Origin of the sequence: Ornithinimicrobium sp. (genome assembly GCF_051004135.1) — a bacterium.
Lineage (GTDB): Bacteria > Actinomycetota > Actinomycetes > Actinomycetales > Dermatophilaceae > Ornithinicoccus.
The window spans coordinates 1-42,162 of record NZ_JBPCKQ010000135.1 but is presented as its reverse complement, the minus strand read 5'-3'; the positions used below and the strand labels follow the sequence as shown (position 1 = coordinate 42,162).

Here is a 42,162-nt window from a genome sequence, read left to right as displayed (position 1 = left end):
CGCCCGCGGTGGCCGCCGGGCTCGACGACGGCGGCGCCACGACGGCATACCTGGCTCGGGGCACCTCCCACAGCTCGACCGACGTGTTTCGCGGGGCGCCCGATTTTGCGGCAAGCGTCGAGGGGCGGTCGGCCGAGCTGGTGGCCGACGCGTTCGACGTCGTCGGCATCGGGTGGGCGGCGCCCGATGGTGACCCCGAGATCACCGTGGCCTACTGCTTCGACTCCCCGGAGGCCGCCGAGCGGGCAGTGAGCGTGTTGGCAGATCTCTGGAGAGACGGAAAGAGCCTGCTGCTCGAGCAACCGTTCAGCCACCAGTTCACCTTTGTCGGCAGCGAGTCGGCGGGTCGGGTTGCCCTGGTTCACCTCGGGCTCACCGAAGGAACGTCGCCAGATGAGATCCTCGGGATGCTGGAGTCCAGGGAGCTCGTCTTCCTCCACCGATGAGGGCGATCTGGCACCCTGGAACGTCAGCGGTCCTCATGGACGAGAGGTAGTCATGGCGCGGATGTACAACGCTGATGCGGATGAACCCGAGCGGCCGGATCGGGACAGAGACGTGAGCCAACGCAAGAACCACCTGATGGCCCTGGGCGACCAGGTGGACCGGGCCGGTGGTGGATCCTCGTTTCCGAGGGTGCTGCGCAGCCCCCTCGGCGCGGTGGTGACGATCCTGGCTCGGCGCGGTGGTGACGATCCTGGTCCTTGTGGCCCTGGTGACACTGATCGGCTTGCCCCAGCTCAGGTGAGGCTCAGCCGCCGCTGGCGCGGGCCAGACCGTCGGGGTCCAGGATCTTGATCCGCCCCCGGCCCAGGTCGATCAGACCCTCCCGCGCGTAGTCGCCCAGGATCCGGGTCGCGGTCTCCCGGCTGGTCCCGGCCAGCCCGGCGACCTGCTCATGCGTCAGGTTGACCTGCGTCGCTCTCCCGAGCGGCAGCGGCCCACGCCGCTCGGAGACCACCGCGAGCGCCCCGGCCACTCGCTGCGGCACGCTCTTGAACACCGCGTCCGACCACTGCGACTCGATCCGCGCGAGCCGCCGACCGAGGGTCTCGGCGATCCGGGCCGCGATCCGGGCATCGCCCAGCAGGAACCGGTGCACGTCAGCCCGGTCCATGGAGCACACCACCACGTCCTCCAAGGCCTCGGCATAGCTGTCATACATCTGCTGGCCCACCACGACCATCTCGCCGAAGATCGTCCCGGGGCTGAGCACGGCGGTGGTCAGCGCGCGCCCGTCCGGCGAGAGCCGGAACACCCGGACCCGTCCCTGCTTGAGGATGAACAGCGCCTCCACCTGCTGGTGCGGGGTATGCAGCAGCTCACCGGCCGCATACCTGCGCATCGGCGCCGCCCGCGACATGGCGTCCATCTCCGCCTCGGACAGGTCCTGGAAGATGTCGACCTCGGCCATGCACCAGCTCGGCGCCCCGCCCTGATCCGTCATCGCGTCGACACCGTCCCATCCGCCGGTGGCCCACACCGGCATCTCGCGCGGTGCCAGCGCCTCGACCCGCTCGGGGAAGCACTTCGCGGCACCCTGGCCCTCCATGCTCTCAGCGGGCGTGACGGCGGGCAAGGATCGCGACGACGCCGCCGAGGATGACACCGAAGACCAGGTGGCCCATCAGGCTGCGCACGCTCATCTCGTTGATCACGAACAGGTCCATGCCCAGCCGAGCGGGCATCAGCAGCAGGGCGCCGACCACCCACAGGACGAGACCGTATGCCGCGCCCATCGCGAGCTGCATACCCAACCCCATCTGACGGGCGCCGGCGATCAGCCCGAAAGCGGCCCCGAAGATGGCCGAGTTGACCAGATGGACGATCCACCCGACCGCGACGGCCTCGGAGCCGACGAGCATGGCGACCATCGGGATCATGCCGAAGGCCTGCATCATCAGGCCGAAGACGACACCGCCGGTCAGACCACCGACAACTCCGTGGACCACACTCGTGGTCGAGATCATCGACGTGCTCTTGGTCGCTGTGCCCTGTGCCATGGTGCCGCTCCCTTGCCTCGTCTTTTTCGCTGGTGACAGCGAACCTAGGCAGGATCCAGCGGCCCGTCCGTAACCCCGCTCACACAACCGGCAAGGCCCTGATTGTGCACCGGCTCGCGGCGCACCGGGGCCACGGGAGGCACCGGCATACGATCGAGGACGTGGCCTTCTCGCTGGACGACGGCATCGCTCATCTGGAGTCCCGGCTGCGCCTCGGCCCGTTCAGCCGCGACGGCTTCCACCTCATCGAGCTGCGGCGGCACGGCACCGAGCTGTATGTCGTGTTCCGCTGGCGCGAGAACCCGCACCGGTTCGGGGTCCGCATACCGATCGACGACACGGGGCAGGGGATCTGGACCGGCCTGGAGACCACGTCGGCGCAGGACTGGGCCGACGAGGTGCAGGGGCATCTCGCGGAGGAACTGATGACCGGGTATGTCGCGCGCGCCGGGCGGCGACCCGTCGCCGACTACATCGAGCTGTCGGGCACCTGGTGGGTCTCGGAGTCAGCGCGCGCCGTCGGCGAGGTGCCCGCGGGGGGTGAGGGGCAGTGGCTCGCCCGGGACGGGCTGCACCCCGGCCGAGGCCGCCGATTCGAGCGGCGGATCGCGTGGCTGCAGGCCCACGTCGACAACGCGGACGCTGAGCAGTTCGTCGGCCAGGCCGTCGTCACCTGGGCTTCACCGGGCACGGCGATGCTGGCGCTGGTCGAGCTGACCCCGGGCACACCGTTGACCGTGGGGAGTGACCTGACCTGGACGACGATAAATTCGGCGGCCGATGCCGGAGCTTCACACGTGGTGACCTCGCTCGAGGAGCCCTGGCTGGACACGCTGGGCTTCCGGCCTGCGGGCCGCGGGATGCTCGCGACCTCCACGACGTTCCTCACGGCCCAGGGGTGGTGACGGACGACAACTTCCCGAGCAAGATGCGTGGCGGGGGCGCTGGCACCCTCGCAAATCAGAGGAGGCGGCGGTCCATCGCCCACGCGGTCAGCTCGTGCCGCGAGCTCAGCTGCAGCTTGCGCAGCACCGACGACACGTGGGTCTCCACGGTCTTGATGGAGATGAACAGCTCCTTGGCCACCTCCTTGTACTGGTAGCCCCGCGCGATCAGCCGCATCACCTCCCGCTCCCTCGTGCTCAGCCGGTCCAGCTCCTCGTCGACCTCGGCCACCTCACCGGCCGCTGCGCCGAAGGCGTCGAGCACGAAGCCGGCCAGCCGGGGGCTGAACACCGCGTCGCCCTCGGCCACCCGCCGGATCGCCGTGCCCAGGTCGCCGCCGCTGATCGTCTTGGTCACATAGCCCCGGGCCCCGGCCCGGATCACCGCGATCACGTCCTCTGCCGCGTCGGAGACCGACCGTGCCAGGAACCGCACCGGCTGGCCTGCCTCGCTGGTCAGGCCGGCGCACCCGCGGATCACGTCGCTGCCCCCGCGGCCCTGACCTCCGGGCAGGTGCACGTCGAGCAGCACCACGTCGGGTCGAGCCCGTTGGATCTCGACGACCGCGGCGTCGACGGTCGGGGCCTCGCCGACGACCTCGACGCCCGGGGCGACCTCGGCCAGCTCGGCGCGCACCCCCACCCGGAAGATCCGGTGGTCGTCGACGATGACGACCCGGGTGACTCGGCGCTGGTCAGGGCTCATCTGGCCTCTCCTTGCTTCGACGCCGGCGATGAATGTGACGTTGCTGACGCTCTGGCGTTCGGAACGTCGCATTCATGATCGTCGGGGATGGGAGGCCTGTGGCTTGCGGGCCTGGCGCCCTCATGACTCTCGGCGTCGGGAGTCGCCTCCAGGGGGAGGCTGAGGCTGGCCACGGTCGTCCTGGGCCTGGTCGCTCTGCTCGTCGGGGGTCTGGTGTTCGGCATCCAGATCGTCGACTTGGACGTCGACTGGTCCGTGGCCACGCCCGCCGTCTTCGTCGGTGCCGGCGCCGTGCTGGTGCTGCTCGGTCTCGTCACCCTGGTCCGGCGCCGCGGCGACGAGGCCGTGGAGACGGGCTGAAAGCTCCGGGCGGTGCGCGTGCCGAGCTCAGGGGCCGGCCCGCACCGCTCGGTTCCCCCAGGCACGCGCCGACTAGTGCCCGATGTCGCACACGCAAGCAGCCGAAGTTTCTTCGATAGCAGCCACCGCGCCAGACGAATGACCGAATTGACTGCGGATCGAGCACCGTGTTAGACATGTCAGTGCATATGGTCATGAGTCCCAGCGACAAGCCCTGGCTTGCTGGGCGGCAACCCTCCACTCGCGGTGGGGTGCCCCAGGTGATGACCAGGCGGGCGGCCCACCCGGGTCGTCCGCAAGCGCGGGCTTCTCACCCGAGGGGCCCAGCCGACGCCGACCTGCTAGGAGCGCCGCTGTGACCCGCCGAATGTGCCGCTGCTGAGTCCGCCTCGCGGACACCCGTCGCACCGCATACCCCCATCACGTCCTGTACCGCATACCCGTTGATCCTTCCCTGATCCAGGAGAGCACCCCATGAGCTGGTCCTTCGCCACCCGTCAGATCCACGCCGGCCAGACCCCGGACGCCGAGACCGGCGCCCGGGCGCTGCCGATCTACCAGAGCACGTCCTTCGTCTTCGAGGACGCCGACCAGGCCGCCAACCGGTTCGCCCTGGCCGAGCTCGGCCCGATCTACACCCGCATCGCCAACCCCACCAGCGAGGTCATCGAGAACCGCGTGGCCGACCTCGAGGGCGGGGTCGGTGGCCTGCTGACCGCCTCCGGTCAGTCGGCGGTGACCCTGGCGATCCTCAACGTCGCCGAGGCCGGTGACCACATCGTCGCCTCCCCCAGCCTCTACGGCGGCACGCAGAACCTCTTCGAGCACACGCTGCCCAAGCTCGGCGTGCAGGTCACCTTCGTGGAGGACCCGACCGACCCGGAGTCCTGGCGCACAGCGGCCACCGAGTCGACCAAGGCGTTCTTCGGCGAGACCATCGCCAACCCCAGCAGCGACATTCTGGACATCGCCCCGGTCGCCGAGGTCGCCCACGAGCTCGGCGTGCCGCTGATCGTCGACAACACCGTGCCCTCGCCCTACCTGTGCCGGCCGATCGAGCACGGCGCCGACGTGGTGGTGCACTCGGCGACCAAGTACCTCGGTGGTCACGGCACCTCGATCGCCGGGGTCATCGTCGACTCGGGCAACTTCGACTACGCGCAGTACCCCGAGCGCTTCCCCGGCTTCAACACCCCCGACGCCAGCTACAACGGCCTGGTCTACGCCCGTGACCTCGGCGTCGGCTGCGCGCTCGGCGCCAACCTCGCCTACATTCTCAAGGCGCGCGTGCAGTTGCTGCGCGACCTGGGGCCGGCCGCGTCACCGTTCAACGCCTTCCTGATCGCACAGGGCCTGGAGACGCTGTCGCTGCGGATCGAGCGGCACGTGCAGAACGCCCAGCGGGTGGCCGAGTGGCTGCTGGAGCAGGACCAGGTGGAGTCGGTGTCCTACGCCGGGCTGCCGGGTCACCCTTCGTACGACCTAGCGCAGAAGTACCTGCCCGCCGGTGCCGGCGCTGTGCTGGCCTTCGAGGTCGCCGGGGGCGCCGACGCCGGGCGCCGGTTCGTCTCGGCGCTGGAGCTGCACTCGCTTGTCGCCAACGTCGGCGATGTGCGCTCCCTGGTGATCCACCCCGCGTCGACGACGCACTCCCAGCTCAGCGAGGCCGCCCAGCAGGCCGCCGGGGTCACCCCCGGCCTGGTCCGACTGGCCGTCGGCCTCGAGCACATCGACGACATCCTGGCCGACCTGGAGAGCGGCTTCATCGCCGCCAAGGGCGCCTGAGATGTCCGAGCCGGCCCCACCGTCGCGACGGCGGAGCCTCGTCGTCGGCAGTCTGGACATCGAGAGCGGGGCGCATCTGCCCGAGGTGCGCATGGCTGTGCAGACGTGGGGTCGGCTCAACTCGGCCGGGGACAACGCCGTCCTCGTCCTGCACGCGCTCACCGGCGACCAACAGGTCGTCGGTGACGCGGGCCCCGGCCAGCCAACCCCCGGATGGTGGCCCGGGTTGATCGGTCCCGGTGCCGCGCTGGACACCGACGAGCTGTATGTCGTGGCGCCCAACGTGCTCGGCGGCTGCCGGGGCAGCACCGGGCCCAGCACCCCCGCGGCCGACGGCCGGCCCTACGGCTCGTCCTTCCCGACCCTGACCATCCGCGACCAGGTGCACGGCGAGGCGCTGCTGGCCGATGCCCTCGGGATCCGCTCGTTTGCCGCGGTCCTCGGCGGGTCGATGGGCGGCATGCGCGCGCTGGAGTGGGCGGCGACGTATCCGGGTCGGGTCCGTCGATGCCTGGCCATCGCCACCTGCGCCATCGCCACCGCCGACCAGATCGCCTGGGCCACGCCGCAGCTGCACGCCATCCGCGGCGACGCCGGCTTCGTCGGCGGCGACTACTACCCCGGTCCCGGGCCGCGCAACGGACTGGAGGTGGCCCGACAGATCGCGCACACGACATACCGGGCGGCGGCGGACCTGGACGACCGCTTCGGCGCGGCACCGCGGCTGGGCGAGGAGCCGCTGCGCGGGGGCCGGTATGCCGTGCAGTCCTACCTGCAGCACCACGGCCGCAAGCTGGTGCGGCGCTTCGACGCCAACTCCTACCTGGTGCTGACCGAGTCGATGAACGGCCACGACATCGGCCGTGACCGCGGCGGCGTCGAGGCGGCGCTGCGGCGGATCACCGCCGAGCTGACCGTGGCGGTCGTGGACAGCGACCGGCTCTACACCCCGGCCGACGGTGCGGTCATCGCGCAGGCGCCGGCCTGCCGAGAGCTGATCACCATCTCCTCGCCCTACGGCCACGACTCGTTCCTGATCGAGACCGAGCAGATCTTCGGCCTGATCACGCGAGCCTTCGCGCCGGCACCGACGCCAGGGCAGACCCCGCGCGCGACGCCGCGCAGTCTGCACCCCTCCGGCCTCTGGTAGACCTCGGCACGCGTAGCGCTTCACCGACCGGCAGCATGCGCACCGCGTGACCGCGGAGGCCCGGTGCATTCGCTGGCCGCTCGGTGACCACCTGTGTGCACGGTCGTGAATCTGCGGGCTGTGGCACCCCACCCTTGGACAGGGTCATCCGGAAGTTGCGCCCTAGCGCAGGACCCGTATGACGCTGACCCGGGCCGCGGCCGTGCGACACACCCTCGCGGCACGAATCCGCCTCACCGTCCCCGCCTCGCTGAGCGCCGACCGGTCCGGCCGGAGCGCCGAGAGCGTCGAGCTGCCGATCACGCTGCGGGTGACCCGGCAGGTGGGCCTGCCCGGTCTGCACTGGTCCCGGATCTCTCGACCGCTACGCCCGGACGTAGGGCCCCGGCCTGATCGGCCAGGGCATGAGGCCGTGGCGGCCGCCGCGCCCACTCACGGATACGCCTTGGCGCAGGGTGGACCGGAGGTGGCGGTGCTGACCCGAGGGATGCCGGAGGTTGCCGACCTCGCCCAGGTTGCCGACACCCGCGCGATGCTGTCGGTGACCCTGCTGCGCAGCGTGGGGTGGTTGTCCCGCTCGGATCTGAGCACGCGCACCGCCTCGGCGGCGGACGATGCGCTCGCCCTACAGGCGCAGGCCGATCGCTTCGACGCCGGTCTGCACGCCCGGATGGCTCGCCCGACACCTCGACGTCGTCGCGGTCGACTCCGCGACGCATTTCCAGCCCACCGACCCCAAGGCCGCGACCTACGAGGTTAACGACTGGCGTCGGGCAGTCGAGCGACTGACGGTGACGACGCTGCGTGAGGTCATCGGCACGCTGAACCTGGAGCAGGCACTGAGCAGCCGGGACGCGCTCGAGGCCCAGCTCCGCCTAGCAGTTGCCGACGCGAGCAGCCGTTGGGGCGTCCGAGTCCTCCGGGTGGAGCTGACCAGGATCGACCCGCCCCACTGAGGCACCGGCTCTGGTGGGATCGTCCGCGATCGAGCGCCTGGTGCGTTCGGCGCCGAGTGTCACCCCGTGCACCGCATCCCGACGCGGAGCCGGTGCGCATGGTGACACTCGGCACCCTCTGCACCACGGGATCTCGCCGGCAACCTTTGGAGTGCCTGGCACGTTGCTGCAGTGTCGGATGATGCTGCGGCCTACGATGGGACGACTCGACGAGGAGGTGCCCGATGGACTGGATCGCGGATACGCAGTGGCTGTGGTGGGTCGCCGCCGCCCTGGTGCTCGGCCTCATCGAGATCGCCTCCCTCGACCTGGTCTTCACCATGCTGGCCGCGGCGGCCCTCGCTGCCGCGGTCGCGGCCGGGGTCGGCTTGAGCTTCCCGCTGCAGGTCATCGTCTTCGTCGTCGCCGCACTGATCCTGCTGGCGCTGCTCCGTCCCCTGCTGCTGCGGAGGCTCAATCTCACCGGCCCGGCCGTCCCCACCAACAGCGACGCCAACGTCGGCCAGCGCGCCGAAGTGATCACCCAGGTCACCGACCGCAGCGGCACTGTCAAGCTGCGCGGTGAGCAGTGGTCGGCCCGCTCCGAGGACCCCGCCCAGCCGTTCCCTCCAGGAGAGATCCTGCAGGTCATCCGCATTGACGGCGCCACTGCCGTCGTCGCCCCCCGCTGACCGCATACCGACCAGGAGACACCATGCCCGAGCCCCAGACCTTCACCCTGTATGTCGTCCTGCTCCTCCTGATCCTGTTCGTCGCCACGGCGATCGCCAAGGCGATCCGGATCGTGCCGCAGGCCTCGGCCGTCATCGTCGAGCGACTCGGCCGCTACAGCCGGACCCTCGACGCCGGGCTGCACCTGCTGGTGCCCTTCATCGACAAGGCGCGCGCCGTCGTCGACCTGCGCGAGCAGGTCGTGTCGTTCCCGCCGCAGCCGGTGATCACCAGCGACAACCTGGTGGTCTCCATCGACACCGTCATCTACTTCCAGCCGACCGACCCCAAGGCCGCGACCTACGAGATCGCCAACTACATCCAGGGCATCGAGCAGCTCACCGTCACCACGTTGCGCAACGTGATCGGCTCGCTGGACCTGGAGCAGACGCTGACCAGCCGCGACCAGATCAACGGCCAGCTGCGCGGGGTGCTCGACGACGCGACCGGCCGCTGGGGCATCCGGGTCAACCGGGTCGAGCTCAAGGCGATCGACCCGCCGGCCAGTGTGCAGGACTCGATGGAGAAGCAGATGCGCGCCGAGCGCGACCGCCGCGCCACGATCCTCAACGCCGAGGGCGTCAAGCAGTCGCACATCCTCACCGCTGAGGGTGAGAAGCAGGGCCAGATCCTGCGTGCCGAGGGCACAGCGCAGTCCGCGATCCTGGAGGCCCAGGGCGAGGCCCGAGCCATCCTGCAGGTCTTCGACGCCATCCACAAGGGCAATCCCGACAGCAAGCTGCTGGCCTACCAGTACCTGCAGATGCTGCCCCAGATCGCGCAGGGCGAGTCCAACAAGATGTGGATCGTGCCCAGTGAGCTCACCCAGGCGCTCAAGGGCATCGGCGACGCGCTCGGCACCGGAGGCGACGGCTCCGGATCCTCACCGCTGGACGGCCCGGCCGGCAGCGTCACCGACGGGGCGCACAGCTCTGGGGGCTCCGATCTGGACATCAAGGTCGACGAACCGGCCCTGGAGGACCCCGGTGAGGCGCTGCGCCGAGCCCGGGCCGAGGCTGCCGAAGCCACCGCCGAGGCAGAGCGGAGCACCCGCACCGCTAGCGGCAGCAGCCGACGCACCGACAGGCCCACCTCCCCGCCCGAGGCTGCAGCCCCCGAACCCGAGGCGACGGCCGACGAGCCGCCCACTTCGCAAGGCTGAGCCCGGCCCCGCCCCCGCATACGGTGGGGTGGTGATGATCAGCGAGGGCCGCCCCTGGGGCGGCGAGATGTCCGACGTGCGGATCGCTGACGGCACGATCGCCGAGGTTCTTCCGCACGACCCCGCCCGCACGCCCGAGCAGGTCGTGGCCGGCCGGGGCAGGCTGCTGCTGCCGAGCTTCTCCGACGTGCACGTGCACCTGGACTCCACCCGGATCGGGCTCCCGTTCCGCCCGCACACGGGCGGGCCTGGAGTGTGGGCGATGATGCTCAACGACCGGGCACACTGGCGCGACGGCGAGGTCGGGATCACCGAGCGGGTCGCCGACACCCTGGCGCGAATGATCGCCCGAGGCACGACGCGGGTGCGCAGCTTCGCCCAGGTCGACGTGGACTGCCGCCTCGAGCGGCTGGAGGCCGTGCTGGCCGCGCGGGAGACCCACCGCGACCGTGCTGACGTGCAGGTCATCGCCTTCCCGCAGGCCGGGCTGCTCCGCGAGGACGGCTCGCCCCAGGTGCTGGAGGATGCCCTGCGGGCCGGCGCCGATGTGGTCGGCGGCATCGACCCGTGCACCCTCGATCGCGACCCGGTGCGTCATCTCGACATCGTCTTCGGGCTGGCCGAGCGCTATCAGCTCCCCGTCGACGTCCACCTGCACGAGCCCGGTGAGCTGGGCCGGTTCAGCGCCGACCTGATCATCGAGCGCACCCGGGCGCTGGGTATGCAGGGGCGCGTGCTGATCTCGCACGGCTACGGGATGTGGGACGGCACCGAGTCCCAGGTGAGCAACCTCGTCCAAGCCTTCGCGGAGGCAGATATCGCGACGGCGACGATCGCGCCGGGCGGCGGGCGCGGCATACCGCTGCGGGCGCTGAGCGAGGCCGGCGTGCGGGTGGGGCTCGGGGAGGACGGGCAGCGCGACTACTGGTCGCCCTACGGCAACGCCGACATGCTCGACCGTACCTGGCAGCTGGGGTTCACCAGCGGCTTCCGCGCCGACGAGCTGATCGAGCACTGCCTGGCTGTGGCCACGGTGGGCGGCGCAGGGATCATGGACCCCTCGATCCCACGGTTGAGCTCCCTCGGCGATCGGCCGGGACTGGCGGTGGGCGACCCGGCCCACCTCACGCTGGTCGACGGGGAGAGCGTGACATCGGCGGTGATGGACCGGCCGGCTGACCGCACGGTGATCCACGCCGGCCAGGTCGTTGCCGACCAGCTCCAGCTCACCTGACCGACCGCGGCGGTCAGGGAGCGAGGTCGAGCTGAGCGGCGACCACCCGGGCGATCCGCTCCGGGGAGTTGGTCACGTCCTGCACGATGGCCTCCTCGTCCTGCTCCAGCTGCTCCAGGGTGTCGAGCTGGGACTCCAGCAGAGACGGGGGCATGAAGTGCTCGCGGCCCTGCATCCGCTCCATCAGGAGGTACTTGTCGCCCACCAGGTGCACGAAGACGGTGCGCTCGCCGCCGCGGCGCAGGATGTCGCGATAGAACCGGCGCAGCGCCGAGCAGGTCAAGATTGTGGACTCGCCCTGCTCGTCGCGCTCCCGGGTCCAGTCGGCCAAGGTCTGCAGCCACGGCCAGCGGTCCTCATCGGTCAGCGGCCGGCCGTCGGCCATCTTGGCCCGGTTGGCCTCGGGATGGTAGTCGTCGCCCTCGGCGAAGACCCAGCCCATCCGGTCCTGGATGGCCTCGGCCACGGTGCTCTTCCCGCTGCCCGAGACCCCCATCACGACCAGGTGGATCGGCGGGTCGGGGGTCACGACGTCGGCCATGGCCTCAACCTAGGTCGCGCCTCCGGTCATGTCACGTGGAGGAGGGGGCCTACGCCTGCCGTAGGCTCTCGGTCGAGATCGCCGCACCCCTGGGAGTTTCATGACCGCCCCGACCACCGACCCTGACTTCGACGTCGTCCTGCTCGGCACCGACATCGGGATCTACGCCATGGCCCGTGCCTTCCACGAGCGCTACGGCATCCACAGCACCGTCATCTCCCGCGTCGTGGCCGGGCCGATCAAGTGGTCCACCTTCATCCACACCATCGAGCTCGGGGAGCACGCGGAGCGGCAGGACACCCTGGACGCCCTGGAGCGAGAGGGGCAGCTGCGCACCGCTGCCGGCCGCACGACCCTGCTGCTGTCCAACGCCGACTCCTTCAGCCGGATGCTCAGCGACCAGGCGGACTGGCTGCGGCAGTGGTATGTCGTGCCCGCCGTGGCCGGGCCGGTGCTCGACATGATCGCCGACAAGATCGAGTTCGGGGCCGTGTGCGAGGAGCTGGGCATCCCCGTCCCGCGGACTCTCGTGCAGGACTTCTCCGGTGCCGACGAGCCGTCGTGGAGCCCCGACCCGGTCGACCTGACCTTCCCCGTGGTCGCCAAGCCCGCGGTCGGCGCCGCCTACGAGGGCCTGAAGTTCGAGGGCAAGAACAAGATCTACAAGGTCGACTCCGCGGCCGAGCTCGTCGACATCTTCCACCGGGTCCGGGACGCCGGCTTCCGCGACCGCTTCGTGGTGCAGGAGCTGATCCCCGGCGACGACACCGCGATGCGCTCGATCACCGCATACGTCGACCAGCGCGGCGAGGTCACCCTGCTGGCCACCGCCCAGGTGCTGCTGCAGGAGCACCAGCCACTGGCCATCGGCAACCCCGCCGCGATGGTCACCACGGCATACCCCGAGTTGATGCAGCAGGCCGAGCGACTGCTGCGGCATGTGGGCTACCACGGTTTCGCGAACTTCGACGTCAAGCTGGACCCGCGGGACGGGGTGTCCAAGTTCTTCGAGGTCAATCCCCGGATCGGCCGCAACAACTACTACGTGACCGCGGCGGGGGCCAACGTCGCCGAGTTCATCACCGCCGACCTCGTCCAGGACCGGGCGGTCGACCAGGTCGTGGTGCGCAACGAGATCCTCTACTGCGTGCTGCCGATGTGGCTGCTGCGCCGCTACCTCGGCCCTGACACCAAGGCGCTGGTCCAGCGGGTGCGCCGCAAGGGCGTGTTCCACCCGTTGGTCACGAAAGACTCGCTCAAGCGCAAGGGCTACGTGCTGCTGGCCAAGACCAACTACGTGAAGAAGTACGCGCAGTACTACCCGCGACCGACCGACTCCGGCTTCTAGTCCCTCCGAGGCCCGGGCGTGTCAGAGGGGGTTCCTAGACTGCGGGCATGAGCAGCGTCGATGCCCGCCGTCGCGGCCTGCGCACCCCCACAGCACTGGGGCTGCTGGTGACCTTCCTGATCCTGATCGGCTGGGCGCCGGCGGCGCTCGCGCACGACGAGCTGACCGGCACCGAGCCGGCGTCCGGAGAGACCCTGCAGCAACCCCCTGCGGAGCTGACCCTGACCTTCTCGGGGGAGCTCACCGATCTGGGGGCCTGGGTCGAGGTGAGCGGTCCACTCGGTAGTGCCCTGGATGGCACGCCGGAGATCGAGGGCGACCGATTGAGTCAGCCACTGTCCACGGATGTGCCATCCGGTGACTACGAGGCGACCTGGCGGGTGACCTCGCAGGACGGGCACCCCATCTCGGGGACGTTCGACTACACCGTGCAGGAGCCGGCCTCGCAGGGCACGCAGCCCCTGGAGGCTCGGGCCGATGCTGCACCGCGGGGCGGCCAGGCCTCGCCCACCACCGTCGCACCAGCCCAGGAGGGGGACCCGCCGGCCAGCACCGACGCGGTCGCGAGCCAAAGCGGCGACACCGAGGCCGCTGGGGTCGCACCATGGATGTGGGCGCTGGTGGGTGCTGCCCTGCTGGCGCTGGCAGCCATCGGCACCGTGGCGATCCGTCGTCGCTGAGCACCGATCCTCGCGTTCCTGGCGGGGCGATGCGCGCGGCCGGGCTCTGCTCATGTACCTTTGCACCTACGAGACAGACACACATCCCGGGCTGGCTGCGCGGTCTGATCGGTGGCAAACGCACCGGTCGGTTGAGCGGTGCCCACCCGGCAGACGCATGAGGGGGTCACGCCATGGGGCGCGGCCGGGCGAAAGCCAAGCAGACCAAGGTTGCACGGAGACTGAAGTACTACTCTCCCGAAACCGACCTGAGCGCACTCCAACGGGAGCTCACCGCGCAGGAGAAGGCCGAGGCCTCCTCCGCTGACGGCGCACAGGACACCGACGACGACCTCGACGACGAGGACAGCCCCTACCGGTCCAGGTCCGCGGACGGTCGTTGACCCGACCCGAGGCAGATCCGCCGGAGTCCTTCACCACGACTCCGCGTAAGCGCCGCTCCGGGAAGCGATGGGGGGCCGGGCGCAGTGTGCCCGGCTGGATCTTCCTCGTCTTGATCGTCCTCGGGTTCTACGCCGTCGTCAGCCGTTCCTGGGACTACAACGCCCAGGACGTGACGATCGACGCCTGGTCGTGCCTCGACACCATCACCGAGACCGCGGCCTCCTCGATGACCCCGGACCAAGCCGGGTGCACGCCGAACGACGTGGACGGCGAGATCTCCGTCTACCACCGCACCTCCCCGCTCAGCGAGGGCGCAGGTCGTGATCCGCTGACCGTGCCGGGCGTCGACGCCGACTCCATCGAGCTCAACCTCCAGCTGCGGTTGGAGTCCCCGGCCAGCTCGGTGGTGCTGGTTGACGCCTCCGGCGATCCGGTCGGCGGTGGAGTTGCGATGAGCAGCGACAAGGCCGGTGTGCGGTGGAGCGCCCCGTTCCGGTTGAAGGGCAGCACCGAGTTCGTGCTGCTCGTCGGCCCCCCACCCGAGGCCGAGTGAACTCGACTTGATGCAGCCAAGAGGCGTCAACCGGCTAGATCTCCTCTGCTCTGGCGGTCCGGATGACCGCGTTCTACTCTCACCACGAACGACATCCGGGCGAAACGACAACTTGCCACAGAATTCCTGCGATCAGGGTCCCTTTTCGGGCTCGGGCTATGAGCTCGCCGGCCTTACTCGTCCTCGGCGCCGCGCCTGGTCTCGGCCCCCTCGGTCGCCCACCGGTTCGTGCGGCCGCCACCCGGCCGACCCGACCGCCTGGGCCTGAACCCTCGACGAACTTACGGGCGCGACCACGAGCGGTGGCCGCCGACCATGCGCACGGCGCCGCCGTCGATCCCCTTGGCGCCCTGCACCACATCGACGGCACTCGGATCGAGTCGCTCGACGCCGCCGAGCACCCAGGCCTGGACACCGGACCGCCGGCAGTGTCGGTTCGCCCGATCGGCCTGGTCTGCCGGGAGAACCACCACGAAGCCCACGCCCATGTTGAGGGTGCGCTCCAGATCCGAGCGGGGCACCTGCCCCCATTGCTGAACGGCGTCGAAGACCGGCGGTGGCGTCCAGGTCCCCCGGTCCACGGTGGCCAGCAGCCCGGGGGGCAGCACCCGCGCCAGGTTGGCCGCCAACCCACCCCCGGTCACATGCGAGAGCGCGTGCACATCGATGCCGTCGGCGGCGATCAGATCCAGCAGCAGCCGGGCGTAGATCCGAGTGGGCTCCAGCATCTCCTCGGCGAGGGTGCGGCCGAAGTCCTCGACGTGCTGCTCCCAGGCCAGCCCGGCCGTTGACACGGCTCGGCGCACGAGCGAGAAGCCGTTGGAGTGCAGCCCCGAGGACGCCAGGGCCAGCACCACGTCACCCTCCCGGACCCGGTCCGGCCCCAGGATGAACCCGTGCTCCACCACACCGGTGGCCGCCCCGGCCAGGTCGTACTCGTCCGCCTCGAGCAGCCCCGGGTGCTCCGCGGTCTCCCCGCCGACCAGGGCCACCCCGGCCAGCTCGCACCCTCGGGCGATGCCGCCCACGATCTCGGCGATCCGCTCGGGCACCACCTGGCCGCAGGCGATGTAGTCGGTCATGAAAAGTGGCTCGGCTCCGCAGACCACGATGTGGTCGACCACCATGCCGACCAGGTCGATGCCAATGCTCTCGTGCCGATCCAGCGCCTGGGCGATCGCCACCTTGGTGCCGACCCCGTCGGTGCTGGTCACCAGCACGGGCCGGGTCATCCCCTGCAGGGCGGTGGCATCGAACATCCCGGCGAAGCCCCCGAGACCGCCGAGCACCTCGGGCCGCTGAGCCTGTGCGACGGCCTGCTTCATCAGCTCGACGGCCTGGTCTCCCGCCTCCACGTCGACGCCCGACTCGGCATACGTCAGCGGGCTGGGTCTGTTCATCGCGATCCGATCCCCACTCAGGGATGCCGCAAGGCGTCAGCGGCGCCGGTGGCCGCGCCCACGGGGACGCCCTCGACGTCGACCCGGGGGCGCTTGGCCGTGTCGTCGGCAGCCGCCCGGCTCTGACCGGGGAACTCCAGCTCGAGCACGTCCTTGCCGAGCTGGTCCTCCCGCGGCAGCTCGATCGGATAGACCCCCGAGAAGCAAGCGGTGCACAGCTCGTCGGCCGGCTGCTCGGTGGCCTCGATCATGTTCTGCTCGCTGATGTAGCCCAGCGAGTCGGCCCCGATCGAGGCGCAGATCTCCTCGGGGACGAGCCCGGTGGCGATCAGCTCGGCACGGGTGGCGAAGTCGATGCCGTAGAAGCACGGCCAGCGCACCGGAGGAGCGGAGATCCGCACGTGCACCTCGGCGGCGCCGGCCTCGCGCAGCATCCGCACCAATGCCCGCTGGGTGTTGCCGCGCACGATGCTGTCGTCGACCACGATCAGCCGCTTGCCCTTGATCACGTCGCGCAGTGGGTTGAGCTTGAGCCGGATGCCCTGCTGCCGGATGGTCTGGCTGGGTGCGATGAAGGTGCGCCCGACGTAGGCGTTCTTGACCAGACCGGAGCCGTAGGGGATGCCGCTTGCCTCGGCATACCCGATGGCAGCGGGGGTGCCCGACTCGGGGGTCGGCATCACCATGTCGGCCTCGACGGGGTGCTCGGCGGCCAGCCGGCGCCCCATCTCGACCCGGGCGGCGTAGACAGAACGGCCCACCAAGGTCGTGTCGGGACGAGCAAGGTAGACGTACTCGAAGATGCACCCCTTGCGGGCGGCGGGGGCGAAGCGCCGGCTGCGCAGACCGTTGTGGTCGATGGCGATGAGCTCCCCGGGCTCGACCTCGCGGATCACGCTGGCCCCGACGATGTCAAGGGCCGCGGTCTCCGAGGCGACGACCCAGCCACGCTCGAGCCGACCCAGGACCAGCGGACGGACCCCCTGCGGGTCGCGCGCCGCATACACCGTCTGCTCGTCGCAGAAGACCAGCGAGAACGCGCCCCTGAGCCGCGGCAGCTCCTCCATCGCCGCGGTCTCCAGTGTCCGGTCCGGGTCGGCGGTGAGCAGACCGGTCAGCACCGCGGTGTCGGTCGTGTTGCCGCGGCCCACCTCGCCGGGCACGGCACGGGGGTTGCCTCCGTGCAGCTCGACCAGGCGCTCGCGCAGCTCGGCGGTGTTGACCAGGTTGCCGTTGTGACCCAGCGCGACGGTGCTCCCGGTGGTGCCCCCGAGGGTGGGCTGGGCGTTCTCCCAGGAGCTGCGCCCGGTCGTGGAGTAGCGACAGTGCCCGATCGCGAGGTGGCCGCGCAGCGAGGCCAGGCTGGACTCGTCGAAAACCTGGGCGACCAGCCCGACGTCCTTGTAGACCAATAGCGAGCGTCCGTCGCTGGTAGCGATCCCGGCCGCCTCCTGACCGCGGTGCTGCAGCGCGTAGAGCCCGTAGTAGGTCAGCTTGGCGACCTCGTCGTCGGGCGCCCAGACGCCGAAGACACCGCAGGCGTCCTGCGGGAGGGACTCATCGGGGAGGAGGTCGTGGCTCAGTCGTCCGTCGGGTCGAGGCACGCCCTCAGTGTTTCACATCTGCGCTCAACGCAGGGTCGTCCACTCGACCACGAGGAAGGCGACGGCGCCCGCCAGCCCGCCCAGCAGGGCGCCCGTGATCGCGAGGACGATCGACTCCTGCCCGGCGGAGGCGATGGGTGAGTCCGGGCCCAGCAGGTTGAGCAACAGCCCCACAACGGCGCCGAGCACCGCCCCGGTCACCAGGAACGGCACCATTCTGGGCCGCCGTGGACCCTTGGGCCGGAAGGTTGGCTGCTCGTCGCTCACAGCGACGAGGGTACGCCGCGGGTGGGGCACGCCCACCGGCAGCATCGCCACCACTCCTGACGCGGACCCGGAGCAGATGCTGCCCGTCGCCGCCGAGCACCAGCGCGCGGCTCAGGGTTCCAGCGCGATGCGATCCAGGACCGCGGGGTCGGCGCGGTAGGGGTCGCTGGGTCGTGGCCAGTGTGTGACGACGTCGGTGAAGCCCAGCTCGCGTGCCCGCCCGACCTGATCGGCGAAGAAGCCGGCGCTGCTCAGGGCCGTTGTGCCTGATGCGTCGAGGGACAGGTAACGGTCCGGCACATCCTCGGCGTCCCGGTCACCCTGCTCGACGGCGTCTGCGACCGCCTCGCTGAATCGGTCGCAGACCTCGGCGATCCCCTGCCACCACCCCTCGACCCGGTCGCTGCTCCGCTCGCCGGAGGCCCTCGGGGCGCCAGTCGTCAGCCAGCCCTCCCCTTGCCGGGCCGCCAGGGCGATCGCCTTGGGGCCGTTGGCGGCGATCACGAAGGGCACTCGCGGCCGCTGCACGCAGCCGGGCAGGTTGCGGGCGTCGACGGCGGTGAAGAACTCTCCGTCGTGGTCGATGTGGTCCGTGCTCAGGGTGCGGTCCAGCAGGTCGACGAACTCGGCGAACCGGCGGGTCCGCTGGCCCCGGCTGAGCTCGAGTCCCTGAATCTGCGCGTCCCGGTCGCCACCGGCTCCGAGCCCGAGCAGGACTCGGCCGTGGCTGATGTCGTCGAGGGTGACCACGTCGCGGGTGAAGGTGACCGGGTGCCGGAAGTTGGGCGAGGCCACGTAGGTGCCCAGCTGGATCGTCTCGGTGACCATCGCCGCCGCAGTCAGCGTGGCCACGGTGGAGTGCCACGGAGAGTCCGGCAGGCCGGCCCAGACCAGATGGTCATACGTCCACGCGTGGTCGAAGCCACGCTGCTCGGCGGCGCGCCACAGCGGCTCGGCCTCACGCCAGGGGTGTTCGGGCAGGATGCAGATGCCGTAGCGCACCCACCCACCCTACGTTCGCTCGGGACCTTGCGCCTTCACCCACCGATTTGCTGATATGGAGTGGGCGCGCAGCCTGCCTAGCAGATCGGGAGGTGGGCGGACAGGTCGGCGCGACTTCCGCTGGCCCGGACCGTGCCGTCGCCCACCGCCTGCTCCCAGGTCTGGGTGCCGGTAGCCAGCTCGAGCCACGTCGGCCCGTCGGTCTCCACGACGTTGGTGGGTGTGCCGCGGGTATGCCGTGGCCCCTGGATGCACTGCACCGCCCCGTGCGGGGGGACCCGGACCTCGACCGAGCGCCCGGGCGCCCGCAGGCTCAGCTCCTCCAGCGTGTAGCGCACCGCGGTGGCCAGCACCGGTCGCGGTACCTCGGGCCACGATGCGGCGGCACGGCATACGGAGAGGGCCTGCTCACCATCGGCGACCGGCACCCGGCGGCGGGGCGGCACGGACTCAGCCCACGGGGTCGCGCTCGATCGGGCAGGACATGCAGCGCGGCCCGCCCCGGCCGCGGCCCAGCTCGCCACCGGCGACCTCCAGCACCTCGACCCCCTGGGCCCGCAGGTAGTCGTTGGTCACCGTGTTGCGCTGATAGGCCACCACCACCCCGGGCTCCAGCGCCAACAGGTTGCACCCGTCGTCCCACTGTTCCCGGGCAGCCGCAGAGGGATCCTGGTCGGCGGCCAGGATGCGCAGCCGGTCCAGCCCGAGGGCACCGGCGATGACCTGCTCCATCTGCTCGGCCGGGTGTACCTGCACCACGACGTCGACCTCCTCGTCCCGCTGCTCGCCGGCGGTCAGCGTCCACGACTTGAGGTCGGGCAGCCCGCGGTAGCGGGTGAAGCTCTCCTGGTCGACCATGGTCATCACGGTGTCCAGGTGCATTGCCGAACGAGACTTGGGCATGTCGACCGCGATCACCCGTTCGATCTCCGCCGACGCCAGCATCCGCCGGGCCAGCCGCTCGACGCCCTGCGCGGTCGTGCGCTCGCTGAGCCCGATCAGCACCGTGCCGTTGCCGGGCACCAGGATGTCCCCGCCCTCCGCGGTCGCCGGACCGGCCGTGGTCCCGCGGCACCACCACGTGTCGGCCTCCCCGGCGAACATCGGGTGGTGGGTGTAGATCGCCTCGTAGTGCACGGTCTCGCGGCGCCGGGCCTTCTTGTGCATCGAGTTGACCGTCACACCGCCGTAGACCCAGGCGCTGGTGTCGCGGGCGAACAGGTGGTTGGGCAGCGGCGCCAGCACCGACTCGTGATCGTCGAGCTGACCGATCACCACCGAGCCGTCGTGGGAGATGCGAGCTTGAACCTCGGCCTTGGTGATGCCGCCGATCAGGAAGGCGGCGAGCTCCTGATCGTCCATGGCGTCGAACATCTGGCGCAGGTGGTCAGCCGCCAGCGGTCCGACGTGCCGCTCGTCCAAGGACTCCCGGAGCACCTGCTCCCGCGCCTGCGGGACGGCCAGGGTCTCGGTGAGCAGGGTGTCGAAGTGGTGCACGGTGACCCCCCGGTCCCGCATGACCTGCACGAACCCGTCGTGCTCCTGCTGCGCGCGCTCGACCCACAGGATCTCGTCGAACAGATAGCGCTCCTTGTTGGCCGGCGTCAGCCGGTGCATCTCCAGCCCCGGCCGGTGCACGATCACCTGGCGGAGCCGGCCGACCTCGGAGCCCACGTGCAGAGTCATGGCGGTCCTTTCGTATGTCGTGCCGTCCGCTCATCCTGCCACTGCTCGGACCTTCGACAACGCCTGCTCGCGCTGCCGGACCGGGGTCTGCTGACGTACCGGCCGACGCGAGGCCCCCTCCTGCGCACGGCATACGAGGACCCCCCGCGCACCTGGAAGAGCTCACCTGCCCTTGCTGCATTCCTGCCCTGGGGGAGTTCAGTGAGGTACCACCGCACGGGGGGCCGCCCCCGAGTGTATCGAAGCCCCGAGCCGATGGAGCCTGCCGCGTCCCGAGCCCCGGTGACCGGAAGTGCAGACCGTGCCGAATGTCACCCGCCGCACGCACCTGCGGGTCAGACCGGTTGCGTACCGTGACACTCGGCACCCAACGCACCCGCCAACCTCGTGAGAGACCTGCACCGCACACACGATTTCGGCGCCTCCCCCGGCCTCGGGTACCCTGCTCGGCGGAGGATTCGCATAGTGGCCTAGTGCGCACGATTGGAAATCGTGTTGGGGATGAAACCCCTCGCGGGTTCAAATCCCGCATCCTCCGCCACGACCCGATGATGGCTGCTCGCGCCGGCTCGGGCCCCCTTTGCCGCGGACCGCATACACTGCGGCCGTGATCTTCAAGGCGGTGGGCGAGGGGCGACCCTATCCCGACCACGGCCTGCAAGAGCCCAAGGACTGGGCGCACCTGCCCCCGCGGCAGATCCGGCTGGAGGAGCTGACCACCACCCGAGCCGCCCTGGACCTGCGGGCACTGCTGGCGGAGGACTGCACGTTCTACGGCGACATCTTCTGCCACGTCGTGCAGTGGCGCGACGAGCTCTACCTCGAAGACGGGCTGCACCGTGCGCTGCGGGCCGCCCTGCAGGGTCGGCCGGCGGTGCACGGGCGTGTCCTGGTCCTGGCCTGAGCGGCACGCCGACTACCGTGGTCCCCATGGGCTATGTGCGCACCGCCGGCATGTCGACCGCCGCGCGGCGTCGACGGCAGCGCACTGCCCTGGTGCTGATCACCCTGGTGCTGCTCCTGGTGGCAGTGTTCGGTTACGCCGCGGCCTACTACCAGGGCTGGATCGGCGACGACGGCGGCTCGACCGACGCCTCGCAGGTCACCGAGACGGCAGCGCCGCTGCAGCCTGGTGACGTCTCGGTCAACGTCTACAACGCGACCGGTCGTGCTGGGCTGGCCGGTCGCACGTCCGAGGCGCTGGAGGCGCGCGGCTTCGGGGTCGAGTCCGTCGCCGACGACCCGGAGAACGCCACGGTGGAGCACGTGGGCAACGTCCGGTTCGGTCCGGACGGGGCGCGGTCGGCCCTGTTGCTGCGCAGGAGCATCCCGGGGGTGAAGTTCGTCCCCGATGCCCGCGAGGGCGCCACGATCGACCTCGTACTCGGCGACGCCTTCGAGGAGCTGCCCGAGCCGCCCGCCGACGACTCGGCCACCACCGCCGAGCCCGAGGGCTGAGCAGGTGCGGATCGTCTCGCTGCTGCCGTCGGCGACGGAGATCCTGTATGCCGTGGGTGCCGGTCACGAGGTGGTCGGGGTGACCTTCGAGTGCGACGAGCCGGCCCGGGCCCGCAGGGACGCGACGGTCGTCTCGACCAGCTCGCTGCCCACCGGTGCGGACGGCCTACCGCTGGCTCCGGCACAGATCGACGCGGCCGTGCGCGAGCGCCTGGCCGCCGGTGAGGACCTCTACCACCTCGACCGCGACGCCCTGGCCCGGCTCGACGCCGACCTGGTGGTCACCCAGGACCTGTGTGCGGTCTGCGCCGTCGATGTCAGCGTGGTGCACGACGCCCTGGCCTATCTTGGCTGCACCGCCCGGGTGCTGACCACCGACCCGCACACGTTGGCCGAGGTGCTGGACAGCATCGAGCAGGTCGGGCGGGCCAGCGGTCACGAGCGCGCGGCACGCGACCTGAGCACCGGGCTGCGTGAGCGGCTGGGCGCGTTGCCTGGCGCGACGGCGCCGGACGCCGCCCGGGTCGCCGTGCTGGAGTGGACCGACCCACCCTTCGCGCCCGGGCACTGGGTGCCCGAGATGGTGCAGGTCGCCGGAGGACACAGCGTGCTGGGCGCACCAGGTGAGAAGTCGGTGACGACCACCTGGAGCGACGTCGCGGCCGCTCGCCCCGACATCGTCGTGGTCGCACCCTGCGGCTTCGATCTGACGACGTCCGTGGGGCTGACCCAGGAGCTGCTGGCCGGCCCGCTCGGCGGGCTGCCCGACCCGCAGGTCTGGGCCGTCGACGCCAACGCCTCCTACGCCCGGCCCGGGCCGCGGCTCGTCGACGGAGCCGAGGCGCTCGCAGCGATCCTGGATCCGGCGCGGTTCGGCGCACCCGACCCGGCGCTGGCGCGCCGCTGCCGGTGAGCACCCTGAGTGCATCGGGCCCCACGCCACCAAACACGTCGGGCACCCCCACGACGCATCCTGAGGAGGTCCGATGGCCGGGCACGCAGTGACGGTGCAGCGCACCATCCAGGCTCCGGTGCAGCGGGTGTGGGACGTGCTGACCGACCTCGACCGGGCGGCGCAGCGGCGCTCGGCGATCACCGAGGTCGAGATCCTCACCGACGGCCCCTACGCGCTGGGGACCACCTGGCTGCAGACGCGCCGGATGCTGGGCCGGTCAGCGACCGAGGAGATGTGCGTCACCGACAACGACCCCCTGCGCCGCACGGTCATCGAGGCTTCGTCTTCGGGAGCCGACTACACCACCACCTTCGTGCTGACCGAAGCGGTTGACTCGGTCACCGAGCTGAGCGTCGAGCTCCGCGCCGAGACCGCGGATCCCACGACGCCGCAGAAGGTGGCGTGGGCGGTCGTGGGCAAGGCAGGCCGCACAGCCACGGAGCGGGCGCTGCGAGCAGACCTCGACGACATCGCCGCTGCGGCCACCGCGCCGGGGTGAGCCTCAGCCGGCCGAGCGCTCCGCGCTCGCGGCGCCACCCTTGTCCTGCGGGCTTGCAGCAGCGTCCTGCTCACCCATCGCGCGGCACAGGATGGTGACGGCCTGGACCAGGCCCAGATGGGAGAAGGCCTGCGGGAAGTTGCCCATCTGTCGGCCCTGGCCCACGTCGTACTCCTCGGCCAGCAGCCCGACGTCGTTGCGCAACGACAGCAGCCGGTCCAGCAGCGCGCGGGCGTCGTCCAGGCGGCCCATCAGCGTGTAGGCGCTGACCAACCAGAAGCTGCAGATCAAGAACGGGTGCTCGGTGCCGTCGAGGCCGTCGGCGCCCGAGGAGGTCCGGTAGCGCAGCACCAGGCCGTCCGGCATCAGCTCGGTCTCGATCCGCTCGACGGTGCCGACGAACCGCGGGTCATCCGCCTCGATGAATCCCACCAAGGGCAACAGCAGCAGGGACGCATCGACCTCGGTCGTCTCGTAGTGCTGGGTGAAGGAGTTGACCTCGGTGTTGAAGCCATCGGTCAGGACCTGCTCGCGGACGATGTCACGCACTTCTTCCCATTTGTCCACCTCGGCGTCCAGACCGTGCTCCCGGACTGCCCGCAGGCCACGGTCCATGGCCACCCAGACCATGACCCGGGAGTGCGTGAAGGCACGACGGGGTCCGCGCATCTCCCACAGTCCGTGGTCCAGCTCCCACCAGTCCTGGGCCAGGTCATCGATCAGGGCACGCTGGAGGCGCCAGGAGTCCTCGGTCTCCTCCATGCCCTCGTCACGCAGCATCTCCAGGGCAACCATGACCTCCCCCAGCACGTCGGTCTGCCGCTGCCAGACGGCGTCGTTGCCGACCCGCACCGGTCGGGAGTCGGCATACCCGGGCAGGTGATCCAGCTCCCGCTCGGGCATCAGCCGGCTGCCGTCGACGGTGTACATGATCTGCAGATCGTCAGGGTCACCGGCGACCGCGCGCCGCAGCCAGTCCCGCCAAAGGACGGAGCGGTTGCCGAGTCCGGACATCTGCAGGGCCTGCACCGTCAAAGCAGCGTCCCGCAGCCAGGTGTAGCGGTAGTCCCAGTTGCGCGACCCGCCGAGCTCCTCGGGGAGCGAGGTCGTCGGAGCGGCCACGATCCCACCGGTCTGGGCGTGGGTCATGGAGCGCAACACGAGCAGGGAGTGGTCGACCGCCTCGGCGTACTCTTCGAGCTCGCAGCCGTCGCCGAGCCACTCGCGGGACTCCTCGATGGTCTCCTTCAGCCGAGCATCGATGTCGATCGGCTCGGGCAGATCCAGGTAGGAGGGAGACCAGACCATGCTGAAGGTCAGCACCTCGCCTTCACCGATCTCGAACTCGTCGACGTGGCGGTGGTCCTGCGGATGAGGCAGCCGCGGTCCACGCAGGATCAGCATGTCCGGCCCGGCCACGGCGACCAGCGCCTCGTCGCCGCCGTGCCTGCTGGGGTCGGGCTCGTGCCGCAGCCAGGGCACCATCTTGCCGTAGCCGAGCCGGACGACCCACTCGTGCTCCATCGTGACGGTGCCGGAGATGCCCTCGATCTGGCGTACGAGGTCGGCCCTGCCGTCCTCGGGGTGCATGACGTCCATCACCCGGACCGTGCCGGACTCCGTCTCGTGCGTCGTCTCCAGCACAAGGGTGCCCTCGAGGTAGCGCCGGGTGCTGCGTGCTTCCTCGCGCGGGGTGATCAGCCACCGCCCGTGCTCCGGGCCGCCGAGCAGCGCGGCGAAGCAGGCGTCGGAGTCGAAGCGCGGGAAGCACAGCCAGTCCACCGACCCGTCCCGGCTGACCAGCGCAACCGTATGCCGATCGCCGATCATGGCGTAGTCCTCGATCAGGTGTGACATTGCCATATCTTGCCACGCTGCCGCGTTTAGCTCGGGAGTCTGCCCGCGCACACCAAGTTCTGCTTGGGACAGTGCGTGCACGCTCGTCGATTCCCTGGGGAATGTGCACGTCGCGGGCCGTGTGCTCGGCATTCGACATTCGGCTACGGCCCCGGTGCTACGGTTGCTACATGAAGACGATCAGTCACCGGGAGCTACGCAACGACAGCAGTGCCGTGCTCCGTGAGGTGGGGCACGGCGAGTCGTTCCAGGTGACCAACCGGGGCGAGGTGGTGGCCACGCTGGTGCCGGCTCGAGTGGCCGCAGACCTGCGGTGCGTGCGACCAGCCAAGGGGTCGAGGCTGTCCGAGATGACCCGCCATGCGATCGACGAGCCCTCGGCGACCACCCTTGCCGAGCTGCGTGGCGAGCGGTGACGATCCTCTACCTCGACACCTCCGCGACGGTGAAGCTGCTCGTCGAGGAAGCCGAGTCCGCGGCTCTCGCGCAGCACCTCGACCGGCCGGACGTCGAGCCGGTGGCCTGCCTCCTACTGGAGACCGAGCTGCGCCGCTTCACGGTGCGGCACGGGCTTCCTCAGGCCGACGCCACCCACATCCTGGACGCCGTCTCGCTCTACGACATGCCGCGCAGCCTCTACTACGAGGCTGGCATTCGCCCCGGCCGACATCTGCGTTCGCTGGACGGGCTGCACCTGGGTGCGGCCGTCCGGCTCGGCGCTGACGCGGTGGCGACCTACGACCTGCGCATGCAGGACGCGGCGACCGAGCTGGGACTGGCCGTCCTCGCCCTCACCTGAGCCCACCGGCAGGTCCCGTCCCCCCCGCAGCTGCGCGGGTCGAGAACGCTCAGGAGTCTGCGGGCTCGGGGTCGAGAAGCACGGAAAGGACGGCTGGCGCAAAGAAACGGCGCCGGTAGGCGCTGCCCTTCTCCTGCAGCACATCGAGCTCCACCAGGTCCTGCACCAGTCGGTTGGCCCTCCCGTAGGAGACACCCAGGTCGCGCTCGACCTGGCGGACCGTGAACACGGAGTGTGACACCGCATAGTCCACCAGCGCATGTGCGGTGTCCGCACGCAGTCGGGAGCCACGCACGACCTCCTTCAACTGCTGCTGCGTCTTGACCAGGTCGAGCATCTGCCGATGCGTCACCGCGGCAGCTGCCGCGAGACCCTGGGCAAAGAAGCGGACCCAGGCATCCCATGCACTGTCGCAGCTCACCGAGTACAGACGGTCGTAGTACTGCGTGCGGCGCGCCTCGAACCACGGAGACACGGTGAGGGTCGGTTCGCTCAGCACACTCATGGTGCGTAGGTGCAGAACGATCAGGAGCCGACCGATCCGGCCGTTGCCGTCATGGAAGGGGTGCAGAGCTTCGAACTGGTAGTGCGCGAGCGCTGCGCTGATGACGGGGTCCACCGTCGCCCGACGATCCGTGGTCATCCAGCCGACCAGGTCGCGAACGCGGGCCTCGAGATCGGGACCGGGCGGCGACGGCACGAAACGGGCAGCCCTTACCGGCAGCTCGCCAAGAGTCGACGTCTGACGCTGCCCGATGACGACCTGAATATCGCGGACCCTGCCCGAGGAGGCACCATCCGCCGGCGTCCGGTACACCAGCATCCGTTGAAGCTCGCTCAGCATGGTCACACTCAGCGGCCGCCCGCTCTCGACCCACGCGAATGCCTGATCCGCCATGCTGACGAAGTTGAGCACCTCGCGCATGGTCTCACTCGTGGGTTCCTCGGACTCGGCAGTCAGCACGTCACGCAAGGGCTCGTACGTTCCCTCGAGGGCGGACGTGCTCTGCGCCTCTCGACGGAGAGACGGTCTACGCAGGAGACGAGGGTTGGGCAACTGGCGTGCCGTGCTGTCCAGGGCAGCAAGAGCAGCTCGAGCGTCGGCTACGGCAAGGTAGGTCGCAGGGGTCAGCTCGGGAGAGTCCTCGCCCAGCGGGTGGGGCACGAAGGCATGGTGCGACCACGCACCCAAACGTGGGTCGGTGCCGGGGATGGGAACCAACGAGCCGGATGTGTTGTTTCCGAACATTTCCACGTCCACGATGTCACCCTAACGACAGATGAGTGAAATTACGACGGGGTGGTTCACACTTGACGAACATGGTGACATCAGCACCGCCGCGCGCGGGCCGGGCAGACCGCACCGGAAACTGAGTGGCGGTGGCGGTGGGATTTGAACCCACGGAGGATTTGCACCCTCACACGCTTTCGAGGCGTGCTCCTTTGGCCGCTCGGACACGCCACCGCCCAGCAGGCTACCTGAGCCGCCGCGCGGCGAAAAATTGTGCGAGCAGCTGGGAGCAGGACCGCTCCAGCACTCCCGCAACAACCTCGGGCGTATGCAGTGATCGCCGGTCCCGGGGCAGGTCCCACACCGAGCCGCATGCCCCGGCCTTGAGGTCGAACGCCCCGAAGACGATCCGGTCCATCCGCGCCAGGACCGCCGCGCCCGCACACATCGCGCACGGCTCGAGGGTCACCACCAGGGTGCAGCCCGTCAGGCGCCACTGGCCCCGGGCCGACCCGGCGGCCCGCAGGGCCACGATCTCCGCGTGCCCCGTCGGGTCGGCCGCCGCCTCGCGCACGTTGTGCGCCCGGCCCAGCTCGACCCCGTCGGCGTCCACCACCAGCGCGCCCACCGGCACATCCGCCGACCCCTGAGCGCCGGCGGCGACGCCCAGCGCCGCCCGCATCCACCCCGCATACCCCTGCTGTCCCCACCCGGGCAGAGAGCCGCCCGGCGCGGGCCTGCCCCCGGAGTCAGTCACCCCGCCAGTCTGGTGCATAGGCGACGGCATCGTCGGCATCCCCCCGCTGGCCAGGGTGCGGTCATGGAGATCACCGACGCACAACGCGACGTGCGCGAGGTCTATCGCGGTGGCGCCGTCGGCACGGCCGTCTCCGGGGTGGTGTGGCTGCTGGCGGTCGTCGTCGGACAGTGGGTCGGCATCGGCCTGGCGCTCGCAGTGTGGCCGTGGGCTCTGGCCGCTGCACCCTGGGCCGACGGTGGCGGACCTGTGTAGGTTGCGGTCATGCGAGTCCATGTGGCCGACCACCCGTTGATCGCGCACAAGCTGACCTATCTGCGGGACAAACGGACCGACACCCCGACGTTCCGGCGGCTCGCCGACGAGCTGGTGACGCTGCTGGCCTACGAGGCCACCCGCGAGGTGCGGGTCACACCCTTCGACATCGAGACCCCGGTGGGGCCCACCAGCGGCATCCACCTAGCCACCCCCAAGCCTCTTGTGGTGCCGATCCTACGGGCCGGGCTGGGGATGCTCGACGGGATGATGCGGATGTTGCCCACGGCCGAGGTCGGCTTCGTCGGCATGGTGCGCAACGAGAAGACCCTCGAGGCCACGACCTACGCCAACCGCCTGCCCGACGACCTGGCCAACCGGCAGTGCTACGTGCTCGACCCGATGCTGGCCACCGGCGGCACCCTGGCCGCCGCGGTGCACTACCTGGTCGACCGCGGCGCCGACGACATCACGGCCATCACCCTGCTGTGCGCCCCCGAGGGCATCGCGCTGCTGGAGGAGAAGGTCGCCGACGTGCAGCCCCCCATCAGGCTGGTCACCGGGGCCGTCGACGAGCGGCTCAACGACCAGGGCTACATCGTCCCGGGCCTTGGCGACGCCGGCGACCGGCTCTACGGCGTGGTCTGAGCTCCAGCGGATGTCCGCCACCATGCCCACAGCTCACCGGTCGGCGATCGAGCCGTTCCATGTGATGGAGGTGCTCAAGGCCGGCGCGGAGCGGCAGCGCACCCACGGCGACGTGCTCCTGATGTGCGCGGGTCAGCCCTCCACCCCCGCTCCGCTGATCGTGCGGGAGGCGGCGGTCGCCGCCCTGGGCACCCAGGTGCTGGGCTACACCGAGGCCACCGGCATCGTCGGCCTGCGCGAGACCATCGCCGCGCACCACCGCGACTGGTATGCCGTGGACGTCACCGCCGACGACGTGGTCGTCACCACCGGCTCGTCCGGCGCCTTCTCCACCATCTTCCTGGCCGCGTTCGAGGCCGGTGACACCGTCGCGATGACCCGGCCCGGCTACCCCGCATACCGCAACACGCTGACCGCGTTGGGCTGCCGGGTGCTGGAGCTGGACTGTGGAGCCGGCACCCGCTACCAGCCCACGGTCGCGATGCTGGAGGAGCTGCCCGAGCCCCCCGCCGGGCTGATCGTCGCCAGCCCGGCCAACCCCACCGGCACCGTCATCGACGCCACCGAGCTGGCCGCGATCACGCAGTGGTGCGAGGCCAACGGCACCCTGCTGATCAGCGACGAGATCTATCACGGCCTGACCTACGGACCGCCGGCCACCAGCGCCTGGCAGACCTCCCGGTCGACGGTGGTGGTCGGCTCAGCGAGCAAGTACTTCTCGATGACGGGCTGGCGGCTGGGTTGGGCACTGCTGCCCGCCCACCTGCACCGGCCGGTGGAGGTGCTCGCGCAGAACCTGACCATCTGCCCGCCCGCGATCAGCCAGTATGCCGCGCTGCCGGCCTTCGGGGAGGCCGCCCGCGAAGAGCTGGACGGGCACGTCGAGCGGTATGCCGTCAACCGCCAGCTGCTTATCGAGCGACTGCCCGAGATCGGCCTGGACTCCTACGCCCCGCCAGATGGTGCCTTCTACGCCTGGTGCGACATCGGGCACCTCACCGACGACTCGGTTCAGTGGTGCAAGTCGGTGCTGCGCGAGACCGGGGTGGCGCTGACCCCTGGGGTGGACTTCGACACGGTGCACGGCAGACGGATGATGCGGCTCAGCTTCGCCGGATCGACCGCCGACGTGAGCGAGGCCATCGACCGGCTCGCCAGGTCAGCACTGCTGCGCTGAGGCCGGTCGCGGCTCCCCCCAGCGCCAGCATCATCCCGGCAAGTGTGATCGGGCCGAACGGTTCGGCGAGGAAGGCCACCCCGAGCGCGGTCCCGACGACGGGGTTGACCAACCCGAGCAGCGCCGTCGAGCCGGCAGGCATCCGGGTCAGGCCGGTGAACCAGCAGAGGTATGCCGCGCCGGTACCGATCACTCCCAGGTAGCCATAGGCCCACACAGCGGCACCGTCGAGCGCTGGTGGGCCGCCCTCGACCCACCAGGCGAACGGCAGCAACACCAGGCCACCGGCCACCAGCTGCCATCCCGTCGTGGCCAGCAGACCTACGGGACTCGCCCATCGCTTGAGCAGCACGAATCCGAGCGCGGAGGCGACCACCGCGCCCACTGGTGCGGTTGACCCCGCGCGGACGGGAGATGGTCGACCAGGCGGTGTCGGATCACCTGGCCAACGAGGCGCGACTGCTCTCCGGGCTCACCGCCGAGCAACGGCATACCCTGGCCGGCCTGCTCCGCGCGCTCAGCACATCACTCAGCGAGGACTGAAAACCGACGCGGCGTGCCTGGTGGGGCAGAAGTGGCGAGCCTGGCATGATGGCGATCGACGTGTGATCATCCACCCGCCACGAGGAGTCCGTGATGCCGAAGAGAATCAAGCAGATCCTGCTGTGGCTGCTGTTCGGCTTCCTCATCTACGCCATCATCACCAGCCCGGAGCGAGCGGCCGACATCGTCCAGGCGGTCTGGGACATCATCTATGAGGGCTTCGCCAACATCGGGCAGTTCTTCGAAGCCCTGATGCGGTAGGCGCATGCTCGGGTCGGCCCGCACGGTCGAGTCCGGGATCAAGGTCAGCAGCCGGATCCTGGAGCGCTACCTGCTGCGTGGGGAGAATGTGGTCGTGGCGAACCGGCAGCACTGGGCCAAGCTGTCCGAGCCGGCGGCCACGGTCCTGCTGGGCTTCCTGGTCGTCGCCTGGCTGGGGTCGGTGATCGAGCGTGCCACCGACTCTCCGGCGCTGTGGTTGTGGTGGGGCTGGCTGGCGCTGGTCGCCCGGCTCGGCTGGAAGCTGCTGGAGTGGCGCAACGAGTGGTTCGTCGCCACCGACAAGCGACTGCTGATGACCTACGGACTGTTCACCCACCGGGTGGCGATGATGCCGTTGCGCAAGGTCACGGACATGAACTACGGCCGCCCCGTCATCGGCCGGGTCCTCGGCTACGGCACCTTCACCCTGGAGTCGGCCGGGCAGGACCAGGCGATGCACCGGATCAGCTGGGTGCCCCATCCGGACGACACCTACCGGGAGATCTGCGAGATCATCTTCGGCCCGGGTGGTCACGACGTCGAGGAGGATCTCGCCGAGCCGGAGGATGAGGAAGACCAGAGCGCCGGGGGTGAGCCCCGTGGCCGGGACGAGGACCCCGGTTGGGAGATCTCGCCACCCCGGCGCCGCGGTGGCGGTGGCCGCGACGTCACCGGACCGCTGCCCCCGCGGTAGCAGTGTCGAGCGGCACCGTGCCGGTTCGAGCACGGGGGTATGACGTGCGCGCACCGTTCTAGACTGCTGCGGCAGCACCGCGACAGCACAAGGAGACGACGTGGCAGTCCGTGAGATCACGGTCATCGGGCACCGGGCCCTGCACCAGCCCACCAAGAAGGTGCGCGAGGTGACCGACGAGGTCCGCGACCTCGTGGCCGACATGTTCGAGACCATGACCGCTGCCGAGGGTGTGGGCCTGGCCGCCAACCAGGTCGGGGTGCGGCTGCGGTTGTTCGTCTACGACTGCCCGATGCCGAACCGTTCGCACGCACGCGGCGTGATCATCAACCCCGTGCTGCATCGCCTGGGCACCCCCGAGCCGCTGGACGAGGAGGAGGACGGCGAGGGCTGCCTGTCGGTGCCCGGCGAGTTCTTCCCCCTCGCGCGCTTCCCCCGGGCCCGGGTCACCGGCACCGACCTGGACGGCAACGACCTGGTCGTCGAGGGCGAGGGTTTGCTGGCTCGCTGCCTGCAGCACGAGACCGACCACCTCGACGGTCTGCTGTATGTCGACAAGCTCACCGGGCCGTGGAAGCGGGCGGCGCGGGAGGCGGTCAAGGACCGCGGCTGGGAGGTGGACGGACTGACCAAGTGGGACCCCTCCTCCACCAAGGCGGACGACGTCTGAGGCAGCGCTCCCCGTAGGCGAGCGACGGCATACCTGCGTAGTGTGCCGCTGGGGACCCACGACGGAAGGACACCCTCGATGGCTGACACGACGACCGGCGAGCCGACCAAGGCCGAGCTCTACGAGCAGGCCAAGGAGCAGGACATCCAGGGACGCTCCACGATGAGCAGGGGCGAGCTCGAGCGCGCGCTCGCCGAGAGGGGCGCCACGGAGCAGCTGCCCGGTCCGGAGTCCGGCGACCCCGAGCCCGGGACGGTGTCCCGATACCAGGCCTTCGAGGCGCTGGCCCGGGCCCGTGCCGCCGGCGCGGTGGTGCTGCTGCCGCGGCAGTTGACCGGCGAGGCCCGCCGCCAGCACGTCCGCCAGACCATCCGGGAGGACCACGCCCAGCGGATCAAGCTGCAGTCCGAGGACGCCCAGGCGAAGTTCGACAAGCTCGACGGCTCGCTCTACTCCTTCTTCCGCGGGACCTGTCTGCTGTTCTACCGGGACCTGGCCGGTGAGGACGCATGGATGCCGACCGTGCTCGCCCTTGGCGACGTGCACCCGGAGAACTACGGGGTCATGCCCAGTGCCGACAACGTGCCGATCTTCGGGGTCAACGACTTCGACGAGGCCGCCTACGCCCCGTTCACCTGGGACCTCAAGCGGGGGGCCGTGGGATTCATGCTCGCCGCGGAGGAGGAGGGCGGCCACGGGCCCAAGAAGCAGGCCAAGATCGTGCGGCACTTCGTGCGCGGCTACATCGAGGGGATGAGCAAGTTCGAGTCCGACGGTGGGGAGATGGACCAACAGATCCGCTTCGACAATGCGCCCAAGCTGATCCAGGACCTCATCGAGGACTGCCTGAAGGACCGCAAGAAGTGGCTGTCCAAGAAGTACCACGACGAGTACAAGCGGGGGTTCCGGGCGGACGACGAGATCATCCCCTTGACCAGTCGACGCGATGAGTTCCAGGCCATCGTCGACCGCTTCGTCCGCGAGAGTGTGCACCAGGTGCCGCCGCGCGCCGGGGCGATGAAGGTCAAGGACGTCGCCATCCGGCGAGGCGCCGGCACCGCGTCGCTGGGCCTGGCTCGCTACTACCTGATGATGGAAGGAGTGAAGGCCGACGCCACCGACGACTTCGTCATCGAGTTCAAGCAGGCCCGGCTCTCCGCCTTGGCCGGCCTGGTGCCGCCCTCGGACTTCGCCGTCGACGGTCAGGGCGAGCGCATCGCCCACGCGCACGGGGTGCAGCTGGTGCGCGGTGACGTGTTCTACGGCCACGTGGAGTTCGAGGGCCGCAGCTTCATGAGCCGGGAGCGCGCTCCCTACCGCGGCGACATCGACCTCGACGACCTGAGCATGTCGCAGTGGAAGGACTACGCCCGCATCTGCGGCTCGTCGCTGGCCCACGCCCACGCGCTGTCCGACGAGGTCGGCGAGCTGGACCACGACATCGAGCCGGAGATCCTCAAGGCGATGACGCCCTACGAGCTGTTCATCGATGACATTGTGCGCTTCGCCCATGAGGCCTCGGACAACTACCGCAGCGACCACCATGCCTTTCAGGCCGATCACCGCCTCGGGGCCTTCCGCACCACCGACACTATCCATCGCTGAGCGACCCTGCCCGCATCCCCGACCGGCTCGCTCGTCGCCGCACGGCAAGGCCTACATGTCCTCGAGCTCTCGGCCCTTGGTCTCGGGGACGAACTTGATCACGAACAGCAGGGACAGCACCGCGAACGTCGTGTAGAAGCCGTAGGCGAAGCCGAGCCCGATGTTGGCCATCGACGGGAACGATGTCGAGATGGCGAAGTTGGCCAGCCACTGGGCCGCCGCTGCAACGCCCAGGGCGGTGCTGCGGATCCGGTTGTTGAACATCTCGCCCAGCAGCACCCAGACGCCCGGGCCCCACGACATACCGAAGAAGACCACGAACAGGTTGGCGGCGATCAGGGCGCTGACACCGGAGGAGTCGCTCAGCACAGGCTCCAGGACACCGTCGGCGTTCTCCACCTGCTGAGCCGTGGCGAACAGGAAGGCCAGGGTGCCCAGGGTCAGCGCCATGCCCGCCGACCCGATTGTGAGCAGCCGCCGCCGGCCGATCCTGTCGATCAGCAGGATGGCGACGATGGTCACCACGATGTTGGTCACCGAGGTGATCACCGTCTGGGTCAGGGCGTCCTCCTCGGAGAAGCCGACGGAGCGCCACAGCGTCGAGGAGTAGTAGAAGATGACGTTGATCCCGACGAACTGCTGGAAGACCGACAGCGCGATGCCGATCCACACGATCGGCAGCAGGTTGCCGCCGCCGGGCTTGACCAGGTCCTTCACCGACGCCCGGGTGTCGACGGCGAGGGTGCGCTTGATCTCCTTCATCCGCGAGTCGATGCCGTGCTTCATGACGCTGCCCAGGACCTCGCGCGCGTTCCGCTCATCGTGGTTGGCGACCAGGAAGCGGGGGGACTCCGGGATGGTCAGCGCGAGCACACCGTAGGCCAGGGCGGGCACGACCTCGGCGATGAACATCCAGCGCCAGGCGGTCAGGCCCCACAGCGGGTCCGCCGCGCCCCCCGCCGTGGTCGCCAGGAAGTAGTCGGACAGCAGGGCCACGAAGATGCCGGTCACGATGGCCATCTGCTGCAGCGAGCCCAGCCGGCCACGGATCGAGGCCGGCGAGATCTCGGCGATGTAGGCCGGGGCGATGACCGACGCGGCGCCGACCCCCAAACCACCTAGGACCCGCCAGCCGATCAGGTCCCACGGACCGAAGGCCAGTCCCGAGCCGATCGCGCTGGCCAGGAACATGGCTGCGGCCAGCACCATGACCCGGATCCGGCCGATCCGGTCGGCCAGCCGACCGGCCAGGTAGGCGCCGGCCACGCAGCCCAGCAACGCCGAGGACACGATGAAGCCGAGCAACCCCTTGCCGACCTCGAAGTCCGCCTCGATGGCGCCTACCGTGCCGTTGATGACCGCGGTGTCGAACCCGAACAGGAATCCGCCGAGCGCGGCCACCGAGGCGAGATGGATAGCCTTGCCCAGGTAGTAGTCGTCCCGGGTCTCCTTCGGAGCCTGCTCCGTCTGGGACATGTGCCGCCGCCTCTCCCGGGGCACCGGCGCCCCGACATCGATGGTGCGGTCGCCGTCGGCCGCGCTCTCCGACGCAGTATGACGTAGTCACGTCGCGGTGTCAGGTGGCGGGATCGGTAGGGTGTCGGCGACCGGGCACCGACACGAAGGAGTGCGCCATGGCGCTGGCACAGCGACTGTCCCGACTGGGCACGGAGACGGCGTTCGCGGTGGCCCTGGCCGCCGCCGACTGGAAGGCACAGGGGCACCGGGTCTACCCGTTCCACCTCGGTGATCTCAACCTGCCGATGGCCCCGCACATCGTCGAGGCGATGAACGCCGCGATCGCCGACGGCAAGACCGGCTACTGCCCTGGGGCCGGCATCCCGCCCCTGCGCGAGGCCCTCGCCCAGGACATCGGGGAGCGGCGCGGCACGACATACGACCCGGACCAGGTCGTGGTGATGACCGGCGGCAAGCCGGTGATCGGCAAGTTCCTTCAGGCGGTGATGGACCCGGGCAAGGGCGTGCTCTATCCCAACCCCGGCTTCCCGATCTACGAGTCGCAGATCGAGTACCTCGGCGGGCAGGCGCTGCCCTACGGCTACCTGCCGACCTACGACGGCTTCGCGATCGACCTCGACCAGGGGCGCGCCTCGACCACTGACGACACGGTGGCGCTGATCTACAACGACCTGCAGAATCCGATCTCGGCCGAGTCCAGCGCCGCGGAGCGCGAGGCGATCGCAGCACTGGCGGTCGAGCACGACCTGTGGGTGCTGTCCGACGAGGCCTACTACGAGATGCGCTACGAGGGCACCTCGGCCTCGATCGCCACCTTGCCGGGGATGGCGCAGCGGACCGTGATCCTCTACACGTTCAGCAAGAAGTTCGCGATGACCGGGTCCCGGCTGGGGTGCGCGGTGGCGCCGCGGGAGATCGCATCGGTGCTGTCGACGATGAACACCAACGACGAGTCGTGCACCACCCACTACGTGCAGTGGGCCGGCATCGCGGCGCTGCAGGGCGACCAGCAGCCGGTCGCCGACATGCTCGACGTGCTGCGCGAGCGTCGCGACGTGGCGTGCGAGCTGGTCGACTCCATCCCTGGGATGCACGTGCAGACCCCACGCTCGACCTTCTACCTCTTCCCCGACGTCACCGAGACCCTGCAGCGGATGGGGATGAGCGACGTGAGCGAGTTCGCCACTCAGGCCCTGCACGCCACCGGCGTCAGCTTCTGCACCCGCCGGCACTTCGGCCGGCCGCTGGCCGGGGAGGACCGCGACTACATCCGGCTGGCCTACTCCGGCATCGACGCCGCCGACATCACCGAGGGCTTGACCGCACTCAAGTCGTGGATCGAGTCGGCATGAGCCGGGTGGTCGTGACGGGACGAATCCCCGAGGTGGCGCTGGAGTCGCTGCGCGCGGAGCACGAGGTCGACGCCTGGGAGGCTGCCGAGCCGATCGGCCGGGACGAGCTGCTGAATCGGGTGGCCGGGGCCGACGCCCTGGTCACCCTGCTCACCGAGCGGGTCGACGCCGAGCTGCTCGACGCGGCCGGGCCGCAGCTGCAGGGGGTGGCCAACGTCGCGGTCGGCTACAACAACATCGACGTGCCGGTATGCCGGGAGCGCGGCGTGGTCGTCACCAACACTCCCGACGTGCTCACCGAGGCGACGGCCGACATCGCGATGGGGCTCATCCTGATGGCGACCCGCCGGCTGGGTGAGGGCGAGCGGATCATCCGGCGCCGCGAGCCGTGGGCATGGGGCATGTTCTATCTGCTCGGCTCGGGGCTGCAGGGCAAGACCCTCGGCGTGATCGGGCTGGGCGGGATCGGGGCGGCCACGGCGCGGCGGGCCCGGGCGTTCGGTATGCGGATCGCCTACTCCTCGCGCAACCCCTGCTCGCCGGAGGTGGCACAGGAGCTGGGCGCGCAGCGGCTGGAGCTCGACGAGCTGCTGCGCACGGCCGACGTGGTCTCGGTGCACTGCCCCTACAGCGACGCCACGCACCACCTGATCGGGGCCCAGCAGCTGGCCCTGATGCCAGACACGGCATACCTGGTCAACACAGCGCGCGGACCGATCGTCGACGAGGCCGCCCTGGCCGATGCGCTGAGCGAGCGCAGCATCGCGGGGGCCGGGCTGGACGTGTTCGAGCAGGAGCCGCAGGTGCACGAGGGACTGCTGGAGCTGGACAACGTCGTGCTGGTGCCGCACCTGGGCTCGGCGACCATTGAGACGCGCACCGCGATGGCGACCCTGGCCGCCGACAACGCCCTGGCGGTGCTGCGCGGCGAGGACCCGCCCACCCCCGTTTGATAGGAGAAGTGCACGCCCCGCCCCGCTGAGCCGACCCCCGGGTCACCGGCTCCAACCGTGCTATCGGCATGCCATCGCGAGTGATCGTCAACCGTTCCCCAGCCGCAACCCGATCAAGGATCTTGCCGCCGTGACTGCGCAGTTCTCGCGCCGATGCCTCAGCCATCCGTTCAGCCTATTGCGCGTGACACGCCGGCGAAAAGATCTTTGACCAGGAGCTCCGTGTGCTCGATCTCGGGATGCTTGACCCCGGCGAGGTCGACCCAGGTGTAGCGCAGGGCGTCGGCCAGACCGGTGTGCTGATAGCCCAGCCGCAGATAGAGCGCGCGGGCTCTCGGGTTCTCCTGGTCGACACCGACGGCCACCTGGGCGTGGCCCCGACCAGCGATCACGCTCTCCGCCGCCGCCATGAGCGCCGACCCGACGCCCTGCCCCCGGTGCGCCTCCCCGACCTGCAGGTGCGCGATCTCCGGCACCTCGGCATACCGGCTGCGGGCCTCCTGCCCCAGCGGTCCGGACCAGCGGATCACCCCCGCTCCCCTGGCCTGTCCGTCCTGCCAGGCCGCGAGGTATGTCGTGGCGCCGGTCTGTGCCGACCGCAGGTGGGCGCGGTGCACCTGCGCGGGTCCGCTGGGCAGGTCGCGTTCGAGCCGCGCCAGGTCAATGGCGTCCACTTCGCGCACGCACATGAACTGCCTCCCTCGGTGCGGCCACCAGGCACCTCTGCTTGACGAATGCCTCGATCATGCCGCACGCCGGTCGGTAGCATCGAGCGATGAGACCCCCGACGGTTGGCAGGCCGAGGGGATCGCGGCCGGACCGGGGACGACGGTCTATGCCGGCTCGCTGGCCACCGGCGCGGTGTGGCAGGCCGACCCGCGCACCGGAGAGGGCGGTGTGCTCGTGCCGGCCCAGGACGGGCGAGGATGTCGCCGCATATCAGCTGGGTGCTGCCGACGGGTCCTCCTTCGTCAACGACGTGACGATCACACCGGACGCCGCATGGTTCACCGACGCCGATCTCCCCGCCGTCGACGGCATCCTGCTGCAGGGCCGCACCCTCGGTGTCGTGCGGAAACGGTTTGAGGAGATCGCGGTGCTGCGCCTGTCCCCTGACCTGACCTCGGCCATGCTGACGGACACGCTGACCGACCCGGACTTCGCCGTGCCCACCACCGTCGCTGCGTTCGGTCCGTCGCTGTATGCCGTCAACGCCCGCTTCGGGACCCCCGACCCGGCGCAGACGACCTACGAGATCGTCAAGGTCGACGGGTCCTGAGCGCGCTCAGGCAGTGACGCGGTGCTGGAAGCACCAGCGCCAGTCCTCCCCCGGCTCGGCGGACTCCATCACGGGGTGACCGGTCTCCCGAAAGTGCTCGCTGGCGTGCCGCAGCGGTGAGGAGTCGCAGCACCGGGGCTCTCCGCATACCAGGCACTGCCGCATCGCCACCCAGGTGACGCCCTGCTCTGCGCAGGGCCGGCAGACCGGGTCGACCGCTGTCTCGACCGACGGGTAGTGGGTCATGTCCTCGCAGCTGTCGCCGGCCAGCCGCTGCCCGTCCGTGACGGCGCCGGCCATGGCCTGCCGCTCCTGCAGCGCGAACTCCAGCGTCGACTCCTCTATGTCGAGCATGGAGAGGACCTCGCTGACGACCTCCGCGGGCACCCGACCGGTGTCCCGGATCTGCAGCACCCGCTCGCGCTCGGCCTCGATCATGGCCCGGCGGGTGCGGGAGTAGACGTCGCTGGGCGAGACCTGGTCCTGGGCCGTCGCCAGCCGCTCCCAGGCCGCGAAGTTGCGCTGCTCGATGCGGTCGCGGATCACCTGAGCCGTTCCGTGGCGGTCGTCCTTCTCCAGCTCCTCCAGGTGCTCCAATCCGGCGTAGGAGGCCTGCTCCAGCAGCGAGGCCCGGGCCAGGGCGTCCTCGGTGGGGTCCGGGCCCGGCACGCGCAGCCGTCGCGCGAGCCAGGGCAGGGTCAGCGCCTGCAGGAACAGCGTGCCGGCCACGACGGTGAAGGCGACGAGCAGGAGGACCTCCCGGTCCTCGACACGGGCGGGGATGACGAAGGCCGCGGCGAGGGTGACCACGCCGCGCATGCCGGCCCAGCCCACCACGAGTGTGGAGGACCAGGGCAGCGCACCGTCGCGGCTGCCCCCGGTTCCTGGGCGCACCAGCAGGGCTCGGGTGCACACGACCCAGCCCAGCCGCAGCAGGATGACCGCGAGCAGGGTCGCCAGGCAGACCGCCGCGATGCGGACGGGCTCGACATCGCTGGAGCCGACGGCCTGGATGATCCGGCTGGCCTGCAGGCCGATGAGCAGGAAGACGGTGTTCTCCAGGACGTAGGCGATCGTGCGCCAGTTGAGCCGCTCGGCGATCCGGGACTGGGCGGTCTGCAGCACCGGGGCGTGGTGCCCGAGCAGCAGCCCGGCGACGACGACGCTGATCACACCGGACGCCGCGATCTGCTCGGCCGCGACGAACGTCGCGAACGGCGTGACGAGGGAGGTCGCGCTGTCCAGCAGGGGGTCGGAGATGCTGCGGCGCAGCCGGGCCACGAGCTGGTAGGCCAGCAACCCGACCAGCACCCCACCGCCTGCAGCGATCAGGAAGTCCAGCCCGATCCGGCCGAGCTCACCGCCACTGAACCCGGCGGACATCGCCGTGGCCGCGATGGCGGTGCGCAGCGCGACGAGGGCGGTGGCGTCGTTGAACAGTGACTCCCCCTCCAGGATGGTCACCACCCGCCGCGGCAGCCCGATGCGGCGCCCGATCGCGGTGGCCGCCACGGCGTCCGGGGGCGCGACCACGGCGCCGATGGCCAGCGCCGCGGCCCAGCCGATGCCGGGGAGGACGGCATGGACCGTGACCCCGACCCCTATGGTCGTGACGACCACCAGTCCCACGGACAGCAGCAGGATGGGACGCCGGTTGGCGTTGAAGTCGACCAGCGAGGTCTGCAGCGCGGCGGCATACAGCAGCGGCGGCAGCAGGCCGATGAGGACCACCTCCGGCTCCAGCCGGAACGAGGGCATGACCGGCAGGTAGGACCCGGCGATGCCGGCAGCGATCAGCAGCAGCGGCGGGGGATGGAGAGGCGCTCGGCTGCGGCCGTCCCGGCCAGGACGGCGACCGCCATGCCCACCAGCAGTAGCGCGATCTCCACGGACCCCATCATCGGGCATCACGGCACCACCCGTCAGCCCCCCGGGCGTCGACACACCCCGACAGGGCTCAGTCGGTGCGGCGCAGCAGCACGGCCGTGAACTGCTGGATCTTGCCCCACGGCGTCTCGTGGTCCTCCCCGGCCGTGGAGACGAGCTCGAAGCCCGGGAACTCGGCCGTCAGCTCCTCGTGGGTGTAGCGCACGATCGGCAGCCCGCTGCACGTGGTGGGCCCGTCGGGACCGAACGTCGCGACCACGGCCCAGCCGCCCGGTGCCAGGGCGTAGCGCAGCGAGGCGAGGTAGTCCTCGCGCTCGTCGGGCTCGGTGAGGAAGTGGTAGACCGCCCGGTCGTGCCACAGGGCGTAACGCCGGTTGCGCCGCATCTCCAGCACGTCGGCGATCTCCAGCACCACGTCGTCCCCCGCCGGACCGAGCCGGTCGCGCACCGTCTGCAGGGCACTGGCGGACAGGTCGACGGCGGTGAGGTCGGTGTAACCGCGCTCGAGCAGGTGATCGACCAGCGTGGACCAGCCGGCCCCGACATCGATGATCGACCGGTCGCGGGGCACCTGGGTCGCATCGACAAGTCCCAGGGACAGCCCGGGCACCGACTGCCACCAGGAGACGCCGTCGACGTCGTGGCCGGTGTGCACGCTCTCCCAGAAGGCCGATCGCGCGGCAGCATCCTGCGGACGTTCGGTGCTCGTATCGGCCACGACTGGCTCCTCGCCTCAAGCGTCATAGTTTCGTTACTTAGGAAAGTACCTGCTGGGAAGTAGTCTGCACAGATGGTCGAACCAGCGGCTGCGCCCGCCCCCCAGGAACTCGGTGACATCGGCAGACTCGTCGACGGTGGTGACATGGACTGCGGCAGCGGGCTGCTGTTGCTCATCACCCGGGCGATGCGGCGACTCACCGAGGGGGAGCTGCTCGGGATCTGCAGCGCGGAGGCGAGTGTCACCGTCGACCTCCCGGTGGGGGCCGAGCTGGTCGGTCACGAGCTCGCGGCGCAGGTGGCGGAGTCCGACACCGGGCCGTGGTGGTTCGCGGTGCGCAAGAACGCCCGGGTCTCCACCGTCTTCAGCCTCGGCGAGCGCACCCCCGTCGGGCACCGGTTGTGGGCCTACACCAACTTCGACTGCAACCTCGCGTGCACCTACTGCTGCGCCGAGTCCTCGCCCAAGGCCGCCGCGCGCCGGTTGGACCCCGCCGTGGCCCGGGAGGCCTTCGCGGAGTTCGCCGAGCTGGGCGGTCGAGAGCTCTTCCTGACCGGCGGTGAGCCGTTCATGCACCCCCAGCTCGGCGAGCTCATCGACGCCGGCAAG

At 70.2% G+C, this 42,162-nt stretch carries 50 protein-coding genes, 2 tRNA genes, 1 other RNA gene, 1 pseudogene and 1 riboswitch; of the genes and pseudogenes, 33 read left to right on the top strand and 21 right to left on the bottom strand.

Translation table 11 applies throughout. The features are described from left to right. Window positions 1-446 (top strand): hypothetical protein (locus ACR2FV_RS09025; RefSeq protein ID WP_434015354.1); only part of this gene is annotated, 446 nt, incomplete at its 5' end. Between the two features lie 305 nt (window positions 447-751). Here the strand turns inward: ACR2FV_RS09025 and ACR2FV_RS09020 are convergent. Both ACR2FV_RS09020 and ACR2FV_RS09015 read right to left on the bottom strand, forming a co-directional pair. Continuing rightward, a complete protein-coding gene (locus ACR2FV_RS09020; protein WP_434015353.1) occupies window positions 752-1,552 on the bottom strand; it encodes a Crp/Fnr family transcriptional regulator in 801 nt (266 codons plus the stop codon). 4 nt (window positions 1,553-1,556) lie between these two features. After that, window positions 1,557-2,003: a hypothetical protein gene (locus ACR2FV_RS09015; RefSeq protein WP_434015352.1), complete on the bottom strand. Its 447-nt coding sequence runs from the start codon at window positions 2,001-2,003 to the stop codon at window positions 1,557-1,559. Window positions 2,004-2,164: 161 nt separating this feature from the next. Between ACR2FV_RS09015 and ACR2FV_RS09010 the strand changes: the two genes are divergently transcribed. After that, complete coding sequence (locus ACR2FV_RS09010; RefSeq protein WP_434015351.1) at window positions 2,165-2,908, top strand: hypothetical protein; 744 nt, start codon at window positions 2,165-2,167, stop codon at window positions 2,906-2,908. 55 nt (window positions 2,909-2,963) lie between these two features. Here the strand turns inward: ACR2FV_RS09010 and ACR2FV_RS09005 are convergent, their stop codons facing one another. Next, a complete protein-coding gene (locus tag ACR2FV_RS09005) occupies window positions 2,964-3,653 on the bottom strand; it encodes a LuxR C-terminal-related transcriptional regulator (protein WP_434015350.1) in 690 nt (229 codons plus the stop codon). Between the two features lie 213 nt (window positions 3,654-3,866). Here ACR2FV_RS09005 and ACR2FV_RS09000 point away from each other — a divergent pair, with 213 nt between their 5' ends. The 8 genes from ACR2FV_RS09000 to ACR2FV_RS08965 all read left to right on the top strand — a co-directional run bounded on the left by ACR2FV_RS09000 (window position 3,867) and on the right by ACR2FV_RS08965 (window position 11,011). Beyond that, complete coding sequence (locus ACR2FV_RS09000; protein WP_434015349.1) at window positions 3,867-4,013, top strand: hypothetical protein; 147 nt, start codon at window positions 3,867-3,869, stop codon at window positions 4,011-4,013. A gap of 190 nt (window positions 4,014-4,203) precedes the next feature. Further along, window positions 4,204-4,321, top strand: a riboswitch (SAM riboswitch). Between the two features lie 166 nt (window positions 4,322-4,487). Beyond that, window positions 4,488-5,798, top strand: coding sequence for a bifunctional o-acetylhomoserine/o-acetylserine sulfhydrylase (locus ACR2FV_RS08995; protein WP_434015348.1), 1,311 nt, complete (start codon window positions 4,488-4,490; stop codon window positions 5,796-5,798). 1 nt (window position 5,799) lies between these two features. Continuing rightward, window positions 5,800-6,948, top strand: coding sequence for a homoserine O-acetyltransferase MetX (gene metX / locus ACR2FV_RS08990; RefSeq protein WP_434015347.1), 1,149 nt, complete (start codon window positions 5,800-5,802; stop codon window positions 6,946-6,948). Between the two features lie 178 nt (window positions 6,949-7,126). After that, entirely contained in the window at window positions 7,127-7,708 is a 582-nt protein-coding gene (locus ACR2FV_RS08985) for a hypothetical protein (RefSeq protein WP_434015359.1), read from the top strand. Next, window positions 7,590-7,904, top strand: a complete 315-nt coding sequence (locus ACR2FV_RS08980; RefSeq protein ID WP_434015358.1) for a paraslipin — start codon at window positions 7,590-7,592, stop codon at window positions 7,902-7,904. Before ACR2FV_RS08985 ends, ACR2FV_RS08980 begins: the two co-directional genes overlap by 119 nt. A 224-nt stretch (window positions 7,905-8,128) precedes the next feature. Beyond that, complete coding sequence (locus ACR2FV_RS08975) at window positions 8,129-8,575, top strand: NfeD family protein (RefSeq protein ID WP_434015346.1); 447 nt, start codon at window positions 8,129-8,131, stop codon at window positions 8,573-8,575. 23 nt (window positions 8,576-8,598) lie between these two features. Then, entirely contained in the window at window positions 8,599-9,777 is a 1,179-nt protein-coding gene (locus ACR2FV_RS08970; RefSeq protein ID WP_434015345.1) for an SPFH domain-containing protein, read from the top strand. 34 nt (window positions 9,778-9,811) lie between these two features. Then, the gene (locus ACR2FV_RS08965; RefSeq protein WP_434015357.1) at window positions 9,812-11,011 is read left to right on the top strand and encodes an amidohydrolase family protein; all 1,200 of its coding nucleotides are present in this window, start codon (window positions 9,812-9,814) and stop codon (window positions 11,009-11,011) included. 13 nt (window positions 11,012-11,024) lie between these two features. On the opposite strand, the gene ACR2FV_RS08960 is transcribed toward ACR2FV_RS08965, so the two are convergent. Beyond that, window positions 11,025-11,552 (bottom strand): gluconokinase, encoded by a 528-nt coding sequence (locus ACR2FV_RS08960; RefSeq protein WP_434015344.1) that lies wholly within the window; start codon window positions 11,550-11,552, stop codon window positions 11,025-11,027. Window positions 11,553-11,652: 100 nt separating this feature from the next. On the opposite strand from ACR2FV_RS08960, the gene ACR2FV_RS08955 reads away from it, so the two are divergent. The 4 genes from ACR2FV_RS08955 to ACR2FV_RS08940 all read left to right on the top strand — a co-directional run bounded on the left by ACR2FV_RS08955 (window position 11,653) and on the right by ACR2FV_RS08940 (window position 14,517). After that, window positions 11,653-12,900 (top strand): carboxylate--amine ligase, encoded by a 1,248-nt coding sequence (locus ACR2FV_RS08955; RefSeq protein ID WP_434015343.1) that lies wholly within the window; start codon window positions 11,653-11,655, stop codon window positions 12,898-12,900. Between the two features lie 47 nt (window positions 12,901-12,947). Further along, window positions 12,948-13,580: a copper resistance CopC family protein gene (locus ACR2FV_RS08950; RefSeq protein ID WP_434015342.1), complete on the top strand. Its 633-nt coding sequence runs from the start codon at window positions 12,948-12,950 to the stop codon at window positions 13,578-13,580. Between the two features lie 173 nt (window positions 13,581-13,753). Then, window positions 13,754-13,963: a DUF3073 domain-containing protein gene (locus ACR2FV_RS08945; RefSeq protein ID WP_434015341.1), complete on the top strand. Its 210-nt coding sequence runs from the start codon at window positions 13,754-13,756 to the stop codon at window positions 13,961-13,963. Continuing rightward, window positions 13,960-14,517: a hypothetical protein gene (locus ACR2FV_RS08940; protein WP_434015340.1), complete on the top strand. Its 558-nt coding sequence runs from the start codon at window positions 13,960-13,962 to the stop codon at window positions 14,515-14,517. The genes ACR2FV_RS08945 and ACR2FV_RS08940 overlap by 4 nt, the downstream gene beginning before the upstream one ends. A 281-nt stretch (window positions 14,518-14,798) precedes the next feature. Here ACR2FV_RS08940 and purM read toward each other — a convergent pair whose 3' ends face one another. From purM to ffs, 7 genes are all read right to left on the bottom strand, one after another. Beyond that, window positions 14,799-15,917, bottom strand: a complete 1,119-nt coding sequence (purM, locus tag ACR2FV_RS08935; protein WP_434015339.1) for a phosphoribosylformylglycinamidine cyclo-ligase — start codon at window positions 15,915-15,917, stop codon at window positions 14,799-14,801. A 17-nt stretch (window positions 15,918-15,934) separates the two neighbouring features. Further along, complete coding sequence (purF, locus tag ACR2FV_RS08930) at window positions 15,935-17,521, bottom strand: amidophosphoribosyltransferase (RefSeq protein WP_434015338.1); 1,587 nt, start codon at window positions 17,519-17,521, stop codon at window positions 15,935-15,937. Between the two features lie 24 nt (window positions 17,522-17,545). Continuing rightward, window positions 17,546-17,788, bottom strand: a complete 243-nt coding sequence (locus tag ACR2FV_RS08925) for a hypothetical protein (RefSeq protein ID WP_434015337.1) — start codon at window positions 17,786-17,788, stop codon at window positions 17,546-17,548. Window positions 17,789-17,899: 111 nt separating this feature from the next. Beyond that, entirely contained in the window at window positions 17,900-18,790 is an 891-nt protein-coding gene (locus tag ACR2FV_RS08920; protein ID WP_434015336.1) for an LLM class flavin-dependent oxidoreductase, read from the bottom strand. Between the two features lie 77 nt (window positions 18,791-18,867). Further along, complete coding sequence (locus ACR2FV_RS08915) at window positions 18,868-19,236, bottom strand: sterol carrier family protein (RefSeq protein ID WP_434015335.1); 369 nt, start codon at window positions 19,234-19,236, stop codon at window positions 18,868-18,870. A gap of 4 nt (window positions 19,237-19,240) precedes the next feature. Continuing rightward, window positions 19,241-20,476 (bottom strand): arginine deiminase, encoded by a 1,236-nt coding sequence (locus ACR2FV_RS08910; protein WP_434015334.1) that lies wholly within the window; start codon window positions 20,474-20,476, stop codon window positions 19,241-19,243. A 132-nt stretch (window positions 20,477-20,608) separates the two neighbouring features. Then, window positions 20,609-20,705, bottom strand: an RNA gene (gene ffs / locus ACR2FV_RS08905) — signal recognition particle sRNA small type. Between the two features lie 222 nt (window positions 20,706-20,927). Between ffs and ACR2FV_RS08900 the strand changes: the two genes are divergently transcribed. From ACR2FV_RS08900 to ACR2FV_RS08880, 5 genes are all read left to right on the top strand, one after another. After that, window positions 20,928-21,017: transfer RNA gene (locus tag ACR2FV_RS08900), tRNA-Ser, on the top strand. Between the two features lie 66 nt (window positions 21,018-21,083). After that, the gene (locus ACR2FV_RS08895) at window positions 21,084-21,380 is read left to right on the top strand and encodes a type II toxin-antitoxin system VapB family antitoxin (RefSeq protein WP_434015333.1); all 297 of its coding nucleotides are present in this window, start codon (window positions 21,084-21,086) and stop codon (window positions 21,378-21,380) included. A gap of 26 nt (window positions 21,381-21,406) precedes the next feature. After that, on the top strand, window positions 21,407-21,934 hold the full coding sequence (locus ACR2FV_RS08890; protein ID WP_434015332.1) for a LytR C-terminal domain-containing protein: 528 nt from the start codon (window positions 21,407-21,409) through the stop codon (window positions 21,932-21,934). Between the two features lie 4 nt (window positions 21,935-21,938). After that, window positions 21,939-22,847 (top strand): ABC transporter substrate-binding protein, encoded by a 909-nt coding sequence (locus tag ACR2FV_RS08885; protein ID WP_434015331.1) that lies wholly within the window; start codon window positions 21,939-21,941, stop codon window positions 22,845-22,847. 73 nt (window positions 22,848-22,920) lie between these two features. Next, window positions 22,921-23,388: an SRPBCC family protein gene (locus ACR2FV_RS08880; protein ID WP_434015330.1), complete on the top strand. Its 468-nt coding sequence runs from the start codon at window positions 22,921-22,923 to the stop codon at window positions 23,386-23,388. Between the two features lie 3 nt (window positions 23,389-23,391). Here the strand turns inward: ACR2FV_RS08880 and ACR2FV_RS08875 are convergent, their stop codons facing one another. After that, window positions 23,392-25,245 (bottom strand): glycoside hydrolase family 15 protein, encoded by a 1,854-nt coding sequence (locus ACR2FV_RS08875; protein ID WP_434015329.1) that lies wholly within the window; start codon window positions 25,243-25,245, stop codon window positions 23,392-23,394. Between the two features lie 170 nt (window positions 25,246-25,415). Here ACR2FV_RS08875 and ACR2FV_RS08870 point away from each other — a divergent pair, with 170 nt between their 5' ends. Both ACR2FV_RS08870 and ACR2FV_RS08865 read left to right on the top strand, forming a co-directional pair. Beyond that, entirely contained in the window at window positions 25,416-25,661 is a 246-nt protein-coding gene (locus tag ACR2FV_RS08870; protein WP_434015328.1) for a type II toxin-antitoxin system Phd/YefM family antitoxin, read from the top strand. Continuing rightward, the gene (locus ACR2FV_RS08865) at window positions 25,658-26,044 is read left to right on the top strand and encodes a type II toxin-antitoxin system VapC family toxin (RefSeq protein WP_434015327.1); all 387 of its coding nucleotides are present in this window, start codon (window positions 25,658-25,660) and stop codon (window positions 26,042-26,044) included. The genes ACR2FV_RS08870 and ACR2FV_RS08865 overlap by 4 nt, the downstream gene beginning before the upstream one ends. Before the next feature lie 49 nt (window positions 26,045-26,093). Here the strand turns inward: ACR2FV_RS08865 and ACR2FV_RS08860 are convergent, their stop codons facing one another. The 3 genes from ACR2FV_RS08860 to ACR2FV_RS08850 form a co-directional block, all read right to left on the bottom strand. Continuing rightward, window positions 26,094-27,293 carry a Fic family protein gene (locus tag ACR2FV_RS08860; RefSeq protein ID WP_434015356.1) on the bottom strand — a complete coding sequence of 400 codons (1,200 nt, stop codon included), beginning with the start codon at window positions 27,291-27,293 and terminating at the stop codon, window positions 26,094-26,096. Window positions 27,294-27,419: 126 nt separating this feature from the next. After that, window positions 27,420-27,509 (bottom strand) — tRNA-Ser (locus ACR2FV_RS08855). Window positions 27,510-27,519: 10 nt separating this feature from the next. Next, window positions 27,520-27,957 carry a nucleoside deaminase gene (locus ACR2FV_RS08850; RefSeq protein ID WP_434015355.1) on the bottom strand — a complete coding sequence of 146 codons (438 nt, stop codon included), beginning with the start codon at window positions 27,955-27,957 and terminating at the stop codon, window positions 27,520-27,522. A 138-nt stretch (window positions 27,958-28,095) separates the two neighbouring features. Here ACR2FV_RS08850 and ACR2FV_RS08845 point away from each other — a divergent pair, with 138 nt between their 5' ends. The 3 genes from ACR2FV_RS08845 to ACR2FV_RS08835 are packed head-to-tail and all read left to right on the top strand — an operon-like array spanning window position 28,096 to window position 30,112. Continuing rightward, window positions 28,096-28,287 (top strand): hypothetical protein, encoded by a 192-nt coding sequence (locus tag ACR2FV_RS08845; RefSeq protein ID WP_434015326.1) that lies wholly within the window; start codon window positions 28,096-28,098, stop codon window positions 28,285-28,287. A 9-nt stretch (window positions 28,288-28,296) separates the two neighbouring features. Then, window positions 28,297-28,935, top strand: coding sequence for a uracil phosphoribosyltransferase (upp, locus tag ACR2FV_RS08840; RefSeq protein WP_434015325.1), 639 nt, complete (start codon window positions 28,297-28,299; stop codon window positions 28,933-28,935). A gap of 10 nt (window positions 28,936-28,945) precedes the next feature. Then, window positions 28,946-30,112, top strand: a complete 1,167-nt coding sequence (locus tag ACR2FV_RS08835; RefSeq protein ID WP_434015324.1) for an aminotransferase class I/II-fold pyridoxal phosphate-dependent enzyme — start codon at window positions 28,946-28,948, stop codon at window positions 30,110-30,112. Here the strand turns inward: ACR2FV_RS08835 and ACR2FV_RS08830 are convergent. After that, entirely contained in the window at window positions 30,039-30,488 is a 450-nt protein-coding gene (locus tag ACR2FV_RS08830; RefSeq protein ID WP_434015323.1) for an EamA family transporter, read from the bottom strand. The genes ACR2FV_RS08835 and ACR2FV_RS08830 overlap by 74 nt on opposite strands. A 17-nt stretch (window positions 30,489-30,505) precedes the next feature. Here ACR2FV_RS08830 and ACR2FV_RS08825 point away from each other — a divergent pair, with 17 nt between their 5' ends. The 5 genes from ACR2FV_RS08825 (at window position 30,506) to ACR2FV_RS08805 (ending at window position 33,885) form a co-directional block, all read left to right on the top strand. Beyond that, window positions 30,506-30,655 (top strand): hypothetical protein, encoded by a 150-nt coding sequence (locus tag ACR2FV_RS08825; RefSeq protein ID WP_434015322.1) that lies wholly within the window; start codon window positions 30,506-30,508, stop codon window positions 30,653-30,655. A gap of 93 nt (window positions 30,656-30,748) precedes the next feature. Further along, a complete protein-coding gene (locus ACR2FV_RS08820; protein ID WP_434015321.1) occupies window positions 30,749-30,916 on the top strand; it encodes a hypothetical protein in 168 nt (55 codons plus the stop codon). Between the two features lie 4 nt (window positions 30,917-30,920). Further along, window positions 30,921-31,610: a PH domain-containing protein gene (locus tag ACR2FV_RS08815; RefSeq protein ID WP_434015320.1), complete on the top strand. Its 690-nt coding sequence runs from the start codon at window positions 30,921-30,923 to the stop codon at window positions 31,608-31,610. A 100-nt stretch (window positions 31,611-31,710) separates the two neighbouring features. After that, entirely contained in the window at window positions 31,711-32,280 is a 570-nt protein-coding gene (def, locus tag ACR2FV_RS08810) for a peptide deformylase (RefSeq protein ID WP_434015319.1), read from the top strand. A 78-nt stretch (window positions 32,281-32,358) separates the two neighbouring features. Further along, window positions 32,359-33,885: a DUF2252 domain-containing protein gene (locus tag ACR2FV_RS08805; protein ID WP_434015318.1), complete on the top strand. Its 1,527-nt coding sequence runs from the start codon at window positions 32,359-32,361 to the stop codon at window positions 33,883-33,885. A gap of 51 nt (window positions 33,886-33,936) precedes the next feature. On the opposite strand, the gene ACR2FV_RS08800 is transcribed toward ACR2FV_RS08805, so the two are convergent. After that, entirely contained in the window at window positions 33,937-35,361 is a 1,425-nt protein-coding gene (locus tag ACR2FV_RS08800) for a sugar porter family MFS transporter (RefSeq protein WP_434015317.1), read from the bottom strand. A gap of 158 nt (window positions 35,362-35,519) precedes the next feature. Here ACR2FV_RS08800 and ACR2FV_RS08795 point away from each other — a divergent pair, with 158 nt between their 5' ends. Both ACR2FV_RS08795 and ACR2FV_RS08790 read left to right on the top strand, forming a co-directional pair. Next, window positions 35,520-36,716 carry a pyridoxal phosphate-dependent aminotransferase gene (locus ACR2FV_RS08795; protein ID WP_434015316.1) on the top strand — a complete coding sequence of 399 codons (1,197 nt, stop codon included), beginning with the start codon at window positions 35,520-35,522 and terminating at the stop codon, window positions 36,714-36,716. After that, window positions 36,713-37,669, top strand: a complete 957-nt coding sequence (locus ACR2FV_RS08790) for a 2-hydroxyacid dehydrogenase (protein ID WP_434015315.1) — start codon at window positions 36,713-36,715, stop codon at window positions 37,667-37,669. The genes ACR2FV_RS08795 and ACR2FV_RS08790 overlap by 4 nt, the downstream gene beginning before the upstream one ends. 61 nt (window positions 37,670-37,730) lie before the next feature. Here ACR2FV_RS08790 and ACR2FV_RS08785 read toward each other — a convergent pair. Continuing rightward, a pseudogene (locus ACR2FV_RS08785) lies at window positions 37,731-37,835 on the bottom strand (type II toxin-antitoxin system Phd/YefM family antitoxin); the annotation flags it as partial. A gap of 4 nt (window positions 37,836-37,839) precedes the next feature. After that, a complete protein-coding gene (locus ACR2FV_RS08780; protein ID WP_434015314.1) occupies window positions 37,840-38,358 on the bottom strand; it encodes a GNAT family N-acetyltransferase in 519 nt (172 codons plus the stop codon). A 290-nt stretch (window positions 38,359-38,648) separates the two neighbouring features. Here ACR2FV_RS08780 and ACR2FV_RS08775 point away from each other — a divergent pair, with 290 nt between their 5' ends. Then, window positions 38,649-38,948, top strand: coding sequence for a hypothetical protein (locus ACR2FV_RS08775; protein WP_434015313.1), 300 nt, complete (start codon window positions 38,649-38,651; stop codon window positions 38,946-38,948). 6 nt (window positions 38,949-38,954) lie between these two features. On the opposite strand, the gene ACR2FV_RS08770 is transcribed toward ACR2FV_RS08775, so the two are convergent. Continuing rightward, a complete protein-coding gene (locus ACR2FV_RS08770) occupies window positions 38,955-40,706 on the bottom strand; it encodes a cation:proton antiporter domain-containing protein (RefSeq protein ID WP_434015312.1) in 1,752 nt (583 codons plus the stop codon). 199 nt (window positions 40,707-40,905) lie between these two features. Further along, window positions 40,906-41,553, bottom strand: a complete 648-nt coding sequence (locus tag ACR2FV_RS08765) for a class I SAM-dependent methyltransferase (protein WP_434015311.1) — start codon at window positions 41,551-41,553, stop codon at window positions 40,906-40,908. Between the two features lie 72 nt (window positions 41,554-41,625). On the opposite strand from ACR2FV_RS08765, the gene ACR2FV_RS08760 reads away from it, so the two are divergent. Next, the coding region (locus ACR2FV_RS08760; RefSeq protein WP_434015310.1) for a radical SAM protein at window positions 41,626-42,162 on the top strand (537 nt) is incomplete at its 3' end.

What these genes read in the sequence shown, in the direction of transcription:
- ACR2FV_RS08835 (WP_434015324.1), top strand. Translation starts at nt 28,946, where the DNA reads ATGTCCGCCACCATGCCCACAGCTCACCGGTCGGCGATCGAGCCGTTC.
- ACR2FV_RS09005 (WP_434015350.1), bottom strand. Translation starts at nt 3,653, where the DNA reads ATGAGCCCTGACCAGCGCCGAGTCACCCGGGTCGTCATCGTCGACGAC.
- ACR2FV_RS08955 (WP_434015343.1), top strand. Translation starts at nt 11,653, where the DNA reads ATGACCGCCCCGACCACCGACCCTGACTTCGACGTCGTCCTGCTCGGC.
- ACR2FV_RS09015 (WP_434015352.1), bottom strand. Translation starts at nt 2,003, where the DNA reads ATGGCACAGGGCACAGCGACCAAGAGCACGTCGATGATCTCGACCACG.
- metX (WP_434015347.1), top strand. Translation starts at nt 5,800, where the DNA reads ATGTCCGAGCCGGCCCCACCGTCGCGACGGCGGAGCCTCGTCGTCGGC.
- ACR2FV_RS08845 (WP_434015326.1), top strand. Translation starts at nt 28,096, where the DNA reads ATGGAGATCACCGACGCACAACGCGACGTGCGCGAGGTCTATCGCGGT.
- ACR2FV_RS08800 (WP_434015317.1), bottom strand. Translation starts at nt 35,361, where the DNA reads ATGTCCCAGACGGAGCAGGCTCCGAAGGAGACCCGGGACGACTACTAC.
- ACR2FV_RS08870 (WP_434015328.1), top strand. Translation starts at nt 25,416, where the DNA reads ATGAAGACGATCAGTCACCGGGAGCTACGCAACGACAGCAGTGCCGTG.
- ACR2FV_RS08995 (WP_434015348.1), top strand. Translation starts at nt 4,488, where the DNA reads ATGAGCTGGTCCTTCGCCACCCGTCAGATCCACGCCGGCCAGACCCCG.
- ACR2FV_RS08910 (WP_434015334.1), bottom strand. Translation starts at nt 20,476, where the DNA reads ATGACTCTGCACGTGGGCTCCGAGGTCGGCCGGCTCCGCCAGGTGATC.
- ACR2FV_RS08970 (WP_434015345.1), top strand. Translation starts at nt 8,599, where the DNA reads ATGCCCGAGCCCCAGACCTTCACCCTGTATGTCGTCCTGCTCCTCCTG.
- ACR2FV_RS08890 (WP_434015332.1), top strand. Translation starts at nt 21,407, where the DNA reads ATGGGCTATGTGCGCACCGCCGGCATGTCGACCGCCGCGCGGCGTCGA.
- ACR2FV_RS08975 (WP_434015346.1), top strand. Translation starts at nt 8,129, where the DNA reads ATGGACTGGATCGCGGATACGCAGTGGCTGTGGTGGGTCGCCGCCGCC.
- ACR2FV_RS08805 (WP_434015318.1), top strand. Translation starts at nt 32,359, where the DNA reads ATGGCTGACACGACGACCGGCGAGCCGACCAAGGCCGAGCTCTACGAG.
- ACR2FV_RS08950 (WP_434015342.1), top strand. Translation starts at nt 12,948, where the DNA reads ATGAGCAGCGTCGATGCCCGCCGTCGCGGCCTGCGCACCCCCACAGCA.
- ACR2FV_RS08820 (WP_434015321.1), top strand. Translation starts at nt 30,749, where the DNA reads ATGCCGAAGAGAATCAAGCAGATCCTGCTGTGGCTGCTGTTCGGCTTC.
- ACR2FV_RS08850 (WP_434015355.1), bottom strand. Translation starts at nt 27,957, where the DNA reads ATGCGGGCGGCGCTGGGCGTCGCCGCCGGCGCTCAGGGGTCGGCGGAT.
- ACR2FV_RS08945 (WP_434015341.1), top strand. Translation starts at nt 13,754, where the DNA reads ATGGGGCGCGGCCGGGCGAAAGCCAAGCAGACCAAGGTTGCACGGAGA.
- upp (WP_434015325.1), top strand. Translation starts at nt 28,297, where the DNA reads ATGCGAGTCCATGTGGCCGACCACCCGTTGATCGCGCACAAGCTGACC.
- ACR2FV_RS08795 (WP_434015316.1), top strand. Translation starts at nt 35,520, where the DNA reads ATGGCGCTGGCACAGCGACTGTCCCGACTGGGCACGGAGACGGCGTTC.
- ACR2FV_RS08985 (WP_434015359.1), top strand. Translation starts at nt 7,127, where the DNA reads ATGACGCTGACCCGGGCCGCGGCCGTGCGACACACCCTCGCGGCACGA.
- ACR2FV_RS08875 (WP_434015329.1), bottom strand. Translation starts at nt 25,245, where the DNA reads ATGTCACACCTGATCGAGGACTACGCCATGATCGGCGATCGGCATACG.
- ACR2FV_RS08815 (WP_434015320.1), top strand. Translation starts at nt 30,921, where the DNA reads ATGCTCGGGTCGGCCCGCACGGTCGAGTCCGGGATCAAGGTCAGCAGC.
- ACR2FV_RS08860 (WP_434015356.1), bottom strand. Translation starts at nt 27,293, where the DNA reads ATGTTCGGAAACAACACATCCGGCTCGTTGGTTCCCATCCCCGGCACC.
- ACR2FV_RS08790 (WP_434015315.1), top strand. Translation starts at nt 36,713, where the DNA reads ATGAGCCGGGTGGTCGTGACGGGACGAATCCCCGAGGTGGCGCTGGAG.
- ACR2FV_RS08965 (WP_434015357.1), top strand. Translation starts at nt 9,812, where the DNA reads ATGATCAGCGAGGGCCGCCCCTGGGGCGGCGAGATGTCCGACGTGCGG.
- purM (WP_434015339.1), bottom strand. Translation starts at nt 15,917, where the DNA reads ATGAACAGACCCAGCCCGCTGACGTATGCCGAGTCGGGCGTCGACGTG.
- ACR2FV_RS08960 (WP_434015344.1), bottom strand. Translation starts at nt 11,552, where the DNA reads ATGGCCGACGTCGTGACCCCCGACCCGCCGATCCACCTGGTCGTGATG.
- ACR2FV_RS08770 (WP_434015312.1), bottom strand. Translation starts at nt 40,706, where the DNA reads ATGCCCTCGTTCCGGCTGGAGCCGGAGGTGGTCCTCATCGGCCTGCTG.
- ACR2FV_RS08880 (WP_434015330.1), top strand. Translation starts at nt 22,921, where the DNA reads ATGGCCGGGCACGCAGTGACGGTGCAGCGCACCATCCAGGCTCCGGTG.
- ACR2FV_RS09020 (WP_434015353.1), bottom strand. Translation starts at nt 1,552, where the DNA reads ATGGAGGGCCAGGGTGCCGCGAAGTGCTTCCCCGAGCGGGTCGAGGCG.
- ACR2FV_RS08780 (WP_434015314.1), bottom strand. Translation starts at nt 38,358, where the DNA reads ATGTGCGTGCGCGAAGTGGACGCCATTGACCTGGCGCGGCTCGAACGC.